At 56.0% G+C, this 53,277-nt stretch carries 68 protein-coding genes, 1 tRNA gene and 1 pseudogene (2 of these 70 cut by a window edge); 43 read left to right on the top strand and 27 right to left on the bottom strand.

The window, feature by feature from the left end:
• The 3 genes in view from RX972_RS04840 to RX972_RS04830 are tightly spaced (at most 5 nt apart) and all read right to left on the bottom strand, a layout consistent with a single transcriptional unit that may run on beyond the window.
• Positions 1-64, bottom strand: the 5' portion of a protein-coding gene (locus tag RX972_RS04840; RefSeq protein WP_027898742.1) for a hypothetical protein. Its footprint begins 275 nt before the window's first position; 64 of the gene's 339 nt are visible here — the first part of the coding sequence; the start codon lies at positions 62-64; its stop codon lies beyond the left edge, outside the window.
• Positions 61-453 (bottom strand): phage holin family protein, encoded by a 393-nt coding sequence (locus RX972_RS04835; RefSeq protein WP_027898741.1) that lies wholly within the window; start codon positions 451-453, stop codon positions 61-63. The genes RX972_RS04840 and RX972_RS04835 overlap by 4 nt, the downstream gene beginning before the upstream one ends.
• Before the next feature lie 5 nt (positions 454-458).
• Positions 459-773: a YqjD family protein gene (locus RX972_RS04830; RefSeq protein WP_027898740.1), complete on the bottom strand. Its 315-nt coding sequence runs from the start codon at positions 771-773 to the stop codon at positions 459-461.
• Between the two features lie 463 nt (positions 774-1,236).
• Between RX972_RS04830 and RX972_RS04825 the strand changes: the two genes are divergently transcribed.
• The 5 genes from RX972_RS04825 to RX972_RS04805 all read left to right on the top strand — a co-directional run bounded on the left by RX972_RS04825 (position 1,237) and on the right by RX972_RS04805 (position 5,719).
• Complete coding sequence (locus tag RX972_RS04825) at positions 1,237-2,328, top strand: acyltransferase (RefSeq protein ID WP_316872860.1); 1,092 nt, start codon at positions 1,237-1,239, stop codon at positions 2,326-2,328.
• A 33-nt stretch (positions 2,329-2,361) separates the two neighbouring features.
• Positions 2,362-2,988: a hypothetical protein gene (locus RX972_RS04820; protein ID WP_316872858.1), complete on the top strand. Its 627-nt coding sequence runs from the start codon at positions 2,362-2,364 to the stop codon at positions 2,986-2,988.
• A 78-nt stretch (positions 2,989-3,066) separates the two neighbouring features.
• Entirely contained in the window at positions 3,067-3,303 is a 237-nt protein-coding gene (locus tag RX972_RS04815) for a glutaredoxin family protein (protein ID WP_027898737.1), read from the top strand.
• 921 nt (positions 3,304-4,224) lie between these two features.
• The gene (sodC, locus tag RX972_RS04810) at positions 4,225-4,746 is read left to right on the top strand and encodes a superoxide dismutase family protein (RefSeq protein ID WP_122704628.1); all 522 of its coding nucleotides are present in this window, start codon (positions 4,225-4,227) and stop codon (positions 4,744-4,746) included.
• An 82-nt stretch (positions 4,747-4,828) separates the two neighbouring features.
• Entirely contained in the window at positions 4,829-5,719 is an 891-nt protein-coding gene (locus RX972_RS04805) for a pseudouridine synthase (protein ID WP_316872851.1), read from the top strand.
• Positions 5,720-5,792: 73 nt separating this feature from the next.
• Here the strand turns inward: RX972_RS04805 and RX972_RS04800 are convergent, their stop codons facing one another.
• Together RX972_RS04800 and mobA are read right to left on the bottom strand one after the other, a co-directional pair.
• Entirely contained in the window at positions 5,793-6,017 is a 225-nt protein-coding gene (locus RX972_RS04800; RefSeq protein WP_027898189.1) for a YgdI/YgdR family lipoprotein, read from the bottom strand.
• 95 nt (positions 6,018-6,112) lie between these two features.
• A complete protein-coding gene (gene mobA, locus RX972_RS04795; RefSeq protein WP_231667147.1) occupies positions 6,113-6,706 on the bottom strand; it encodes a molybdenum cofactor guanylyltransferase MobA in 594 nt (197 codons plus the stop codon).
• A 77-nt stretch (positions 6,707-6,783) separates the two neighbouring features.
• Between mobA and moaB the strand changes: the two genes are divergently transcribed.
• From moaB to RX972_RS04780, 3 genes are all read left to right on the top strand, one after another.
• On the top strand, positions 6,784-7,323 hold the full coding sequence (moaB, locus tag RX972_RS04790; RefSeq protein WP_027898187.1) for a molybdenum cofactor biosynthesis protein B: 540 nt from the start codon (positions 6,784-6,786) through the stop codon (positions 7,321-7,323).
• A gap of 7 nt (positions 7,324-7,330) precedes the next feature.
• Positions 7,331-8,533, top strand: coding sequence for a gephyrin-like molybdotransferase Glp (gene glp / locus RX972_RS04785; RefSeq protein WP_316872846.1), 1,203 nt, complete (start codon positions 7,331-7,333; stop codon positions 8,531-8,533).
• A gap of 100 nt (positions 8,534-8,633) precedes the next feature.
• A complete protein-coding gene (locus RX972_RS04780; protein ID WP_316872844.1) occupies positions 8,634-9,560 on the top strand; it encodes a glycosyltransferase family 2 protein in 927 nt (308 codons plus the stop codon).
• A gap of 200 nt (positions 9,561-9,760) precedes the next feature.
• On the opposite strand, the gene RX972_RS04775 is transcribed toward RX972_RS04780, so the two are convergent.
• A complete protein-coding gene (locus RX972_RS04775) occupies positions 9,761-11,569 on the bottom strand; it encodes a monovalent cation:proton antiporter-2 (CPA2) family protein (RefSeq protein WP_316872843.1) in 1,809 nt (602 codons plus the stop codon).
• Between the two features lie 243 nt (positions 11,570-11,812).
• On the opposite strand from RX972_RS04775, the gene RX972_RS04770 reads away from it, so the two are divergent.
• Positions 11,813-12,001, top strand: a complete 189-nt coding sequence (locus RX972_RS04770) for a hypothetical protein (protein WP_027898664.1) — start codon at positions 11,813-11,815, stop codon at positions 11,999-12,001.
• Between the two features lie 35 nt (positions 12,002-12,036).
• Here RX972_RS04770 and RX972_RS04765 read toward each other — a convergent pair whose 3' ends face one another.
• Complete coding sequence (locus RX972_RS04765; RefSeq protein ID WP_316872841.1) at positions 12,037-12,426, bottom strand: Fe2+/Zn2+ uptake regulation protein; 390 nt, start codon at positions 12,424-12,426, stop codon at positions 12,037-12,039.
• 222 nt (positions 12,427-12,648) lie between these two features.
• Here RX972_RS04765 and RX972_RS04760 point away from each other — a divergent pair, with 222 nt between their 5' ends.
• The gene (locus RX972_RS04760; RefSeq protein ID WP_316872840.1) at positions 12,649-14,991 is read left to right on the top strand and encodes an acylase; all 2,343 of its coding nucleotides are present in this window, start codon (positions 12,649-12,651) and stop codon (positions 14,989-14,991) included.
• A gap of 178 nt (positions 14,992-15,169) precedes the next feature.
• Here RX972_RS04760 and RX972_RS04755 read toward each other — a convergent pair whose 3' ends face one another.
• A complete protein-coding gene (locus RX972_RS04755) occupies positions 15,170-16,204 on the bottom strand; it encodes a FecR family protein (RefSeq protein WP_316872838.1) in 1,035 nt (344 codons plus the stop codon).
• Between the two features lie 195 nt (positions 16,205-16,399).
• Here RX972_RS04755 and RX972_RS04750 point away from each other — a divergent pair, with 195 nt between their 5' ends.
• The 5 genes from RX972_RS04750 to map all read left to right on the top strand — a co-directional run bounded on the left by RX972_RS04750 (position 16,400) and on the right by map (position 19,581).
• Positions 16,400-16,843 carry a GNAT family N-acetyltransferase gene (locus tag RX972_RS04750; RefSeq protein ID WP_316872836.1) on the top strand — a complete coding sequence of 148 codons (444 nt, stop codon included), beginning with the start codon at positions 16,400-16,402 and terminating at the stop codon, positions 16,841-16,843.
• An 81-nt stretch (positions 16,844-16,924) separates the two neighbouring features.
• On the top strand, positions 16,925-17,962 hold the full coding sequence (locus RX972_RS04745; RefSeq protein WP_316872834.1) for an Ldh family oxidoreductase: 1,038 nt from the start codon (positions 16,925-16,927) through the stop codon (positions 17,960-17,962).
• A gap of 88 nt (positions 17,963-18,050) precedes the next feature.
• Positions 18,051-18,248 (top strand): hypothetical protein, encoded by a 198-nt coding sequence (locus RX972_RS04740; protein ID WP_027898670.1) that lies wholly within the window; start codon positions 18,051-18,053, stop codon positions 18,246-18,248.
• Between the two features lie 290 nt (positions 18,249-18,538).
• On the top strand, positions 18,539-18,793 hold the full coding sequence (locus tag RX972_RS04735) for a ParD-like family protein (RefSeq protein WP_027898671.1): 255 nt from the start codon (positions 18,539-18,541) through the stop codon (positions 18,791-18,793).
• Entirely contained in the window at positions 18,790-19,581 is a 792-nt protein-coding gene (gene map / locus RX972_RS04730) for a type I methionyl aminopeptidase (protein WP_099268690.1), read from the top strand. The genes RX972_RS04735 and map overlap by 4 nt, the downstream gene beginning before the upstream one ends.
• 42 nt (positions 19,582-19,623) lie before the next feature.
• Here map and RX972_RS04725 read toward each other — a convergent pair whose 3' ends face one another.
• The 4 genes from RX972_RS04725 to RX972_RS04710 all read right to left on the bottom strand — a co-directional run bounded on the left by RX972_RS04725 (position 19,624) and on the right by RX972_RS04710 (position 21,526).
• Entirely contained in the window at positions 19,624-19,884 is a 261-nt protein-coding gene (locus tag RX972_RS04725; RefSeq protein WP_027898673.1) for a hypothetical protein, read from the bottom strand.
• 66 nt (positions 19,885-19,950) lie between these two features.
• Entirely contained in the window at positions 19,951-20,193 is a 243-nt protein-coding gene (locus RX972_RS04720) for a DUF6555 family protein (RefSeq protein ID WP_316873031.1), read from the bottom strand.
• 354 nt (positions 20,194-20,547) lie between these two features.
• Complete coding sequence (locus tag RX972_RS04715) at positions 20,548-21,270, bottom strand: endonuclease (RefSeq protein ID WP_231674811.1); 723 nt, start codon at positions 21,268-21,270, stop codon at positions 20,548-20,550.
• A 4-nt stretch (positions 21,271-21,274) separates the two neighbouring features.
• Positions 21,275-21,526, bottom strand: a complete 252-nt coding sequence (locus RX972_RS04710) for a DUF1654 domain-containing protein (protein WP_027898675.1) — start codon at positions 21,524-21,526, stop codon at positions 21,275-21,277.
• Positions 21,527-21,704: 178 nt separating this feature from the next.
• On the opposite strand from RX972_RS04710, the gene RX972_RS04705 reads away from it, so the two are divergent.
• The 8 genes from RX972_RS04705 to RX972_RS04670 all read left to right on the top strand — a co-directional run bounded on the left by RX972_RS04705 (position 21,705) and on the right by RX972_RS04670 (position 29,266).
• Positions 21,705-22,091 (top strand): hypothetical protein, encoded by a 387-nt coding sequence (locus RX972_RS04705; RefSeq protein ID WP_099268693.1) that lies wholly within the window; start codon positions 21,705-21,707, stop codon positions 22,089-22,091.
• A gap of 157 nt (positions 22,092-22,248) precedes the next feature.
• The gene (locus tag RX972_RS04700; protein ID WP_027898676.1) at positions 22,249-23,211 is read left to right on the top strand and encodes a sugar ABC transporter substrate-binding protein; all 963 of its coding nucleotides are present in this window, start codon (positions 22,249-22,251) and stop codon (positions 23,209-23,211) included.
• 55 nt (positions 23,212-23,266) lie between these two features.
• On the top strand, positions 23,267-24,817 hold the full coding sequence (locus RX972_RS04695) for a sugar ABC transporter ATP-binding protein (RefSeq protein ID WP_316872825.1): 1,551 nt from the start codon (positions 23,267-23,269) through the stop codon (positions 24,815-24,817).
• Positions 24,817-25,812, top strand: coding sequence for an ABC transporter permease (locus RX972_RS04690; RefSeq protein WP_027898678.1), 996 nt, complete (start codon positions 24,817-24,819; stop codon positions 25,810-25,812). Before RX972_RS04695 ends, RX972_RS04690 begins: the two co-directional genes overlap by 1 nt.
• Position 25,813: 1 nt before the next feature.
• Positions 25,814-26,818 (top strand): LacI family DNA-binding transcriptional regulator, encoded by a 1,005-nt coding sequence (locus tag RX972_RS04685; RefSeq protein ID WP_099268695.1) that lies wholly within the window; start codon positions 25,814-25,816, stop codon positions 26,816-26,818.
• A 34-nt stretch (positions 26,819-26,852) separates the two neighbouring features.
• Positions 26,853-27,800 carry a ribokinase gene (gene rbsK / locus RX972_RS04680; protein WP_263271805.1) on the top strand — a complete coding sequence of 316 codons (948 nt, stop codon included), beginning with the start codon at positions 26,853-26,855 and terminating at the stop codon, positions 27,798-27,800.
• The gene (gene rbsD, locus RX972_RS04675; protein ID WP_027898681.1) at positions 27,797-28,201 is read left to right on the top strand and encodes a D-ribose pyranase; all 405 of its coding nucleotides are present in this window, start codon (positions 27,797-27,799) and stop codon (positions 28,199-28,201) included. Before rbsK ends, rbsD begins: the two co-directional genes overlap by 4 nt.
• A gap of 39 nt (positions 28,202-28,240) precedes the next feature.
• Entirely contained in the window at positions 28,241-29,266 is a 1,026-nt protein-coding gene (locus tag RX972_RS04670) for a nucleoside hydrolase (RefSeq protein ID WP_027898682.1), read from the top strand.
• 29 nt (positions 29,267-29,295) lie between these two features.
• On the opposite strand, the gene RX972_RS04665 is transcribed toward RX972_RS04670, so the two are convergent.
• Positions 29,296-29,490 (bottom strand): hypothetical protein, encoded by a 195-nt coding sequence (locus RX972_RS04665; protein ID WP_027898683.1) that lies wholly within the window; start codon positions 29,488-29,490, stop codon positions 29,296-29,298.
• Positions 29,491-29,801: 311 nt separating this feature from the next.
• On the opposite strand from RX972_RS04665, the gene RX972_RS04660 reads away from it, so the two are divergent.
• Positions 29,802-30,116: an I78 family peptidase inhibitor gene (locus tag RX972_RS04660; protein ID WP_027898684.1), complete on the top strand. Its 315-nt coding sequence runs from the start codon at positions 29,802-29,804 to the stop codon at positions 30,114-30,116.
• A gap of 65 nt (positions 30,117-30,181) precedes the next feature.
• Here the strand turns inward: RX972_RS04660 and RX972_RS04655 are convergent, their stop codons facing one another.
• Both RX972_RS04655 and RX972_RS04650 read right to left on the bottom strand, forming a co-directional pair.
• Positions 30,182-30,394 carry a cold-shock protein gene (locus RX972_RS04655; RefSeq protein ID WP_007905882.1) on the bottom strand — a complete coding sequence of 71 codons (213 nt, stop codon included), beginning with the start codon at positions 30,392-30,394 and terminating at the stop codon, positions 30,182-30,184.
• A 295-nt stretch (positions 30,395-30,689) separates the two neighbouring features.
• Positions 30,690-31,019, bottom strand: coding sequence for a hypothetical protein (locus RX972_RS04650; RefSeq protein ID WP_255879094.1), 330 nt, complete (start codon positions 31,017-31,019; stop codon positions 30,690-30,692).
• Between the two features lie 341 nt (positions 31,020-31,360).
• Here RX972_RS04650 and thrS point away from each other — a divergent pair, with 341 nt between their 5' ends.
• The 9 genes from thrS (at position 31,361) to RX972_RS04605 (ending at position 38,861) form a co-directional block, all read left to right on the top strand.
• Positions 31,361-33,283 (top strand): threonine--tRNA ligase, encoded by a 1,923-nt coding sequence (gene thrS, locus RX972_RS04645; protein WP_027898686.1) that lies wholly within the window; start codon positions 31,361-31,363, stop codon positions 33,281-33,283.
• A complete protein-coding gene (gene infC, locus RX972_RS04640; protein WP_176469887.1) occupies positions 33,283-33,834 on the top strand; it encodes a translation initiation factor IF-3 in 552 nt (183 codons plus the stop codon). The genes thrS and infC overlap by 1 nt, the downstream gene beginning before the upstream one ends.
• A gap of 60 nt (positions 33,835-33,894) precedes the next feature.
• A complete protein-coding gene (gene rpmI / locus RX972_RS04635) occupies positions 33,895-34,089 on the top strand; it encodes a 50S ribosomal protein L35 (protein WP_002553160.1) in 195 nt (64 codons plus the stop codon).
• 28 nt (positions 34,090-34,117) lie between these two features.
• A complete protein-coding gene (gene rplT / locus RX972_RS04630) occupies positions 34,118-34,474 on the top strand; it encodes a 50S ribosomal protein L20 (RefSeq protein ID WP_007905879.1) in 357 nt (118 codons plus the stop codon).
• A 106-nt stretch (positions 34,475-34,580) separates the two neighbouring features.
• Positions 34,581-35,597, top strand: coding sequence for a phenylalanine--tRNA ligase subunit alpha (gene pheS / locus RX972_RS04625; RefSeq protein ID WP_027898688.1), 1,017 nt, complete (start codon positions 34,581-34,583; stop codon positions 35,595-35,597).
• 79 nt (positions 35,598-35,676) lie between these two features.
• Positions 35,677-38,055, top strand: a complete 2,379-nt coding sequence (gene pheT, locus RX972_RS04620; RefSeq protein WP_316872809.1) for a phenylalanine--tRNA ligase subunit beta — start codon at positions 35,677-35,679, stop codon at positions 38,053-38,055.
• A 3-nt stretch (positions 38,056-38,058) separates the two neighbouring features.
• Entirely contained in the window at positions 38,059-38,361 is a 303-nt protein-coding gene (ihfA, locus tag RX972_RS04615) for an integration host factor subunit alpha (RefSeq protein ID WP_002553164.1), read from the top strand.
• Positions 38,342-38,698 carry a MerR family transcriptional regulator gene (locus RX972_RS04610; protein WP_027898690.1) on the top strand — a complete coding sequence of 119 codons (357 nt, stop codon included), beginning with the start codon at positions 38,342-38,344 and terminating at the stop codon, positions 38,696-38,698. The genes ihfA and RX972_RS04610 overlap by 20 nt, the downstream gene beginning before the upstream one ends.
• Positions 38,699-38,784: 86 nt before the next feature.
• A tRNA-Pro gene (locus tag RX972_RS04605) sits at positions 38,785-38,861 on the top strand.
• A gap of 93 nt (positions 38,862-38,954) precedes the next feature.
• Here the strand turns inward: RX972_RS04605 and RX972_RS04600 are convergent.
• The 3 genes from RX972_RS04600 to RX972_RS04590 are packed head-to-tail and all read right to left on the bottom strand — an operon-like array spanning position 38,955 to position 40,624.
• On the bottom strand, positions 38,955-40,064 hold the full coding sequence (locus RX972_RS04600) for a tyrosine-type recombinase/integrase (RefSeq protein ID WP_316872805.1): 1,110 nt from the start codon (positions 40,062-40,064) through the stop codon (positions 38,955-38,957).
• On the bottom strand, positions 40,064-40,303 hold the full coding sequence (locus tag RX972_RS04595) for a hypothetical protein (protein ID WP_316872803.1): 240 nt from the start codon (positions 40,301-40,303) through the stop codon (positions 40,064-40,066). Before RX972_RS04595 ends, RX972_RS04600 begins: the two co-directional genes overlap by 1 nt.
• A 36-nt stretch (positions 40,304-40,339) precedes the next feature.
• Entirely contained in the window at positions 40,340-40,624 is a 285-nt protein-coding gene (locus RX972_RS04590) for a hypothetical protein (RefSeq protein ID WP_316873036.1), read from the bottom strand.
• A 74-nt stretch (positions 40,625-40,698) separates the two neighbouring features.
• On the opposite strand from RX972_RS04590, the gene RX972_RS04585 reads away from it, so the two are divergent.
• Complete coding sequence (locus RX972_RS04585; RefSeq protein ID WP_316872802.1) at positions 40,699-40,875, top strand: hypothetical protein; 177 nt, start codon at positions 40,699-40,701, stop codon at positions 40,873-40,875.
• A gap of 41 nt (positions 40,876-40,916) precedes the next feature.
• On the opposite strand, the gene RX972_RS04580 is transcribed toward RX972_RS04585, so the two are convergent.
• From RX972_RS04580 to RX972_RS04570, 3 genes are read right to left on the bottom strand one after another with little or no spacing between them, the layout of a single operon-like run.
• On the bottom strand, positions 40,917-41,084 hold the full coding sequence (locus tag RX972_RS04580) for a hypothetical protein (protein WP_316872801.1): 168 nt from the start codon (positions 41,082-41,084) through the stop codon (positions 40,917-40,919).
• Positions 41,081-41,236: a hypothetical protein gene (locus RX972_RS04575; protein WP_316872799.1), complete on the bottom strand. Its 156-nt coding sequence runs from the start codon at positions 41,234-41,236 to the stop codon at positions 41,081-41,083. The genes RX972_RS04580 and RX972_RS04575 overlap by 4 nt, the downstream gene beginning before the upstream one ends.
• On the bottom strand, positions 41,233-41,544 hold the full coding sequence (locus tag RX972_RS04570; protein WP_410478195.1) for a hypothetical protein: 312 nt from the start codon (positions 41,542-41,544) through the stop codon (positions 41,233-41,235). Before RX972_RS04570 ends, RX972_RS04575 begins: the two co-directional genes overlap by 4 nt.
• Before the next feature lie 1,362 nt (positions 41,545-42,906).
• Between RX972_RS04570 and RX972_RS29415 the strand changes: the two are divergent.
• Positions 42,907-43,689: pseudogene (locus RX972_RS29415) on the top strand (MCP four helix bundle domain-containing protein); the annotation flags it as partial.
• Positions 43,684-44,547, top strand: coding sequence for a methyl-accepting chemotaxis protein (locus RX972_RS29410; protein WP_410478194.1), 864 nt, complete (start codon positions 43,684-43,686; stop codon positions 44,545-44,547). The pseudogene RX972_RS29415 and the gene RX972_RS29410, both read left to right, overlap by 6 nt.
• 277 nt (positions 44,548-44,824) lie before the next feature.
• Here RX972_RS29410 and RX972_RS04560 read toward each other — a convergent pair whose 3' ends face one another.
• From RX972_RS04560 to RX972_RS04540, 5 genes are all read right to left on the bottom strand, one after another.
• A complete protein-coding gene (locus RX972_RS04560) occupies positions 44,825-45,640 on the bottom strand; it encodes a YfdQ family protein (protein WP_316872795.1) in 816 nt (271 codons plus the stop codon).
• Positions 45,641-45,676: 36 nt separating this feature from the next.
• Complete coding sequence (locus RX972_RS04555) at positions 45,677-46,024, bottom strand: hypothetical protein (protein ID WP_316872794.1); 348 nt, start codon at positions 46,022-46,024, stop codon at positions 45,677-45,679.
• Positions 46,025-46,115: 91 nt separating this feature from the next.
• Positions 46,116-46,685: a hypothetical protein gene (locus RX972_RS04550; RefSeq protein WP_316872793.1), complete on the bottom strand. Its 570-nt coding sequence runs from the start codon at positions 46,683-46,685 to the stop codon at positions 46,116-46,118.
• The gene (locus RX972_RS04545; protein ID WP_316872791.1) at positions 46,682-47,050 is read right to left on the bottom strand and encodes a hypothetical protein; all 369 of its coding nucleotides are present in this window, start codon (positions 47,048-47,050) and stop codon (positions 46,682-46,684) included. Before RX972_RS04545 ends, RX972_RS04550 begins: the two co-directional genes overlap by 4 nt.
• Positions 47,051-47,795: 745 nt before the next feature.
• A complete protein-coding gene (locus RX972_RS04540) occupies positions 47,796-47,981 on the bottom strand; it encodes a hypothetical protein (RefSeq protein WP_316872789.1) in 186 nt (61 codons plus the stop codon).
• 399 nt (positions 47,982-48,380) lie between these two features.
• Here RX972_RS04540 and RX972_RS04535 point away from each other — a divergent pair, with 399 nt between their 5' ends.
• Positions 48,381-48,698 carry a DUF1654 domain-containing protein gene (locus RX972_RS04535; protein WP_316872788.1) on the top strand — a complete coding sequence of 106 codons (318 nt, stop codon included), beginning with the start codon at positions 48,381-48,383 and terminating at the stop codon, positions 48,696-48,698.
• Positions 48,699-48,752: 54 nt separating this feature from the next.
• On the opposite strand, the gene RX972_RS04530 is transcribed toward RX972_RS04535, so the two are convergent.
• Entirely contained in the window at positions 48,753-49,580 is an 828-nt protein-coding gene (locus RX972_RS04530) for a S24 family peptidase (protein ID WP_316872787.1), read from the bottom strand.
• An 88-nt stretch (positions 49,581-49,668) separates the two neighbouring features.
• On the opposite strand from RX972_RS04530, the gene RX972_RS04525 reads away from it, so the two are divergent.
• From RX972_RS04525 to RX972_RS04500, 6 genes are all read left to right on the top strand, one after another.
• Complete coding sequence (locus RX972_RS04525; RefSeq protein WP_316872784.1) at positions 49,669-49,875, top strand: hypothetical protein; 207 nt, start codon at positions 49,669-49,671, stop codon at positions 49,873-49,875.
• Positions 49,876-49,944: 69 nt separating this feature from the next.
• Positions 49,945-50,367: a phage regulatory CII family protein gene (locus RX972_RS04520; protein ID WP_316872782.1), complete on the top strand. Its 423-nt coding sequence runs from the start codon at positions 49,945-49,947 to the stop codon at positions 50,365-50,367.
• Between the two features lies 1 nt (position 50,368).
• Complete coding sequence (locus RX972_RS04515; RefSeq protein ID WP_316872779.1) at positions 50,369-50,905, top strand: hypothetical protein; 537 nt, start codon at positions 50,369-50,371, stop codon at positions 50,903-50,905.
• A gap of 410 nt (positions 50,906-51,315) precedes the next feature.
• On the top strand, positions 51,316-51,984 hold the full coding sequence (locus RX972_RS04510; protein ID WP_316873025.1) for a phage regulatory protein/antirepressor Ant: 669 nt from the start codon (positions 51,316-51,318) through the stop codon (positions 51,982-51,984).
• Between the two features lie 11 nt (positions 51,985-51,995).
• Positions 51,996-52,769, top strand: a complete 774-nt coding sequence (locus RX972_RS04505; RefSeq protein ID WP_316872778.1) for a helix-turn-helix domain-containing protein — start codon at positions 51,996-51,998, stop codon at positions 52,767-52,769.
• Positions 52,769-53,277, top strand: the 5' portion of a protein-coding gene (locus RX972_RS04500; RefSeq protein WP_316872777.1) for a replication protein P. Its footprint extends 148 nt past the window's final position; only the first 509 of its 657 coding nucleotides appear in the window; it begins with the start codon at positions 52,769-52,771; its stop codon lies beyond the right edge, outside the window. Before RX972_RS04505 ends, RX972_RS04500 begins: the two co-directional genes overlap by 1 nt.

The following is a 53,277-nucleotide window of genomic DNA, read 5'->3' as shown; positions in this document are numbered from 1 at the left end:
GGCGAACCAGGGCCTTGCGAAGTTCCCGGCGGGAATGTTTCTGGTGGGATTCAGGCAAGCTCATCGCATCAGTCGCTCACGGTCATTGGCCAGCTCTTCCAGGGTCGCATTGAACGGCGACGACTCGTCGAAAATGGCAGCTTTGAGGCGCAGGGCGCAGAACAACGCGCACAGCGTATAGAACACGCACAGACCAATGATGCCAGCCAGACGATAACTGTCCCACAGCACGATGAGCAGCAATGCAGACAAGCCGGTCAACAGAAGCAAGGCGAACACTAATGCAAGGCCTGCGAATAGCAGCAGGCTCAATGTACGTGCTTTTTGTTCCTGCAGTTCGATGCCGAACAGTTCGACGTGGCTGTGCAGCAGCCCAAGGACCGCCGCACCCAGTCGCCGTGGCGAAGATGAGGTCTGGTCTGATGCCGGACCGGATTCAGTTCCCAGAGCCATATTCGTTAGCGCCTTGTAGCCAGCAGACCGATCAGGAAGCCAACGCCAGCAGCGATGCCGACTGATTGCCATGGGTTTGTCTGTACATAATCTTCGGTCGCAACAACGGCTGCCTTGCCGCGTTCGCGGAGGGATTCTTCAGTGAGCTTCAGGGTTTCGCGGGCTCGCACGAGGCTTTCATTGATCTGGCTGCGCAGTTCGTCAGCCTGAGCGCCTGCCAGTGACGCGGTGTGTTCCAGGAGCTTCTCCGTGTCGGCAACCAGTACCTGAAAGTCAGCCATCAAAATTTCCTGGGCGTTCTGTGCTGTTTGGCGTGCCATTTTTCTCTCCATTAAGTGCGTATGGGGTTTCGAGTACAGGGCGTTGCTGAAGGTTCACTTCAATGCTGCATGAAATCGTTGGACGGACCTGTAAGGCATTTTGCAGTGTGTTGGTGCGCGACCTTTTGACTGTGCGCTCATCAGGAGCGCAGGGTCTCCGGTACTTCTTTACCTCTACTGCTCCAGCGCTGGGTCCGAAGTTTCCATGATTTTTCCGGCTCTGTCTCGATAGGAATACCGGCAGGCGCGTCGTTTGGGCATTGCATTTAGATGCGAGGCACTGGCCTCAATCACGCGAGACTTGGCTATGCTGTCACCCGATACAGAATCGTGGGTTGCTGTCGGGTCGTTATTCTGGTGGCCTGCACGTATCAAGGACTGCTGGTCTGAGGAGTTGAGTGCCTCGGTAATTCATGGAAGTACTGACGCCGCGATTGGCGCTCGGGCATGGGCTGGAGGTGACATGGAGCGGCTGTATTCACTTCAAGGGCTAAGGGGCCTGGCGGTGCTGGGCGTAGTGCTTTTCCATATGACGGCTGTTGAATTGAAGTATTCGGGAGGCGACAGGCTGTTGCCTGGCTGGCTGGATTTCTTTCAATTAGGGGTCGACCTGTTTTTTGTCATCAGCGGCTTTGTGATGGTCATCGTCAGTCGCGGACGTTTTCAGAGCGGCGTTGAAAGCCAGCGGTTCCTGTTCAATCGCGTGTCGCGTATCTATCCGACCTACTGGCTGTATTTTTTCATTACGCTGGCGGTTTATCTGCTTCAGCCCGGAATGGTCAACAGTGGTCATGGAGAGTCGAACCTGTGGCTGTCTTTTTTGTTGTTGCCCAGTGACAAGGTTCTTCTGGTGATGGTGGCGTGGTCGCTGGTATTTGAGCTGTGGTTTTATCTGGTGTTCAGCGTCCTGCTGTTTTTCAAGGAGCGCTATTTACCGTGGCTGCTGGCAGTCTGGGCATTGGTTTTACTGGTGTTCAACACGCTGGAGGACTGGCAGACGTACTCACCTGTTCTGGCAGTGGTCCTGCATCCTTATGCGCTTGAATTCATCGCAGGATCGTTACTGGCTCTGTTGTTTTACAGCCGACATAGCGTGCGCATTCCCGACGCTGCGGTCTGGGGCTTGTTGGCCGGGGTATTGCTATTGGGTATTCCGTTCATTGGCCTGTATGGGTTGTTTGAAGGTCATGGTCTGACACGGATGCTGGTGGTCGGCCTGGTGTTTGGCCTGCTGGTGTTCACGCTGGCATTGCTGGAACGTCTTGAGCACGTGGCCATGTCCAAGGGACTGGTGTTGATCGGCGACATGTCTTACACAGTCTACTTGTCCCATTTGCTGGTGCTAGGGGTTATCGGACGTATCTGGCAGTTGCTGGGCGGTTGGCCCGAGACGCTGGCGGACAATATTTTCTTCACAGCACTGATGATGAGTGCGGTGCTATGTTACGGCTGGGTCGGTTATCGCTGTTTCGAGAAGCCGGTGCTGGATCGGGCCAATGCTTTTGCCCGTAAACACTTTCGAGCGCGCTCATCTGGCCTGGAGCGTGCGCAGTAAGATTTGGCGGCGTGCTACGTGTTGGAGTCACCGTTGGATATAACCCTCGCTTCACTCACCCCGTATGGCGGCATTACGGTCATGCTGCCCGCTGCAATCGTCATCACCGGTTGGCTCTGGATGACCCGCTCACGTCGCTCGGCGCTGCTGTGGGTTGCCACTGTTTTTGCGGTCTACTCGATCGTAGCCGTCAGTAAAATCCTCTTTAAAGGCTGGGGCGTGGCGCTGGAAAGTCTCGGTATTTATGTGCTGAGTGGCCATGCGATGAATACGTGTCTGGTGCTCACGGTGGGTTTGAGTCTGCTCGCCCGGCAGGTGCATCCGATGTTGAGTTGGCCTGCTGCCGCGTTTGGCATGGTAGTGGGCTGGCTGTTCAGTATTTACTGCGTCGCACCGTTCATTCATCCGTTGCCTGAAGCGATTGCCGGTGCGTTGCTGGGCTCTCTGGCGGCAGGCCTTTTTCTGCTGGGTCTGGAAAATTTCCAGCCAGGCCGGATTCCTTCTGCAGCTTTGGTGATTGGTTTGTTGTTTATCGCGTTCAATGCGACGACGCCCAAATACACGGCGGAGTCGATTCTGGATCGTATTTCAATGCGCATTTCCGGTGCAGGGCAAGTCTACAAAGCGCCAGAGTGGCGGGGCCCCGGGGAGACGCTATGATCTGCTGGTTCCGCCTCGACGATCATTACTGGCAGGCCTAAAATAAGCGCTCATTTTTCTGCGCAGAGGGTCATGCGTATGCCTCCTGAATGTCAGTTGTTTGGCACGTTGGGGTGTCATCTGTGTGAGGTTGCTGAAGCCGAGTTAATGCCATTGGTGGAGCATGGCCTATTGGTGGAACTGGTGGATATCGGCGACAGCGAGCGGTTGTTTGAAACTTATGGTTTGCGTATTCCGGTGTTGCGTCGTGTCGATACTGGCGCGGAACTGGACTGGCCGTTCAGTACGGAACGGGTGGTCAGTTTTCTGTTGTAAGTTTTTTATAGTGATACGTGTGATACGTGTACATATCCTTTACCGTGGTCAGGACTGACATTGGTTGCGCTTTTACAGCGCGTCACTTTTGAAAAGAGCCCAAAAGTAACCAAAAGGCTCTTGCCCCACCACTTGGTGCCTCGCTGTCGCTCGGCATACCCGTAATCCGACATTGCTGCGTGGGGCCGCCGCCACCGGCCATCCATGGCCTGAGGCGGCTAAACCGGCATCCCTGCCGGTTTGCCCCACGCAGCAATGTCGAATTCCGGCCGGCGTGGTTTAACGGGGCGCCTGACATCAAAATCAAAAGCAGATCAAAAGCAGAGCGAAAACGGCGGGATCGCCTCGACCCGTAGGAGCGAACTTGTTCGCGAGACGTCACTACGACCAACGCATTCGACGTCTGACAAACCGCATTGCAGCCTTCGGCAGCTCCTACAGAAGCCCGCAAAGTTCACACATCAGGTCGGCTGTCAGGCCGCCGCGCTTTTGATTTTGATCTGAGGCGCCCCGTTAAATCACGCTGGCCGCCCGCAGATCTGAAACCGTGGGCAACCCGGCAGGACGCCGGGTTAGCCGCACCGGGCCATGGATGGCCCATTGCGGCGGCCCACGGTTTCAGATCTGTGGGCGGGCATCCCGAGCCTAGGCGAGGGACCGAGTGGTGGGGCAAGAGCGTTTTGCTTACTTTTGTCTGGGCCGGCTTCCGGATGTTCAAAAGTGAGGTGCTGTAAAAGCGCAACCAATATCAGCCGTTGCCGAGATAACGGATATACCCCCCATCAAGCCCCCAATCAAACACCCACACACATATTCCGCGGAACTAATTCGCCGTCAAGCTGGTACAAGATTAGGTACCACCTCCATCCCGGCAGGCTTTTTCAGGCTGCCTTGCACTTTTTCTCAGCAAATGGACGAATGATGAAATCTTATCTCTGGCTTGGCCTGATTGGCGCTTTTTCTCTGAACACGGCATTCGCCGACTCGGTGTCTGTACCGATGAATCTAGTGAGTGCGACGGAGGCGGCTAAGCCGATTGGCGAGGTCATCATCACCGAAACTGAATATGGCCTTCTTTTCACTCCCAACCTGACATCGTTGCCAGCCGGTATTCATGGCTTCCACATCCACGAAAACCCAAGCTGTGAAACCGCCGAGAAAGACGGCGTAAAAGTTGCCGCTCAGGCCGCAGGTGGTCACTGGGACCCGAAAAAAACCGGCAAACATCTGGGTCCTTATGCGAACGGCCACCTGGGTGACCTCCCGGCCATTTACGTCACCGAAGACGGCATGGCCAACTACCCGGTACTGGCACCGCGTTTGAAAAAACTCAAGGACGTCAAAGGTCATGCGTTGATGGTTCACGCAGGTGCGGATAACCATTCCGACATGCCCAAGCCTTTGGGTGGTGGCGGTGATCGTGCAGCATGTGGCGTGATCTGACACTTTCAGATGATTAGCCGTAGTAAGGCTCTTGGGTGATAATGCGGCGCTGTTCACTCAAGAGTCACCCACGAGCCCACGTATGTCCGAGTCTGCTTTTTCCGCTGCCAAGAGTCAGGCCAGTACCCTCTATTTACCGCCCGGGAAGTGGCTCACTGTGCTTGATTGTCTGTGCGCGCATTTCAGTGCCATCAGCCGTGAGCAGTGGCTTGACCGTATTGCCCGTGGACGGGTGCTGGATGCCGACGGCAAACCTGTCGATGTGGATCTGGCCTATCGGGAAGGGCTGCGGATTCACTACTTTCGTGAAGTGCCCAACGAAACGCCGATCCCGGTGCAAGAGTCGATTCTCTATGCCGACGAGCATCTGGTGGTTGCCGACAAACCACACTTCCTGCCGGTCACCCCTGCTGGGGAATACGTCGAAGAGACGCTTTTGCGCCGTTTGATCCGTCGCCTGGATAATCCCGATCTGGTGCCTTTGCATCGTATTGACCGTCACACAGCCGGGCTTGTGTTGTTCTCGGCCAACAAGCAGACGCGCTCGGCGTATCAATCATTGTTCCCGACCCGACAGATCGACAAGCGCTATGAGGCCATTGCGCCGGCATTGCCCGGTGTCGAGTTTCCTCGAGTGCATAAAAGTCGATTGATCGATGGCGAGCCGTTCTTTCGCATGCAGGAAGTCGAGGGCATCAGCAATACAGAAACCGCCATGGAGGTCTGTGAGCGCAACGGTGATCTTTGGCGCTACGCGCTGTATCCGGTCACCGGCAAGAAGCACCAGTTGCGCGTGCACATGGCCGCTTTGGGGGCTGGCATCTGCAATGATCCGTTCTACCCGAGCGTGCTCAAGGATGCAGTGGACGATTACGCGAGGCCACTGAAATTACTCGCCCAAAGCCTGCGCTTTATCGATCCGGTCACTGGCCAGCAGCGGCAGTTTCAGAGTGAAATCCATCTGGACTGGTAGCGCTGCATTTTCTGTAAGACATAAAAAACCCGCACTTGGCGGGTTTTTTACGTTTGCTGCATCGGGCTCTGAGTTACAGATCCTTGACGGTACGCACCTGATCTTTGTTGACGCGGGTTTCTTTGCCGTCGAGTTGCTTGAACTCGTAGAAGCCCGAATCTTCATCGTATTTCGGGGTGTCGACAGCCTGGATTTCCCGGCCATCGGTCAGGGTGATCACTGTCGGCGATGCACAGCCTGCGAGGGATGCCAGGCCCAGTGCGAGCAAAAAGGCAGCGGGAAGGGTCCGTTGTTTCATTACGGTGTCTCCTGATCGATTCTTGGTTAACTGACGTTTAAGACGTGTCTGCTTGCAGCAAGTTCAAACAATATTAATTGCAGCCAAGGCTGGCCCTAGCCTGTGGTCTGGTTCAGCAGGTCCGGGGTATTGAGGTTGGCGAGACGGGGGTCATCGGTTTCACACTGTACAGCGACAGCATCCAGTCTCTCCATCACCTTGCGCGGGCTGCGTTCTCCGCTTTGCCATGCGGCTTCGAAAGCCTGTAAATGGCACGTCGGGATCACGCAGAGCAAGGGTTGCCAATGCTCGCCGCTACGCACCATCACCGGCTGTCGAGGATGCCTGAGGGCTGTTTCCCGCAGTTCCTGCAGCAGTGAATGGTCAATCAAGGGCACGTCGCAGGGCAGGATCAGAAGATGCGTATGGCGCGCCAGGGGCAGAGCAGCGCGAATACCGGCGAACGGTCCGTGAAACTCATCGTTGCCGTCCTGCACCAGTCGATCAGCATAAGCTGCGTATTGATCCAGGTTGCGATTGCACGAAATGAGCAAGTCATCCGTCAGCGGGCGGGTCAGGCGATGCAGGTGCTGGATCAGCGGCTCACCGTTCCAGAGAATCAGACCTTTGTCCCGGCCACCCATGCGCTGACCCTGCCCCCCGGCCAGCAGCAGGATGGAGCAGGCGGGAAGGGTGATGGCATCTGGCATGAACGACTCGACCGAAGCAGTGGAATGGGGTGCTGTGATATAACACCGGCCTGTTTTCTCTACAACTGGATAGAGTGATGAAAGCCAAGGCTGACACCCCCTTTGTACCGCTGAATATTGCTGTTTTGACGGTGAGTGACACCCGTACTCGCGAAACTGATACGTCTGGCCAGATGTTTGTCGATCGTCTCACTGAAGCCGGTCACAGCCTGATCGAGCGCGTGCTGCTCAAGGATGACTTGTACAAGATCCGCGCGAAGGTCGCTGGCTGGATTGCCGATGATGAAGTGCAAGTGGTGCTGATTACCGGCGGCACGGGTTTCACTGGCCGTGACAGCACACCGGAAGCGGTTGCTTGCCTGCTGGATAAACAGGTTGATGGTTTCGGTGAGCTGTTTCGACAGATATCCGTGCCCGATATCGGCACTTCGACTATTCAGTCCCGGGCTCTGGCCGGTCTGGCCAACGGTACGCTGGTCTGCTGCCTGCCCGGTTCGACCAACGCAGTGCGCACCGGTTGGGACGGCATCCTCGCTCAGCAGTTGGACAACCGTTTTCGCCCCTGCAACTTCGTGCCGCATTTGAAGCAAGCCGAGCCTTGCGCAACACGTGGGTAACGCAGCGATGAACAAGCCGTTGATGCCGGTCGAACAGGCCCTGGCGCGTTTGCTGGAAATGGCTGAAGCAGCGCCCGTCACTGAGTCAGAAACAGTGCCGTTGGCGCAGGGTCAAGGCAGGGTGCTGGCGCAGGACATGATTGCAACGCTCGACCTGCCACCCTGGCCCAACAGCGCTATGGACGGTTATGCCTTATGTCTGGCTGACTGGAAAGGCGAACCGCTGGTCGTCAGTCAGCGGATTTTTGCCGGTCAGGCACCGGAGCCTTTGGCGCCTGGTACGTGCGCGCGGATTTTCACTGGCGCACCGGTTCCGGCGGGTGCCGACTGTATCGAAATGCAGGAAAACGCCGAAGTCTTCTCCGATCAGCGTGTGGGGTTCACCGAGCCTCTGCAGATCGGCCAGAACATCCGCCCCCAAGGTCAGGAAACCCGAACGGGTGACAAAGTCCTTGCTGCCGGCACGCGTCTTGGGCCTATCGAGCTGGGGCTGGCCGCTTCGTTGGGGCTGGCGGAGCTGCAAGTGATCAGGCGTGTACGGGTTGCCGTGCTCTCGACCGGCGATGAGCTGATCGAACCCGGTCAGCCACTGGGGCCGGGGCAGATCTACAACAGCAACCGCGTGTTGTTGTGCAGTTGGCTTAAAAGGCTGGAGTGCGATGTGATCGACGCCGGAATTCTGCCCGATGATCTGGAGAAGACCCGTACGGCATTGGGTGCGCTTAACGACGTGGACTTGATCCTGTCTACCGGCGGCGTTTCCGTGGGTGAAGCGGACTTCCTTGGGCACGCACTGCGCGAGGAGGGCGAATTGTCGCTTTGGAAGCTGGCAATCAAGCCTGGCAAGCCGCTGACGTTCGGGCATTTTCGCGGTGTGCCGGTGATCGGTTTGCCAGGTAATCCTGCATCGACGCTGGTGACCTTCGCCTTGCTGGCCCGTCCTTATCTGCTGCGTCGTCAGGGAGTGGCCGACGTCACGCCGCTGCAGTTTCCGGTACCCGCAGGCTTCGCCTGGACCAAACCCGGCAACCGCCGAGAGTATTTGCGCGGCAGGCTGGAGCAGGGACGGGCAGTGTTTTACAAGAACCAGAGTTCTGGCGTGTTGCGCAGCGCGGCCTGGGCTGATGGTTTGATCGAGGTTCGCGAAGGCAGCACCGTTGCTGAGGGCGATCAGGTCAACTTCATCCCCTTGAGTGAAGTGCTCGGCTGATTGGGTTTTTACCGGTCCGTATGGTCTATCCGCGAGGCATGAGCTACCCTCAAAAACGCTGACAAGTTGGGCATTTCGGTTTTGGCCCTGGAGTTTTGTTATGCCGTCTTTGAGAGTGGCTTGTGTCATCCCGACTTATAACGGGCGAAAGGACCTGGAGCGGTTGCTGGATTCTCTGGCCACCCAGACCGCTGTTTTCGACACCCTGATCGTTGACTCAAGCTCCAGCGATGGAACGCTTGAGTTGGCTCGTTCGCGCTGCGCAAATGTAACGCGCATTGACAGCAAGGACTTCAACCACGGCGGCACGCGGCAGATGATGGTTGAGTTCAACCCTGATTACGACGTCTATGTCTATATGACGCAGGACGCGTACGTCGAGGATGTGCAGGCCATCGCCAATATACTGCTGCCTTTCGCCGATCCCAAAGTAGGGGCCGTGTGCGGGCGCCAGTTACCCCAAAAAGACGCCAGCCTGCTGGCCCAGCACGCCCGTTTGTTCAATTACCCGCCCGTGTCACAGATAAAGACGCTGGACGATGCGCCGGTATTGGGCATCAAGACCCCCTTCATGTCCAACTCGTTTGCGGCCTACCGCCGTGAAGCCTTGCTGGATATCGGGGGTTTTCCCCGGCATGTGATCTTGTCCGAAGACATGTACGTCACGGCGAAGATGCTGATGCGGGACTGGAAAGTGGCGTATGAAGGCTCAGCGGTGTGTCGTCATTCTCACAACTACACCATTTGGGAAGAGTTTCGGCGTTACTTCGATATCGGTGTGTTTCAGTCCCGCGAAGCCTGGATCCACGACACCTTCGGCGGCGTTGGCGGGGAGGGGATGCGTTACGTCAAATCAGAGCTCAGATTCCTCGGGCCTCGGCGCTTCCTGCTCTGGCCGCTGTCGTTCATTCGCAACGCAGCAAAGCTGGTGGCTTACAAGCTCAGCAAGCAGGAAAAACACCTGCCTAAACGTCTGAAGAAAAAGCTCGGTATGCATGGTCGTTATTGGGATGGGCCGTATGGGTAGAAGGGAAATGCATCCAGCCTCAGTTCGACGGGTTTGAATCGAATGTTCGCCGTGAATCAATAAAGTTTTATTCGTGCATTACATCGTCATCGCGGGCAAGCGCGCTCCTACCGTTTGATCGCATTCCAACGGTAGGAGCACGCTTGCCCGCGATGACTATTTAACATTCACAATCAGGTCTTGCAGCCTGTTCGGCCCTATCAATCCTTCCCGGCTTCCTCTTCCTGCCTGTCCGCCTCGAACAGCTGAGACAGTTCTTTCCTGGCTTCCCGGGCGGTTTGCAGAACCTTGGCCGCGTCGTCATACACAAGATGCTGTGCTGCCAGAACCTGTTCATCGTGGCGTTTGAAGCGGCTGATACGCGCGTCCGCCTGCGTCTGGGTCAGGCCCAGGCCGATCAGTGTCCGCCGACTCATTTCCAGACTGGAATAGAACGTTTCCCTGACGGCCTGTGCCCCAACATCGATCAGACGATGCACATGCTGCCGGTTGCGAGCGCGGGCAATGATCTTGATGTTCGGGTACAGCTTGTTAACCAGCTCGGCAGTCTTGATGTTGATATCAGGATCATCCGTCGCAATGATGAAAAACTCTGCCTGCTCAACCTTGGCGGCGCGAAGGATTTCAGGGCGCAACGGATCGCCGTAGAACACTGGCACATTACCGAAACTGCGTGAAAACTCGATGGACTCCACGGCAGTATCAAGGGCAACAAAAGGGATGTTCTGCGCGCGCAGAATCCGCGCAACGATCTGGCCCATACGGCCCATGCCTGCGATCACCACCCGCGGCGCGTCGGTGTTGATATCCCGGTACTCGTCCGGGACTTCCACCACGACCGGCTTGGGTTTGAGCCAGCGGGCTATGCCCAGTAATAACAGTGGAGTCAATGCCATGGACAGTGTGATGGTAAGTACCAGCGTGTCGTATAACTGCGCGTCAAACAGGCCTTGATCGCTGCCAATCTTGAACACCACAAAAGCGAACTCACCACCCGCAGCGAGCACGATGCCCAGTCGTAGCGCGCTTTGCTTGCCCAATCCGCCCGCCAGTCGCCCGACAATAAACAGCAGCGGCAATTTGATGAAAATCAGTAGCAGTGTCAGGCCCAGTACGACCAAAGGTTCGCTGAGCAACAATCCGAGATTGGCGCCCATGCCCACGCTCATGAAAAACAAACCGAGCAACAGGCCCTTGAACGGCTCGATTTGCGACTCCAGTTCGTGACGGTACTCCGAGTCAGCGAGCAGCAGACCGGCAAGGAAGGCTCCCAGTGCCATGGACACGCCGACCAGATCCATCAGCCATGCCGTGCCGATAACCACCAGCAAAGCGGTCGCCGTGGACACTTCCTGGATTTTTGTCTTGGCCACAATGCGGAACACCGGACGTAGCAGGTAGCGACCACCCACCACCACAATCGCAATGACGCCCAGTACCTCCAGGCCATGAGTCAGGCCATCGCTGGCACTGAGCTTGTCGTCTGTACCAGCAAGCAGCGGCACCATGGCAATCAGCGGGATAGCGGCGATGTCCTGAAACAACAGAATGGCAAATGCCAGCCGGCCGTGAGGGCTGTTCAGTTCCTTGCGCTCGGCGAGACTCTGCAGGCCAAAGGCCGTGGACGACAGCGCCAGTCCTAATCCCAGAACAACGGCGGTATTCAGTGGCTGGCCGAAGGCGAGCAGGGCAATCATGCCGATGATCAGCCCCGTCAACAGGACCTGCGCCATACCGACGCCAAACACAGCTTTGCGCATCACCCATAATCGCTTGGGTGACAGTTCGAGGCCGATGATAAACAGCAACAACACAACACCCAGTTCGGAGATATGGCTGACGCTTTCGGGATTACCGATCAGCCCCAGCACCGACGGACCGATGATCACACCGGCGAACAGGTAACCGATCACCGCACCCAGTTGTAGCCGCTTGGCCAGTGGAACGGTCAAAACCGCGGCGAACAGGAACACGACTGCGGCCTGCAACAGGCTGCCTTCATGGGGCATGGTTGACTCCTTGCTAGACACGAATAGACCGAGTGGACGGCCTTGAAAGGGCGCTATTAAACCACGCGAATTGTAACCAGCGTTGTCCGGATGTGCTCTGGCATGGGCTGGAGAGCAGTTCAGGGAAGGCATTACGCTGAGGTTGGTTGGAGGATGCCGCTGTCAGGCCAGGCACATCAGCGTAAGATAGGCGCGCATTTAAGCGTAATGAATGCTGTCCACGAAGATTTCAGGAACCTTGCAATGACCAATAAACAACGTTTGATCTATTCGCTGCTGATTGCCCTCGCGGTACTGGCGATCATGCTGGGTCTTTCACACCTGCAGGCCAGCGGTGTCATCAGCGAGAAGACTTTCCAGTACATCGCTATCGCCGTTGCCGTTCTGGTCGTAGTCATCAACGGCGTGATACGTCGCAAGGTCAAGCGCTGAGGGCTTGCGGTCCGGAACAGAGCCGGGCGGTCATTTCATTGAGCCGACTTGCCCGGATCGTTGAGTTGTTCCATGGCCTGAGGGTGCAAGCTGTAGCTTTTATCCGGATTGAGAAAAATGACGCCTTCGTCGCAGAGGCGTTTAAGTACTTCCCGCACGCTCAGGAAGGACAGCGGAATATCCAGCTTGAGCATTTGACTGTGCACACCACGTACGCCCAGAGGCTGACCCTCGCTGGTTGCCTGCAGCAATGCATCCAGAACTTTCAACCGGACCAGGCTGGTCCGCAGCCCGAAGCTTTTAAGCAACTTGCGGATAGGTTCGTTGCCCTGGCGTTCTGTATCAGCGACAGGCGCCTGTGCCTGCGCGGCAATGGCTGACTGGCGCAGCATCGTTCGGGTTGTGGTGGCTTGACGATTCAACATGCGCAAATTCCTTTTCAGGCTCTAAAAATGCTTGCCTCACTTAGTAAGACGTATGAGCGCTGCAAATCCTCAATCGTTTTTGAAAAAAACTTTACCGGGCATCGCTTCAACTGCTCTCCGGCTGAGCATTGCGCACTAAATTTCCCCGTCGTTCTTCGTCTTTAAGTGAGCCACAGCCCCTCCCGGCTGTGCCTTTCTGTAAGCCAGCCATCAGGAGTCAGAGTGATCATTTTCAAGCGCGTGCCGACGTTGTGTATTTCCGGATTATTGTTTGGCCTGAGTGTCAGCGCTCATGCGCAGTTGCCCGGGCAACAGGCCAGCGTAGAAGTCCGCAGGACCACCTTTGGCGTGCCGCATATTCGCGCACAGAACGAGCGTGGCCTTGGTTATGGCATCGGCTATGCCTACGCGCAGGACAATCTTTGCCTGCTGGCAAACGAAGTGGTCACGGTTAATGGCGAGCGCTCACGTTACTTCGGTCCTGAGAATCAGACCTTCGAGAAGCGCAACAACATGGCCAGCGATGTGTTCTTCAACTGGTTGAATACGCCCACGGCCGTTGCAGCATTCTGGAAGGCCCAGACGCCCCAGGTCCGCCAATTGGTTGAAGGATACGTGGCGGGTTACAACCGGCTCCTCGCGGAAACACAAGCGGCCGGTACTCAGGTTGAATGCCTTAATGCGCAATGGCTGCGCCCGATCACTGTCGAGGATCAGGTCAAGCTCACGCGTCGTTTGCTGGTAGAAGGCGGTGTGGGGCGCTTTGCCGAGGCGCTGGCCGCCGCGACACCGCCTGCCGCCGCCGGTGCCAATACCGCCAGCCGGTCAATAGATTCAATGTCATTCGCCAGCGCCGCTGACCACGACAAGAACTTTGCGCTCGAGCGCGGCAGCAATGCGGTGGCAATCGGGCGTGACCGGTCGGAGAACGGGCGCGGCATGCTGTTGGCCAACCCGCATTTTCCGTGGGTTGGCGGCATGCGTTTTTATCAGATGCATTTGACTATCCCCGGCAAGCTCGACGTGATGGGCGCCGCTCTACCGGGATTTCCGCTGATCAATATCGGTTTCAGCCAGCATCTGGCCTGGACCCATACGGTGGATACCTCGAAACACTTTACGTTGTACCGCCTCAAGCTCGATCCCAAGGATGCCACTCGTTATATCGTTGACGGTCAGTCCCGACCGCTGAAAAAAGCCACAGTCACCGTTACTCTGACTGACAAGGACGGCAAGCCCCAACAGCAATCCCGTGAGATCTATCAGTCCGAGTTCGGTCCGGTGGTGCAATGGCCGGGCAAGCTGGACTGGAATCACGAATATGCCTACAGCCTGCGTGATGCGAACCTCGGCAATGACCGGGTCATTCAACAGTGGTACGCGATGAACCGCGCTCAAAGTCTCGCTGAGCTGAAAGGGGCGTTGCAGAAAATCCAGGGCACCCCCTGGGTCAACACCCTCGCGGTCGATGATCAGGGGCAGACGCTCTACACCAACTATTCAGTTGTGCCGAATGTCAGCCAGCAGAAGCTCGCCCAATGCAGCGATCCTGCTGCCGGGCTTGAGATGATTGTGCTCGATGGCTCGCGCAGTGCCTGCGCTTGGGATAACGACCCGACAGCGGCACAGGCGGGTATTTTTCCGGGTTCGGCGTTGCCAACCTTAAGTCGTAGCGATTATTTGCAGAACTCCAATGACTCGGCGTGGATGACCAACCCGGCGCAGCCGTTAACGGGGTTCTCGCCACTGATCAGCCGTGATGCCCAGCCCCTGGGCCCCCGCACGCGCTTCGCAGTGGATCGACTGACCAGCCTGCAACAGGCTGGCAAAGTTACCCTTGCCGACTTGCAGGCAATGGTCATGGATAACCGGGTTTATCTGGCCGAGGCGGGCGGGCTGCTGGACGATCTGCTGCAATACTGCGCAGGGTATTCCGGGGCGGATGTTGCGACGATCAAAAGTGTTTGCACGAGCATGAGTCAGTGGGACCGCAGCGCCAACCTGGAGGCTGGCATAGGCTTCGTGCATTTTCAGAACATCACCAAAGCGCTGCAAAGTGTGCCGAATGCCTGGCGTATTGCATTTGATCCGGCCAATCCGATCCACACGCCACGCGGGCTGAATATTCAACAGGCGGGTGTAACCGAAGCGCTGCATGCGGCGATGCTGGAATCGGCGGAACAAATGAGCAGGGCGGGTCTGAAGGCAGGCAGCCGTTGGGGAGATATTCAGGTTTCAACCGCGGGCACTCAGCAGACGCCGATCCATGGCGGCCCCGGCATCTTGGGCATATACAATGCGATACAGAGTGTTCCGCGTGGTGATGGCAAGCGGGAAGTGGTCAGTGGCAGCAGCTATTTGCAGGTAGTGAGTTTCGATGAGCGCGGCCCCCATGCTCAAGGATTGCTGGCCCCCTCTGAATCAACCAGTCCGGAGTCGCCGCACCGCCGGGACCAGACTGAGGCGTTCTCCAAAAAGCAATGGGCTGTATTGCCGTTCACCGAGCAGCAGATCCAGGCGGATCCGGCTTATCGGTTGCAGGTGATCAAGGAGGGGCAGAAGTAATCTCCAGGAGGAATATTCGATCAATCTGAATTGGAAAGAGATCCCTGTGGGAGCGGTGCTTGCCCGCGATAAGGCTGGACTCGATTTCCTTTAGGTCGCGCCCAGCCTTATTGTCGGAATGTCGCCCAGACCAAGCTCGGCCCCCACATCGGCCTGCTCCTGTCTGGGGATCGTCTAACTAACCCTTCGGCGTAGCACTCGGCCGTCTATTGATGACCTGATTGCCTTCGTTGTTACGGGTCACCGTCACGGGCAGGACCTTGGGCAGTGAAGCCACCAGACTCGCCATTTCCTGCGTGTTGTAACTACCGCCGATGCGGATTGCGCCGGTGGCGTTGTCGGCCAGCAGTATGGGTTGCGGCAGGTAGCGATTGATCAGCGGTAGCGCTTGCGCCAGCGGCAGATTGTTGATCACCAGCTTGCCATTGCGCCACGCCAGGCTGTTGTCGTTGGCGTAGGTCTCGCTGATCTGTGGCTCGAAATCGCCGCTTTTGTAACTGGCCTGCATGCCGGGCTCAAGGCGATAACCGCTACCGGGTTGAGACGTGTCACTGACCACCTGGACCGACCCTTCGAGCAACATCACCCGAACCTGATCCTGATACATCCAGACGTTGAATTTTGTACCGGTGACCTTGACGCTGCCTTGGCCTGCCTTCACCACAAACGGATGTTGAGCATCGTGGCTGACCTCGAAGAACGCTTCGCCTTTGTCCAGCACTACGCTGCGCCGATCCTTGTAGTTGGCGAAGGTCAGGCGGGTTCCCAGATTCAACTCCACCCGACTGCCGTCAGCCATGGTAATCAAGCGGGTACTGCCGTCGGCTTCATAGGTGTCATAGGCATTGGGCAGCCAGCCCTGGTTCCATCCGATATAGCCTGCAACTGGCAATGCCAGGGCGATGACCGCAGCCGCTGCGGCATAACTGCGCCAGTTTTTACCGGGAGCTTTTGGTACTGCGCCAGTGAGCAACTTCGCGACGTTTTCGTGATGGGTGGGCAGAGGATTGACCGGTACAACCTGCTCGGAAATTTCCCAGATTTCCAGCATCGCCTGATACTCGACGGTATGCAGCGGATGAGCATCAAGCCACTGTTCGAATGCTCTGCGCTCTTCAACGGTGCAATCGCTGGCGTGCATGCGCATGCACCAATGTGCTGCGGCATCGGTGACGGCGTCGTATTCGGCTTCGCTGAGAATTGGGTCGGTCATTGGCACTCCGGCTGTAGGAGCATTCTACATCTGCGCAGGAGCGGGGGAGAACAGCTATGGCCATTGAATATCAACACAGCAGGCCATTTTTTGGGTAATAGAGGTCAATTCGCGTTAACGCATTGTTTTAACACCCTATTGAATGCACAGCGGTATTAGACTGCCGATCTTCCAGTTAACCCCGTGGAGCCATGGATGAACGTGAGTATCGAACTAACCTCAAACCCCACCGACGAACAAGTGTCAGCAATCCTTACGCCATTGCGTGCCTATAACGTTGCTCAGGCGGGAGAGTCCGGAGCGGAGAAGTTTGCATTACTGGTTCGGGATGAACAAAGCAATGAAGTGCTAGGCGGATTGAATGGCAGCATCTTTTATCGATGGATGTTCATCGAGTTGCTGGCGGTGCCGGAGCAGGCCCGTGGTCAGGGGCTTGGTTCGCGTTTAATGACGATGGCGGAAGATCTGGCGCGGGAGAAAAATTGCGTGGGCATATGGCTCGATACATTCGATTTCCAGGCACCGGACTTCTATCGCGGCCTTGGTTACAGCGAGTGCGGTCAGATCAACGATTATCCACCCGGGCACACCCGTTACTTCCTCCAGAAGCGCCTCGATAACGTCGATTTACCCGCGTGATGTTTGCGCGGTAATGTGCGCAGCGCGTGACGCAATACTTCATCGCTGGATAACGTGTTTAACCTGACGCCGGAGTTTCAAATGTCTGTACCTCGCGATATCGAAACCCATAATCTCAGTTTCAATGAGCTGGCTCAGGTGCTGCGACAGATATTCGTACGCCACGGAACGTCGGAAGAGGTAGCCGAAGTCCTTTCGCAAAACTGTGCGAGTGCACAGCGAGATGGCTCCCATAGTCACGGGATTTTTCGTATTCCGGGCTATTTGTCGTCGTTGGCCAGTGGTTGGGTCAATGGGCAAGCCGTGCCGGTGGTGGAGGATGTCGGCGCTGCATTTATTCGGGTCGACGCGGCCAATGGCTTCGCACAGCCTGCGTTGGCGGCGGCGACGCCTTTGCTGATAGAGAAGGTTAAAAGTGCGGGTATCGCGATTCTTGCCATTCGCAGCTCCCATCACTTTGCGGCGTTGTGGCCAGATGTCGAGCCATTCGCCGAACAGGGGCTTGTCGCGTTGAGCGTGGTCAACAGCATGACGTGCGTAGTGCCACACGGCGCGCAGAAGCCGCTATTCGGTACCAATCCCATCGCGTTCGCTGCGCCGCGTGCTGGTGGACAGCCCATTGTGTTTGATCTTGCGACCAGTGCCATTGCCAATGGCGACGTGCAAATCGCCGCTCGCGCCGGACGCACTTTGCCAGTTGGCATGGGCGTTGATAGCGCCGGGCAGCCGACACAGGAGCCCAAAGAAATTCTCGATGGCGGGGCGCTGCTGCCGTTTGGTGGCTATAAAGGGTCTGCTTTGTCGATGATGGTCGAACTACTGGCGGCGGGTCTCACCGGGGGTAATTTCTCGTTTGAATTCGACTGGTCCAGGCATCCGGGCGCCCAGACGCCCTGGACCGGGCAATTGCTGATCGTCATTGATCCTGACAAAGGCAGCGGTCAGCACTTCGCAGAGCGCAGCGAGGAGTTGGTCAGGCAGATGCATGGCGTCGGGCAGGAGCGCATACCGGGTGACCGGCGTTATGAGGAACGAGAAAAATCACTCGTGGAGGGTATCGAAATTTCTCGAACCGAGTGGGCTAACCTGCAAGCGCTCGCAGCAGCAACCGATCGCTGACAAAGCCGTTCGTCGCTCGCTGGCTTGCGTTATCCGTCTTATACAAATACTGTATGTTTAAACAGTAAATTGAAAAGAGGCGGTTGCCATGTCCCTTGAAAACGTTGCAAGCACTACCACTGATCACGCATCCATCATTGCCGGCATGAATGAAATGCAGCGTGAAGACTTCCTGGCACTGGCGGCCGCGCTTCGTCAGTTCAATGCCTATGAACCGCTGGTGTCGATGGCCATTGTTAACGCTCAGAACGCGGGTGATTACCAGGTTCGCCTTGCTGCAGACTGACTTCGCTTTCAGCGCGCGCCCTGGTCACGCTTTCAGTCACTGCGGCTGAGCGTGCATGTCGGCGTTTGCCATTGCGTATCAAGCGAAGCGCCACCAATGTGCCGAACATCGAGACCACGAACCAGCCCAGCAGAAAGTTCACCACCCTTGATTCTCCAGATTACGGCCGCAGGGATTTATACCACTCTCAGCAACTGATAATCAGGTAGCCAGACAGAATCGACGCAAGCCTGTCTTGATCAGCTATATATGAAACGTATATGCTTCGTATATTCCATACGAGGTGAATCATGGGGCTGGTCAAAATTTCTGAACATATGCACGCCAATATCCGTGCAGCGAGTGCGGCACTCAGTCGATCGATCAATGCGCAGGCGGAGCACTGGATGCGGGTTGGTATGTTGAGCGAGTTGCACCCCGGACTGAATTACAGTGATATCTGCCAGATGCTGATCCGTACTGAAAACGCCGATGGCGTCGTACTGAGTGCGCAGACCTACGATATCTCGCCTGTTGAATCGCAGCCGAAGGTGGCTTCTCGATGAGCGGCCCGGTCAGCATCAAAAGTGAAGCGGATCTGGTTCAGCTGCGAATTGCCGGCAGGTTGGCTGCCGACGTTCTGGCCATGATCACCCCGCATGTAAAGGCGGGCGTCAGCACCGAGGCACTGGACGATATCTGCAATGAATACATCGTCAAAGAGCTGAAAGTAATCCCGGCCAATGTCGGTTATCACGGCTTTACCAAGACCACCTGCATCTCACCCAATGCGGTGGTGTGTCACGGCATACCGTCCGCGTCCGACATCCTCAAGGATGGCGATATCATCAACATCGACGTTGCCGTCATCAACGATGGTTGGTACGGCGATACCAGCCGCATGTACTTCGTCGGTGAAGTCAGTCCGTTGGCAAAGCGTCTGGTGCACACCACCTACGAAGCCACTCGTGCCGGTATTCACGCGGTACGTCCCGGAGCTACGCTGGGCGATATCGGCCATGCAATCCAGACGGTGGCGCACCGTGAAGGGTTCAGCGTTGTTCGTGAATATTGTGGCCACGGGATCGGTCGTAACTACCACGAAGATCCTCAGGTGTTGCACTACGGTGCGCAAGGAAAGGGCATGCGCCTCAAGCCCGGCATGGTCTTTACCATTGAGCCGATGATCAATGCGGGCAAGCCGGGCACCAAGACATTGCCTGATGGCTGGACAGTGCTAACCAGAGACTTGTCTTTGTCTGCCCAGTGGGAGCACATGGTCGCGGTCACGGAGACCGGCTTCGAGCTGCTCACGCCATGGCCAGAGGGTACTGGCGAATACCCGGAGATCTGACATGAAAAAGCCCGACCTGAAACAGGTCGGGCTTTTTACGTTCTAGCCCTGGACTTCAAAGGCTTTGGCAGCGACGACACCTGCCGAACTAAGCTTGATCGGGTAATTGAGCGAACGCCCCGGCTCGCCTGGTGAATCGACGCTGCCGTGGTGAATCAGGCCGCCTTGTTGCAAGTACTCCAGGGTGTCCGCGACTGCGTTCTCCCCCCTATAGTTGTCGAGTACTTCTTTACCCAAACCTGCCGGGTGGGCTTTCAGGAGTCGGGTGAGGACTTCTTTTTCAAGGTCTTTATCGATTGACATGCTTACCTCGCGTTGCTGGTTGATGAGCGCTGCTTGGTAATTGGGACCGCCTCAAAACGGGTTCGTTTAGAGTTTCTCGTTCCTGGGTGTCTTTTTCCAATGCACCTGAGTAACGCCCCGTCCCTCTGCCTGCTTGAGTGCGACTCGAACAGGCCCTGTCGCAACATTGTCGCCTACCTGCCAAACCCCCGCGTGCAGTGTGGCAATGTGCAGGGCGTCGCTTTCGCATAGCTGTAATGCCTGATGGCAAAAGTGTCGAGGTTCGCCGCGAAACTGATAATGAATTTCAAAATCCGTCTGATCGTTCATCATTGTCCCTGCCTGTTTGGTGTCGGGATGCGTCTCTGAAAATGTGTACTTTTTTGGTACCTGAGAGCTTGAGCCGGTAATGTGTCCGACGTGCTACCCAATCATTTAGAGATCGATACAGGCTTGCAAAAGACTTCAAGCGGCCTTGAATCGTACTGCTGCTCCAGCTATCGCTTTTCTGATGTTTTGTCCCGAAAAGAGATACGGAGATTTACACCGAATTGAACATAGTTGTACAAAACTCCGATGAGTGGCGATGTGCTTTATGGAGTTGAGAGGGACTGCGCCTCAGGCAGAAGAGAGCATTGCTAGCCGGGCAACCTGTCCCTCAGGTTGCCCGATTCAGGTAGGCCGCTAACGGGCTCTTGAGACGGTTTTTTCGCAGCTTTTCAGATCTACCGGGCCTACGAACTCGTTGGCTCGTCCCATCACACAGGCAATCTTCTGATTACGCTGGCGCTCCCAGCTTTCCACGGGATATGTCTTGTTCCAGGCCTGATAAAGCTGCTGGTCCTGACGCGACAGACGCAAGTTGTACTGCTTGCTCATATAGAAATACGTGCGCGCAATCATGCCGCGAATGGAAGGCCGTGGCATGACCTTTTTGGCCTTGAAATCAACCTGGGTCAGGCACGATCCGTACTGGCCCGTTTGGGCCGGAAGCCAGCCAAAGCTGAAATTGTTTCGATCGCCGTTGACCTCGCCAATGCTAGGCACAAGGTTGTGCAGGTCGGCTTCGGCTTGCTGGAAAATCTTGTCGTTTTTCGTACAGTTTTTGCGCCCGCCGTTTTGCCAGCACTGACGCAAATGGCCGATTTGCCATGCCGGAACGATGTGCTCCCATTCAATGCGCTTGGCGCGCGTGGCGTTCTTGCGTGGGACATAGCCGCAACCGGCGATATCAACCTTGTTGCCACTGTATTTACAGCCGCAGTAAAACTCCGTTGACTGGGCGGAGTAGAGGCCCCAGGCAATTTTTTTTGCCTGGCTGAAGGTATGTGGCGCTTCTGCGTGAACGTTGATTGGAGCGGTGAGGAGCAGGGTTGTACAAAGCAGGGTAAGGATTCGCACCATCATGCCGTCAGTCTTCCTTCGGCACTGTCCAGAAAATGTGTATACCGCCATCATCCCGATAGGCGAGGGTTACGTTGTCGTTTTCAGCGATCTCTTCAAGCAACTGATTCCACTCGTCTTCGATTTCATCTGGCAGACGGAATATCAAGGCCGCCTTGGCTTTCTGTGCCGTAGGTGAATTGATGATCTTTTGTACTCTTACGCCCAAACGTTCGTAGGAGCTGGGTAGGGACTGAGTTGCTGCGCTGGATTTCGCCACGGAAAAGGTTCCTGGGTTGCTGTACGGGCATACAGTATTTCACTGTGGGCTATTTCGCAACTTCTCTGTAGGAAAACAGAACGGACCTGTAGGCATCACCGTCTGGCACTCAGCGTTAAAGAAAAAAACGGCTTAGCCGATTGCTGGGTCAGGACTCCATTAATTCAGGATGACAGTCATGACTATTTTCACCGTCGGTTTTTCAGCGCCTGCGTTCAGTATCAGTGCGGGAACGACCCCCAGCACAGATGCTGTTACTGAAGACGAGAAGAAGCTCGATACGACGTCGGAAGAGAAAAAAATCAGCGGCGACATTTCCGATCATCTGAGTGTCTCTTCCAAACGGCTGCTCAAGCGTCTGGCCGAATTGCAGGAGCAGTTACGTGACTTGAGGGCGAGGATGCAGTCCGCAGAAAACGCTGCCTATTCGAATCTCGCGGCCAAAAACTCGGTGGTGTCCAGCTTTCAAAGTCAGATAACCGCGGTCACCGGATCGATCATGTTGATGTCCGCGTCGTTGTTCAAAGAACTCGACAGAAGTGGTGGCATGGACATTACGGTGTAATCGTTACTCGATTATTTAGCGCCGCGCTCCGTTCCGGGCGTTGACAATCGTCGCGCCGTTTCTCATAGTTCGTTTCTCGCAAACGTTTGCGCCCTGATCGTCGATCAGGGGTGCGATACTTTGCCCGACACAATAATCATAAGATCGGAGTGTACCCATGAAGCTGCCATTTGCTGGACGCGTTCTTGCCGTCGCTATGCTCGCTGCTGTTGCCGCAACAACCTCCCTCCCTGCTTTATCCGCTGACTCCGCTGAAAAGCCCAAAGTCGCGCTGGTGATGAAATCCCTTGCCAACGAGTTCTTCCGAACCATGGAAGACGGTGCCAAGGCTTACCAGAAAGAAAACGCTGACAAGTTTGATTTGATCTCCAACGGCATCAAGGACGAATCAGACACCTCCAGCCAGATCCGCATTGTCGAGCAGATGATCGTTTCCAAGGTCAACGCACTGGTCATCGCCCCCGCAGACTCCAAGGCGTTGGTGCCGGTTATCAAGAAGGCGATGGACGCCGGGATCACGGTCGTGAACATCGACAATCAACTGGACCCTGAGGTGCTGAAAAGCAAAGGCATCAGTGTGCCTTTTGTGGGACCCGATAATCGTAAAGGTGCCAGGCTGGTGGGTGAGTACCTGGCTCGCGACCTGAATCCGGGTGATGAAGTAGGCATTATCGAAGGCGTTTCCACGACCACCAACGCTCAGCAGCGCACAGCTGGGTTCAAGGATGCCATGGAAGCCAAACAGATGAAGATTGTCTCGGTTCAGTCTGGTAACTGGGAAATCGACAAAGGCAACGCCGTTGCTTCGCAAATGCTCAATGCCCACCCGAACCTGAAAGCGCTGCTGGCCGGTAACGACAGCATGGCGCTGGGCGCTGTTTCTGCCGTGCGAGCGGCAGGCAAAAAGGATCAGGTCAAAGTAGTGGGCTACGACAACATCAAGGCTATCCAGCCCATGATCAAAGACGGTCGAGTGCTGGCGACGGCTGATCAGTTCGCCGCCAGGCAAGCCATGTTCGGTATCGACGCGGCCTTGAAAATTCTCAAGGGCGAAAAAGTCGAGACAGTGAATGGGGTCATCGAAACGCCGGTCACGCTGGTCACTCAATCCAAACTGTAACTCCTTCGTCGAATGACTGCATCTGCCCGTCCTGGGCAGGTGCACGGAGAGATTTATGTCCGTTTCAGCTCAAACTGCTGTGCTTTCTGTCAGCGGTATAGGCAAAACCTACGCGCAACCCGTACTTGGCGATATCGACCTGACGTTGATGCGCGGCGAAGTGCTGGCCCTCACGGGGGAAAATGGCGCAGGAAAAAGTACTCTTTCGAAAATAATCGGCGGTCTGGAAGCGCCCACCACCGGGCAGATGCAGTTCCAGGGCGAAAGCTATCAGCCGACCAGTCGAACCCAGGCAGAAAAGCTGGGGGTGCGTATGGTGATGCAGGAACTCAACCTGCTGCCCACGCTGTCCGTTGCTGAAAACCTGTTTCTCGACAACCTGCCGCGACGTGCCGGCTGGATCAACCGCAAGCGTCTGCGTGAAGATGCGACGCAGGCCATGGCTCAAGTAGGGCTGGATGCAATCGACCCGGATACATTGGTCGGTGAACTGGGCATCGGTCATCAGCAGATGGTGGAGATCGCCCGCAATCTCATCGGTGACTGTCGCGTGCTGATTCTTGATGAGCCGACCGCCATGTTGACGGCTCGGGAAGTCGAGATGTTGTTCGAGCAGATCACCCGCCTGCAGGCACGCGGCGTGTCGATCATTTACATCTCTCACCGCCTTGAGGAATTGCAGCGTGTCGCGCAACGTATCGCTGTGCTGCGCGATGGCAAGCTGGTGTGCGTCGACGCTATCGCCAATTACAGCAGCGAGCAGTTGGTGACGTTGATGGTCGGTCGCGAACTGGGTGACAAGATCGATCTGGGGGCGCGCCAGATTGGGGAAGTCGCACTGAGCATCAAAGGCCTGAGTCGGGGTGACAAGGTTCGGGATGTCTCGTTTCAGGTTCGCAAAGGCGAAATCTTCGGTATCTCCGGATTGATCGGTGCGGGTCGTACCGAGCTTATGCGCCTGATCTACGGTGCCGATCTGGCCGACAGCGGCACCATCGAGTTGGGTAGTCCGCTGCGCAGTGTTTCGATTCGTTCACCTGCCGACGCCGTTCGCCAGGGTATCGCGTTGATCACTGAAGACCGCAAGGGCGAGGGGCTTTTGCTGACCCAGTCCATCAGCGCCAATATCGCCCTGGGCAACATGGATGCAGTCTCGGCTGGCGGACTGGTCAAGGCTCAAGATGAAATGAACCTGGCGCAACGGCAGATCGACGCCATGCACATCCGCAGTTCCGGTCCGGCGCAGTTGGTTTCCGAGCTTTCCGGTGGCAATCAGCAGAAGGTGGTGATTGGTCGATGGCTGGAGCGTGACTGTCCGATCATGCTGTTCGATGAACCAACCCGGGGCATCGATGTTGGTGCCAAATTCGATATCTACGGGTTGTTTGGTGAGCTGACCCGTCAGGGCAGGGCGCTGGTCGTGGTCTCCAGTGATTTGCGCGAGCTGATGCTGATCTGTGATCGCATCGGCGTGCTGTCTGCCGGACGCCTGATCGACACCTTCGAGCGCGACAGCTGGACCCAGGACGAACTGCTCGCTGCCGCATTTGCCGGCTATCAAAAACGCGACGCGCTGCTGAGTGAAGCCGCGCCGAGGACTGCTTGATGAAAACCTCTACCCCTTCACCGGCTTTGCCTTCACCCGCCAAACGCAGCGGCACCTATTTCGGCCTGGGGACTTATCTGGGCCTGGCGGGTGCTCTGCTGGCGATGATCGTGCTGTTCTCGCTGCTCAGTGACCACTTCCTTTCGTACAACACCTTCAGCACCATCGCCAACCAGATCCCTGACTTGATGGTGTTGGCAGTCGGCATGACCTTTGTGCTGATCATCGGCGGCATTGACCTGTCGGTGGGTTCGGTGCTGGCACTGGCGGCTTCAGCCGTAAGTGTGGCCATTCTTGGCTGGGGCTGGAGCATTATCCCGGCTGCATTGTTTGGCATGGCATGCGCCGCACTCGCCGGGACGATTACCGGATCCATCACTGTTGCCTGGCGGATTCCATCATTCATCGTGTCGCTGGGCGTGCTGGAAATGGCCCGGGGTGTCGCGTACCAGATGACCGACTCGCGCACGGCCTACATTGGCGACTCGTATGCCTGGTTATCGGACCCTTTTGCCTTCGGCATCTCGCCTTCTTTTGTGATTGCCTTGCTGGTCATTATTGTCGCTCAGGCGTTGCTTACCCGTACCGTATTCGGGCGCTACCTGATTGGCATTGGCACCAATGAAGAGGCCGTGCGGCTGGCGGGCATCAATCCCAAGCCTTACAAGATTCTGGTGTTCTCGTTGATGGGCCTGCTGGCGGGCGTGGCTGCGCTGTTCCAGATTTCCCGCCTGGAGGCGGCTGACCCTAACGCAGGCTCGGGCCTGGAGCTGCAAGTTATTGCCGCAGTGGTGATCGGCGGTACCAGCCTGATGGGCGGGCGCGGTTCGATCATCAGTACCTTCTTCGGTGTCCTGATCATCTCCGTGCTGGCGGCCGGACTGGCGCAAATTGGTGCCACGGAGCCGACCAAGCGGATTATTACCGGCGCAGTGATTGTTATCGCGGTAGTGCTCGACACCTATCGCAGCCATCGCGCCAAGCGCCAGGTCTGATATGGCAACGATCAAAGATGTAGCGGCATTGGCCGGTATTTCCTACACCACGGTTTCTCATGTCCTGAACAAATCCAGGCCCGTGAGCGATGAGGTCAGGATCAAGGTCGAAGCAGCCATCAAGCAACTGGATTATGTGCCCAGTGCCGTAGCGCGTTCTCTTAAAGCCAAAACCACGTCGACTATCGGGCTGCTGATCCCCAATGGCGTGAACCCCTATTTTGCCGAGTTGGCACGAGGCATCGAAGACTACTGCGAGCGCAACGGTTTCTGCGTGATTCTGTGTAATTGCGATGACAATGCGGATAAACAGCGGGGCTATCTGCGCGTGCTGTTGGAGAAGCGCGTCGATGGGCTGATCGTGTCCTCGGTGGGCGGCGATCCTGGTCTGGATGGTGGCCTCGCCGGTGTACGCACGCCGATGGTAGTGGTCGACAGGGAGCTGGAGGGTATTGATGCCGACCTGGTGCGTATAGATCATGAACTGGGCGGTTATCTGGCAACCCATCATCTGCTGGGGTTGGGGCATCGACACATCGCCTGCATTCATGGACCGGCGCAAACCAGTGTGGCGCGACTAAGGCTGCGTGGTTACGAGCGAGCCATGGCAGAAGCAGGCATCAAGGTTGAGGCGCATTGGGTGATCGAAAGCGATTACACCAGTCCGGGAGGCTATCAGGCGGCTGTCAGCCTGCTGGAGGACAACCCGCCAACTGCCATTTTTGCGGGTAATGACATGATCGGGATTGGCGTGTTGCGCGCTGCGGCCGAGCGTAATTTACGCGTGCCAAAAGACTTGTCAGTGGTGGGGTTCGATGACATCGAAATGAGCCGCTATGTCTATCCTGCGCTGACGACCGTGGGTCAGTCGATTGTCGAGCTGGGCGAGAGTGCCGCGCAGATGCTGTTGCGGCGCATCACCGGGCCCTTCGACGGCGTGACCGAGCAGCGTGTCGTGTCCCCAAGCATTGTGTTGCGTGAATCCACGGCGCCGCCAGCCACATAATGACGTTGAGTAAAAACTACCTCGAGTAAGAACGATGAACGTGAAAAACAATGCAGAGATGTCGCACGCCCAGGTAGTGGTGGTCGGCAGTTTGAATATGGATCTGGTTACGCGAGCGCAACGCCTGCCGGGTCCGGGGGAAACCTTGAGTGGGGATTCGTTTGCCACGGTATCCGGCGGCAAAGGCGCCAATCAGGCTGTCGCAGCGGCGCGGCTGGGCGCGCGCGTGGCGATGATCGGTTGCGTAGGGGATGACGCCTATGGTGAGCAACTGCGTGCCGCTTTACTGGCCGAGCAGATCGATTGTCAGGGGCTCACTACCGTGGTGGGTGTGTCCACCGGAATCGCTTCGATTGTGGTCGATGCCAATGGCCAGAACGCGATCATTATTGTTGCCGGGGGCAATGGCCAGCTGACGCCGGATATCACTGACCGTTTTGATGCGCTGCTCGGTGCTGCACAGGTGGTCATTTGTCAGCTTGAGGTGCCGTTGCCCACCGTTGCTCATGTGTTGCGTCGAGCGCGTGAACTGGGCAAGACGGTCATTCTCAACCCTGCGCCAGCATCTGCTGCGTTGCCCGATCAGTGGTATTCGTTGATTGATTATCTGATCCCCAATGAAACCGAGGCAGCGATTCTGAGCGGTATTGCGGTGGACTCGCTATCGTCTGCAGAGCGCGCAGCGCGGTCCCTTCTGGACGCGGGCGCAGGCAAGGTGATCATTACCCTGGGAGAGCAGGGCGCGTTATTGGCATCGGGGCAGGGCATGGAGCAGTTTCCTGCGCCGCGCGTGACTGCGGTCGACAGCACGGCTGCGGGTGATACATTTGTCGGCGGTTTCGCCGCGGCGCTGGCTGAAGGTCGCACTGAAGCCGAGGCGATTCGTTTCGCGCAAAAGGCTGCGGCGTTGTCGGTAACCCGAGCGGGTGCGCAACCTTCCATCCCTGATCGTGCTGAAGTACTAAGGTTTGACCCTACATGAAAAAAACACCCTTGCTGAATATCGCTCTTTCCCGCGTCATCGCGTCCTTGGGGCACGGCGATATCGTGATGATTGTTGACGCTGGCATGCCGATTCCGGCAGGCGTGGAGTTGATTGATCTGGCGTTGACCCGTGGGATGGTCGACTTCGCCAGTGCACTGGATACCGTACTGAGTGAAATGCAGGTCGAAAGCCATGTGCTGGCCGAAGAAATCATGTTCAAGAAGCCTCCCGCCCTGAGCGTTATCGAGGGCCTTAATCTGGATGGCGATCTGGGTGAGCAGCGGCTGCTCAGTCATGAGGCGCTCAAGGCCCTGAGCAAAAGTGCCAAAGCCATCGTGCGTACCGGTGAGTGCGAGCCATACAGCAACATTGCGCTGGTCGCCGGTGTGGTTTTCTGATTGTCCGTAAAGTCATTTAATCTGAACAGGGAGTTCGCTATGCAAGCATTGCCAATCATCAAACAGTTATTCCGGAGCCTGCTGCTTTTGTCCATTCTCAGTGCAAGCGTGGCCCAGGCCGCAGAAAAACGCGACTTGATCATCGATACCGATCCGGGGGCCGATGACGTGGTGGCGTTGCTGCTTGCACTGGCATCCCCCGAGGAGTTGAACGTTCTGGGGATCACGACGGTGGCGGGCAATGTGCGTCTGGACAAAACCTCTCGCAATGCACGACTGGCCCGCGAGTGGGCGGGGCGTGAAGAAGTGCCGGTATACGCCGGTGCGTCCAAGCCTTTGGTGCGTACGCCGATTTATGCCGAGAATGTCCACGGCCAGGAAGGTTTGCCTGGGGTGCCCGTGCATGAACCCAAGCAGGGGCTTGCCCAGGGTAATGCAGTGCAGTACCTGATTGACACCTTGCGCAAGGCCAAACCGCACAGCATCACCATCGCCATGCTGGGGCCGCAAACCAATCTGGCTCTGGCACTGGTACAGGATCCGGAAATCACTCAGGGCATCAAGGAAGTCGTCGTGATGGGCGGAGCGCACTTCAATGGCGGGAATATCACGCCGGTTGCCGAGTTCAACCTGTTCGCGGACCCTCATGCTGCTCAAGTGGTTCTGGCCAGTGGCGTCAAACTGACCTACCTGCCGCTGGACGTCACCCACAAAATACTCACCAGCGAGCAGCGGCTGGCGCAGATCGCCGCGTTGAATAATCAGGCGGGCAAACTGGTCGGCAGTATTCTCAATGAGTACGTGAAGCTGGACATGACTCACTATGGTCTGCCCGGCGGGCCGGTGCATGACGCCAGTGTCATCGCCTGGTTGCTCAAGCCTGAGTTGTTCAGCGGCAGGCAGATCAACGTGGCTGTCGATAGCCGTGAAGGCATAGGTTTTGGGCAGACCGTTGCCGACTGGTATGACACGCTCGGCCGGGACAAGAACGTCTTCTGGGTCGAAAGTGGCGACGCGCAGGGCTTCTTCGATCTGCTGACCAGTCGCCTGTCACGCCTTAAATAAAGCCTCTCTGAGAAACCGGCAGGCGCTTGTTACGCCTTGCCGGTCTCGTTCGGGTAACGAGCAAGTACTTGCGTGATGAATGCCAGCGCGCCCTCTGTGCCCAACTCCTTTACCAGCAAGTCCACAGCAATGATCGCCAGCTCTTCCGGGTTGCCAGGGCTGTGTGATGAATGTCCCTGGTGCCATTTCGCCTTGATGTCTGCATCGATGGATACGACTGCCATTGCTGCCTCGTCTCGTCGTCTGAAAGGGAGATCCTTTACAGAGTGCGGCCTGGGCGGCCGAACGTCAGTTCCAGTAAAGCATTTCAGCCGCTGCTTGACACTGCAACCTACGGCGGTAACTCAGTGACGAGTCAGAACCCGGTGCATACGTACTCATGTTTTGTGACGATTTGCTGAGACGTGGCGCATCAAGCTCGGGCAGACTGCGCAGCGGTCTGTACTGATGGCCTGGAACTGGCCATGTGTTGCAACGAATGGGTTGCGGCGCTGTCGCAAGGATTCAGCTTATGTTTATCGGTCAAGGAGTCTGTATGCCGTGGAAAATCTCTTCAGTCGGGTTTGCTGTTGCGTTGTCGTTGCTGGCAGGGTGCAGCAGTACGTCTGAGTCAACAGCTCAAGAACCGAATGCTCCGGTTGCCAGTGGGCGCTGCGACGCCGCAGGTGCTCAGTTCGCCGTAGGTCAGCAAGCATCGGCTGCGTTGCTCGCCCAGGCCCGAGCCAAAGCAGGGGCGCAAGATGCCCGGTTCATTGGTGCCAACGATATGGTCACCCTGGAATACCGCTCCAATCGCGTCAATCTCAACACCGATGCCAATGGCAAGGTCGTGCGGGTCAACTGCGGCTGAGCCGAGCCTTTCCTGTACCCATAAAAAAACCCCGTCAGTGACGGGGTTTTTTTAGATCGCCTGGATTACTCCGCGCGAACCTGAGCAGCTTGCATGCCCTTTTGGCCTTTCTCAGCCACGAACGAAACGGTCTGGCCTTCTTTCAGGCTTTTGAAACCGTCGCTTTCGATAGCTTTGAAGTGTACGAACAGGTCGTCACCGCCACCCTGTGGGGTGATAAAGCCGAAGCCTTTTTCGTCGTTGAACCATTTTACGGTGCCGGTTTGGCGATTAGACATGGTGAATCTCCAAGAACATAATTTTTTCAGTGTACGTGTTGCTCAGGCCAACTGGGCACACCGGCCTATCATAGTCGAAATGTGGGAATGTAGAACTTTTTCAGTAAGAACTTTGAGCATTAACCGTAGGTAAACCCGGAATAACTTCTCTAAGTCACCCTGTTTCTGACGCTCAAAGTCACATTGAGTCGTAAGTAGACGGGGCTGAAAGGCGCGTATTTCAAGGCCTTCAGAGTTCGCTCTCAGTCATCCTGAAAACATGCCCCGCCTTACTTCGTGAAGTCATGTAGATGAATTATTTTTTTGGCTGAGTGCAGTTTTTGGCGACCAGATCACTCATTTTTTTAGTTTGCTCAGGGGTTGGTGGCGGATTGGCATTACTCATTTTTTCAATTTCCGCACTGCTGAAGTTTTTGCTCACTTGCTCAGCGCCACACTCGCAGTGGGATTTCGCTGAGGCTGCATCAAGCTTTTGTCCCGCGGTGGCCACGCAATCCTGGATGAACTTGGCTTTGGTTGGAGCGCTCATCGCTGCTTGAGCGCTGAGTGGCATTGCCAGGGCGATTGGGGCGAGCAGGGCGAGTAAACGTATAAGCTTCATGGCGTTTTCCTTTATAGGGTTCAACGTATTTGCTGCAGGTTGCACAGCTATCTGACGATGAGTGTGGACGCCAGTTCAGTTTGAAAATTACGAGGCGAACGCGGATGCTGCAATTGATTGATCCTGCGTGCATGTGAATGGGTTGAGCTGTGATAGGATGCGCGTCCTTTATATCTGTCTGCGTCTGGCTGGTGTTCTTTTCGCCGTCGTTGTGCAGTTTTTATTTCAAACCAGTCATCTGGTTCGGTTCAAGGTTGGCCGCGAGGCTCCTGCCACTGTGAGGCAGGCATACCACCGGATCACGTACTGGCTCATCCCAACCCACGTGACCTTTGGTAGGGGTCACCACTAGGAGAGGAGGCGCCATGCCCACCATTACTCTTCCCGACGGCAGTCAACGTTCATTCGATCATCCGGTTTCCGTAGCCGAGGTCGCGCTTTCCATTGGTGCAGGTCTGGCCAAGGCCACCGTTGCCGGTAAGGTCGACGGTCAACTGGTCGACGCCAGCGATCTGATCGAGAAAGACGCCACCCTGCAGATCATTACCCCCAAGGATCAGGAAGGGCTGGAGATCATCCGCCACTCGTGCGCCCACCTTGTAGGTCACGCGGTCAAGCAGCTGTACCCGACTGCAAAAATGGTCATCGGGCCTGTCATTGATGACGGCTTTTATTACGATATCGCTTATGAGCGCCCGTTCACGCCTGATGACATGGCGGCGATCGAGCAGCGCATGCAGCAGCTGATCGAAAAAGATTACGACGTCATCAAGAAGGTCACTCCGCGCGCCGAAGTGATCGATGTGTTCACTGCGCGTCACGAAGATTACAAACTGCGTCTGGTTGAAGACATGCCAGAGCAGCAGACCATGGGTCTGTACTACCACGAAGAATACGTCGACATGTGTCGCGGCCCGCACGTGCCGAACACTCGCTTCCTAAAGTCCTTCAAGCTGACCAAGCTGTCTGGTGCCTACTGGCGCGGCGATGCCAAAAACGAGCAGCTGCAACGGGTCTATGGCACCGCCTGGGCCGACAAGAAGCAACTGGCTGCTTATATCCAGCGCATCGAAGAAGCTGAAAAGCGCGATCACCGTAAAATCGGCAAGCGTCTTGGGTTGTTCCACACCCAGGAAGAAGCGCCGGGCATGGTGTTCTGGCATCCACAGGGCTGGACTCTGTATCAGGTGCTTGAGCAGTACATGCGCAAAGTGCAGCGCGAGAATGGTTATCTGGAGATCAAGACGCCGCAGGTGGTTGATCGCTCCTTGTGGGAGAAGTCAGGTCACTGGGCGAACTACGCCGATAACATGTTCACCACCGAGTCCGAGAGCCGCGACTACGCAATCAAGCCGATGAACTGCCCATGCCACGTGCAGGTGTTCAATCAGGGCCTGAAAAGCTACCGTGAGCTGCCGATGCGTCTGGCCGAGTTTGGTGCTTGCCACCGTAACGAGCCGTCCGGTGCGTTGCACGGTATCATGCGCGTTCGTGGCTTCACTCAGGATGACGCGCACATCTTCTGTACTGAAGATCAGATGCAGGCGGAATCCGCGGCGTTCATCAAACTGACCCTGGATGTCTATGCCGACTTCGGCTTCAAGGACATCGAGCTGAAGCTGTCGACTCGTCCTGAAAAGCGTGTGGGTTCCGATGAGCTGTGGGATCGCGCTGAAAGCGCGCTGGCATCGGCGCTCGATAGCGCGGGTCTACCTTATGATCTGCAGCCGGGCGAGGGCGCGTTCTACGGTCCGAAGATCGAGTTCTCGTTGAAAGACTGCCTCGGTCGTGTCTGGCAGTGTGGTACCCTGCAGCTCGACTTTAACTTGCCGATCCGTTTGAGCGCCGAATACGTCTCCGAAGACAACAGCCGTAAACATCCGGTCATGTTGCACCGGGCGATTCTCGGTTCTTTCGAGCGTTTCATCGGGATTTTGATCGAGCACTACGAAGGTGCATTCCCGGCCTGGCTGGCACCCACTCAGGCAGTGATCATGAATATCACTGATAAACAGGCAGATTTTGCCCTTGAAGTGGAAAAAACTCTCGCTGAAAGCGGTTTTCGTGCCAAGTCCGACTTGAGAAATGAAAAGATCGGCTTTAAAATCCGTGAGCATACTTTGCTCAAGGTCCCTTATCTCCTCGTGATTGGAGATCGGGAAGTTGAAATGCAAACTGTCGCTGTGCGTACACGCGAAGGTGCAGACCTCGGCTCGATGCCGGTCGCCCAGTTCGCTGAATTCCTCGCACAAGCGGTTTCCCGGCGTGGTCGCCAAGATTCGGAGTAATTACTATTAAGCGTGAAATGAGACAAGATAAACGAGCTGCACCGAAAGCCCCGATCAACGAGAATATCTCGGCACGCGAGGTTCGGTTAATTGGAGCTGAAGGCGAGCAGCTTGGGATTGTGTCAATTGAAGACGCGCTGCTTAAGGCTGAAGAGGCCAAGCTGGATCTGGTGGAAATTTCCGCCGATGCAGTACCCCCTGTCTGTAAGCTGATGGACTACGGCAAATCGATCTTCGAAAAGAAGAAGCAGGTTGCCGCTGCCAAGAAAAATCAGAAACAGATCCAGGTTAAAGAAATCAAGTTTCGTCCAGGGACGGAGGAAGGGGATTACCAGGTAAAACTACGCAACCTGGTACGTTTCCTGAGTGACGGGGACAGGGCCAAGGTATCGTTAAGATTCCGCGGTCGTGAGATGGCCCACCAGGAGCTGGGCATGGAACTGTTGAAGCGGGTTGAAGGTGACCTTCTCGAATACGGTTCCGTTGAGCAGCATCCTAAGATGGAAGGACGCCAGCTGATTATGGTCATCGCCCCGAAAAAGAAGAAATAACCACCAGGGCACGGCAGGCCTTGCGGTTATGTTTATCAACTGAATGCGGAGTATCCGAACATGCCAAAGATGAAGACTAAAAGTGGTGCAGCTAAGCGGTTTTTGAAAACTGCTAACGGCATCAAGCACAAACACGCTTTCAAGAGCCACATTCTGACCAAAATGTCGACCAAGCGTAAGCGTCAACTGCGCGGTAGCAGCTTGCTGCATCCGTCTGACGTGGCAAAAGTCGAGCGCATGCTGCGCCTTCGTTAATTTTGATCAAGAATAGAGGAAGTAACTCATGGCTCGTGTAAAGCGTGGCGTCATTGCCCGTAAGCGTCACAAAAAAATTCTGAAACTTGCTAAAGGCTACTACGGCGCGCGTTCACGCGTATTCCGTGTTGCCAAGCAAGCGGTAATCAAGGCAGGCCAATACGCCTACCGTGACCGTCGTCAGAAAAAACGTCAGTTCCGCGCTCTGTGGATCGCTCGTATCAACGCTGGTGCTCGTATCAACGGTCTGTCCTACAGCCGTTTCATCGCCGGCCTGAAAAAAGCGTCCATCGAGATCGACCGTAAGGTTCTGGCTGATCTGGCAGTGAACGAAAAAGCGGCGTTTGCTGCGATTGTCGAGAAAGCTAAAGCCACCTTGGCCTAAGTCCCCGACAATCACCGGGCCTCAGTTTCTGAGGCTCGGTGTTAAACGTCATAAATAGGGGAAGAGCCTAAAAGCTCTTCCCCTATTTCGTATCTGGAGTCTGTACATGGAAAACCTGGACGCGCTGGTCTCGCAAGCTCTTGAGGCTGTGCAGAGCGCTGAAGATATCAATGCCCTGGAGCAAATCCGGGTTCAATACCTTGGCAAGAAAGGTGAGTTGACTCAGGTGATGAAGACCCTGGGGAATTTGCCTGCAGAAGAGCGTCCGCAAGTCGGCGCCCTGATCAACGTAGCCAAGGAGCGTGTCACAGAGGTTCTCAATGCCCGCAAGGCGCAGTTCGAGGAAGCGGATCTTGCCGCTAAACTCGCCGCCGAGTCCATTGACGTGACCCTGCCTGGCCGCGGCCAGACCTCAGGCGGTCTGCACCCCGTTACCCGTACTCTGGAACGCATCGAACAATTCTTCACCCACATTGGCTACGGCATCGCCGAAGGCCCTGAGGTGGAAGACGATTACCACAACTTCGAAGCGCTCAACATCCCAGGCCATCACCCGGCCCGGTCGATGCATGACACCTTCTATTTCAATGCGAACATGCTGTTGCGCACCCATACCTCACCGGTACAGGTCCGCACCATGGAATCGCAGCGTCCGCCGATCCGCATTGTCTGCCCAGGCCGTGTGTACCGCAGCGACTCCGATATTACCCACTCGCCGATGTTCCACCAGGTCGAAGGCCTGCTGGTTGATCGCGACATCAACTTCGCCGACCTCAAAGGCACAATCGAAGAGTTCCTGCGGGTGTTCTTCGAAAAAGAACTGGCCGTGCGTTTCCGCCCGTCTTACTTCCCGTTCACCGAGCCGTCCGCTGAAGTCGACATGGAGTGCGTGATGTGCAGCGGTAAAGGCTGCCGTGTCTGCAAACAGACTGGCTGGCTGGAAGTCATGGGCTGCGGCATGGTTCACCCGAACGTGCTGCGCATGTCCGGCATCGACCCTGAAGAGTTCTCGGGCTTTGCCTTCGGCATGGGCGTGGAGCGTCTGGCCATGCTGCGTTACGGCGTCAACGACTTGCGTCTGTTCTTCGACAACGACTTGCGGTTCCTCGCGCAATTTCGCTGAGGCGCTTCGCGGCAGCCCGCCAATGGCCGCTGTCGTAGAGCACCGGAGTCGCCCGTAACGCATTTTTTTGGAGAGCAGGATGAAATTCAGTGAACAATGGTTGCGCGGCTGGGTAAGCCCGCAAGTATCCCGCGACGAGCTGGTTGCCCGCTTGTCGATGGCCGGTCTTGAAGTTGATAGCGTCACCCCGGCCGCTGGTGTATTCAGCGGCGTGATCGTCGGCGAAGTACTGAGCACCGAGCAACACCCCGATGCCGACAAACTGCGCGTATGCCAGGTCAGCAACGGTTCGGAAACCTTTCAGGTCGTCTGCGGCGCGCCAAACGTGCGTCCGGGTCTGAAAATTCCATTCGCCATGATCGGTGCCGAGTTGCCGGGCGATTTCAAAATCAAGAAAGCCAAGCTGCGTGGCGTTGAGTCCAACGGCATGCTGTGCTCCCAGTCCGAGTTGCAAGTGGGCGAGGGCAATGACGGTTTGATGGAGCTGCCAGCCGATGCGCCGGTGGGTGAAGACTTCCGTGTCTACCTTGAGCTGGATGACGCAAGCATCGAAGTGGACCTGACGCCAAACCGTGGCGACTGCCTGTCGTTGACTGGCCTGGCTCGTGAAGTCGGCGCGCTCTATGCCATCCCTGTGGCTGTGTCGACCGTTGCCGCTGTTCCCGTGACGCACGATGAAGTGCGTCCGGTTGACGTGTTGGCGACCAGCGCTTGCCCGCGTTATCTCGGTCGTGTGATTCGCAATGTTGACCTGTCGCGTCCAACCCCGTTGTGGATGGTTGAGCGTCTGCGTCGGTCCGACATTCGCAGCATTGATGCCGTGGTCGACATCACCAATTACGTGATGATCGAACTGGGTCAACCATTGCACGCGTTCGATCTGGCTGAAATCAACGGTGGCATTCGTGTCCGTATGGCAGAAGAGGGCGAGAAGCTCGTTCTGCTGGACGGCCAGGAAGTCAGCCTGCGAGCCGACACTCTGGTTATCGCTGACCACCAGCGCGCTCTGGCCATCGCCGGCGTGATGGGCGGGGAACACAGCGGTGTATCCAGCACGACTCGTGACGTATTCCTCGAAAGCGCGTTCTTCGACCAGATCGCCGTCGCGGGCAAGGCCCGTTCGTATGGCCTGCACACTGACGCTTCGCACCGCTACGAGCGCGGTGTTGACTGGCAGTTGGCACGCAAGGCCATGGAGCGAGCTACTGGCCTGCTGCTGGAAATCACTGGTGGCGAAGCTGGCCCCGTTATTGAAGCTGTCAGCGAGAAAGATCTGCCGTCAATCGCGCCGGTCACTTTGCGCGCCGAGCGTATCGAGCAGATGCTGGGCCTGAAAATGGACCCGGTCGAAATCGAAGGCTTGTTGACTGGCCTGGGCTTGACCGTTTCAGCTGCAGCGGCAGGGCAGTGGCGCGTAGAAGTGCCGAGTCATCGCTTCGATATCAGCCTTGAAGTCGACCTGATCGAAGAATTGGCTCGCCTATACGGCTACAACCGTCTGCCGGTTCGTTACCCGCAGGCGCGTCTGGCACCGCAAGCCAAGGCTGAAGCCCGTAGCGATCTGCCCGAGCTGCGTCGCCTGTTGGTCGCTCGCGGCTATCAGGAAGCGATCACCTACAGCTTCATCGATCCCAAGCAATTTGAGCTATTCAGCCCTGGCGCTGAGCCGTTGCTGCTGGCAAATCCGATCTCCAACGACATGGCCGCCATGCGCGCCTCGTTGTGGCCTGGCCTGGTCAAGTCTTTGCAGCACAACCTCAATCGTCAGCAGGATCGTGTACGTCTGTTCGAAAGCGGCCTGCGCTTCGTCGGTCAGCTGGACGGTCTGAAACAAGAGCCGATGCTGGCCGGCGTGGTCTGTGGCAGCCGTTTGCCGGAAGGCTGGGCACAGGGCCGTGATGTGATCGACTTCTTCGACGTCAAGGCTGATGTTGAAGCCGTTCTAGGCTTCGCCGGTGCGCTAGACGCTTTCAAATTCGTGCCTGGTAAACATCCAGCACTGCACCCGGGCCAGACAGCGCGCATCGAACGTGATGGTCGCGAAGTTGGCTATGTGGGTGCCATTCACCCTGAGTTGTCGAAAACCCTGGGACTGGATCGTCCGGTATTCGTTTTCGAGCTGATTCTGGCTGAAGTCGCATTGGGTAAAATGCCGAAATTCCAGGAGTTGTCGCGCTTTCCTGAAGTAAGACGTGACCTGGCGCTACTGGCTGATGAAGGCGTTGCAGCCACTGCAGTTCTTGACGTTATTCGAGAAAATGCAGGCGAATGGCTCACAGACCTCAGGCTATTTGATGTTTATCAGGGTAAAGGCATTGATCCGCATAGAAAAAGCCTTGCAGTTGGCTTGACCTGGCAGCATCCATCGCGCACTCTTAACGACGATGAGGTCAATGCGGCAACGCATAAAATCCTCACCTCACTCGAGGAAAGGTTAAACGCCACGTTAAGGAAGTAGCGTATGGGGGCTCTGACGAAAGCTGAGATGGCCGAACGTCTGTACGAAGAGCTGGGCCTGAATAAACGAGAAGCCAAGGAATTGGTCGAGCTGTTCTTCGAGGAAATCAGGCACGCTCTGGAAGATAACGAACAGGTCAAATTGTCCGGTTTCGGCAATTTTGACCTGCGAGATAAACGCCAGCGGCCTGGTAGAAACCCGAAGACCGGGGAAGAAATTCCTATCACGGCTCGCCGTGTTGTCACGTTCCGTCCAGGGCAGAAGTTGAAGGCCCGAGTTGAGGCTTATGCTGGAACCAAGTCATAACGACGAGTTACCGCCGATACCAGGCAAACGCTACTTCACCATTGGTGAGGTCAGCGAGCTCTGCGCGGTGAAACCGCACGTTTTGCGCTATTGGGAACAGGAATTTCCTCAGCTCAACCCCGTCAAACGACGCGGCAACCGCCGGTATTATCAGCGTGAAGACGTGCTGATGATCCGGCAGATCCGCGGCTTGCTCTATGAGCAAGGCTTCACCATTGGTGGTGCGCGGCTGCGTATGACCGCTGGCGAACCCAAGGATGAGACTCAGGATTACAAGAAACTGCTCCGGCAGATGATCGTCGAGCTGGAAGACGTTCTGGTGGTATTGGGCAAGTAGAAATCGCCAGGATACTTCCATAATTCAAAAGCTTAGGTTATATTCCTCGAAGTTTTCGCAGCATGGGAAACTGATACACGCCTAGTCGGGGCGTAGCGCAGCCCGGTAGCGCACTTGCATGGGGTGCAAGGGGTCGAGTGTTCGAATCACTCCGTCCCGACCATTTATTCTGTAGACGGCTCAAGCACTTACGGTGTTTGAGCCGTTTTCATTTCTAGCCCTATAATCAAAACTGAATCAATATAAAATCAAAACATCAGCCCGAAATCTCCTTGATATCGAGGTCGGCGACTACTTCTGACCAGATGATGTCGTTGTGATCCTTCTGGTAATTCCGAGTCATCCCCTCCGTTGTATGTCCCGCGATTTTCTGTCCGTCTTTGCCCGCCCGTTTGTACAGGTGGAGCGAAAGTGCGCGCACTTCATGAAAGCCAGGCTGCTCAGCCTCGGTCCACTTGCTATAACAACCTGCCGCGTCCCGAGCTTCTTTGAAAGCCCTCGTTAAAAACCTTTCCTCGACCTTCGTCCAGTGCGCCTTGCCTCGAGCCTGCGATTGCTTTTTCCGCTCCGGCTTACGGTGGACAAGGTAAGGCGATGCAATATCGTCGCGGCACCGGGAAATAACTGCCGCCAGTTCTTTCGTAAGGGCGAACTTGATCCAGCCCGCGTCACTGGCCTTTTCTGTTTTGCTCTGGACTACGTGCAGTCCTCCATCGTGGACATCGCTAAACTTCATGTTCAGCACATCGCTACGGCGCTGGGCGGTGATCAGTGCCAAGTCGATGGCGTTCTGTAGCCACACCGGAGAGGCTTCGCGAATCGCTTTCAGCCCCTCGATAGTGTGCCGCTTGCGCTGCTTCTTCTCGATTTTCGGGATGGTGCATGCGGCAGGATTGTCAGGACACAGTCCTTTGGATGCGGCGTGGTTGAAAACGTCCACAAGTAACGCCCTGGTCTGGTTCGCGCCGCGCGCTGTCATACCGTCAAGCATTTCGGCGATGTGTCGGATGGTGATCTGATCTATCGGCTGATCACCGAACGCGGCCTTGATCTGCTTGGCGCGCACCTTGTATAGGGTCAACGTGGCCTTCGCCAGCTCGCGCGGCGGAAGGATTTCACGTTCGTAGGTATCAAGAAACGATGCAAGGGTCTGCGTAGCACCCATGACACCAGACACCAGATCGGTGCCCGCCATGAGCAGGCTGTTGAGCTGTTTTGCTGCTTGGACCGCCTTATGCCGGTCCGTACCCATGCCGTGCCATGCCCCTGTATCTGGGCGGCGGTATTTGAATGACTCCCCGCCATTATTGGCATAGAGGTTTGGCGGAAGCCCCTTGTGCTTGAGGCTGCGTGGGCGTGGCGACATTAGGCGGCTCCTCTGAGCACCGAATCAACCAAGTCGTTTCCGGTTGCGTTTTGGTAGGAGGTCCAGTCGATGAACCAAAGCTTCCCGACGCGCTCGCCGGGAAGGTCATCGTTCTTGATCTGGTTGCGGATAGCTTGGGAGCAAAGCGGTGTACCGTTCTCTCCCCACACTCGGCGCTGAAACTCGCTGATCTTCACCAGCTCGCGGCGCGCCTGCACCGCTTGGCGCTTTGGTTTCATGTGGTGCTCCAAGCCGCCCTATGGCGGCAGAAGGGGTTAGGCGGATATCTTGCTGAGCGCCTCGTCGGCAACCTTCATCGCTGCTTGGGCGTTATTCACATAGGCCGGGTCGAACCCGCCGCACAGGTGAATGGTTGCCTGACAGGCCCGCAGGTTTTCTCGGGTGAGCTTGAGCGCGGCTGCCAGTTCGGCGATGACGGCTGCTGATTGTTGATGCAACGCAATGTCGACATCTGTAGGGCGGGGCATACCGCCTTCACGTTTTTCGATGCGCTTTTCGAGCCGTGTCAGAAGTGGTCGATCATCCTGTTTTGTAGGCATAGCGAATCCTCGCCCGCCGATCACCGGCAGGCTTTATGGTTTAATAGGAAAGGTTCTTAAGGAGGGTTGCAGTCGTGGATAAAGCGTTTAGACAGCCGATGTTTGTTGTCGGCATCCCGTTCACCGTGTGTGGTGTTGTGTTCGGCTTAAACGGTCTGATTGAAGAACGCACGTTTGCCTACATGGCACCGGGTTTCCTAATCCCTGGGCTGATCTTCATGCTGATCGGTTGGAGGCAGCGGAATAAGTGAGCGACAGCTAACAGCAGGCATGAAGTAGGGGGAGGTTTGAGTTACTTAGTTTGCTTCAGCGCTTCCGCGGCGCAAGCCCGGCCGAAATCAAGCATCTGCTCGAGCGTGTAGCCCGGTACTTCTCGGTCAGGTCCAAGAAAGCCCATGTGCCTGGGTGGGTGAGGAAGCGTTACAGCGACCGGCATGAGTTTGAGCTGCACCTCACTCACGCTGCCTCCTTGGCCCGCTGCCACCCGTACCAGGCTTTCGCCATGTACCGGTCCAGATAGCTGCCGTTTTTCATGCGCTGGGTTTGGCACCATTCGAGGTCGCAGTTGTTGTCTTCGGCGTAGGCCTGTTCGAATGCTTCGCGGTTGCTCATGGCGTCAACACTCGCCGCGCCCACCAGCACACAGGGCCATCATCGGTATCGTGAATTGCCAGGCAGAACCATTCTTCGCCGTCTGGCCGGTCCGGCTCCCAGTAACTGCAGTCAGGGTCGCCAGCTTCGAAGTAGCGTTCAGAGACCGCTTCGTCGCTGTGATACTCGAGTTCAACCCTCGCCACCTCAAGACCTTGTTCAGCGATCCAGGCCTTGCACCTATCGCCGTCACCTTCGTCGAAATCTGGAAGATCGGGGTGCTGGAAGAAGCCGTTTTCGTCGCGGCGTACCGGCCAACTTCGGATCAGTGGAAGCCGATCAAGCCGCTCGATTTCGGCCAGTAGCAATGCCGCGGCCTTGACCAGGTCCCGGCGTCGATCGGAACTCGGTTTGAATGTCGCTTCACCCCATGGCCAAAGCGAAGTAATCGACCTAGCGCTGCCTGCGCAGGTGGCATAAGCGGCCGCGGCATCGGACATCTCGCCCTTCACATAGAGGTCATCGCGGTAAAGCGAATAACCTTCCGCTGTTACCTGACGCTGGCGCTCCGCGACCACATCACGTGCTGCGCTGTTGAGTTGAACTACGTTTCCTTCAGGCATGACTTCGTCCCTGCCGCTACAGCGGCTGATTGTAAAATTGAATGGAAGTTGAGTCCGTCCTGAAGAATTGTGACGTTTATATGACTCTATGCGGGTGAGAAACATTCTTATGACTGCCCGGTCGTCTGTTTGTTAGAAACATCTGTGCAGACGTAATTTCCTGGTGTCTCATCATCAACCTCTCGAGAAGATGCAAAAATGGCTATTCAAAGAAGGCGTGCCGAAGACAACAGCCGCGACTTATTGGCCCAATTAAATCTCGCCACAGCAGAGATGATGTCAATGCCTGTGGGCAGCATTGGTGGATGCGACTGGCGAATTGCTCAATCACGCCAAGAGCAGGCATTTCTGAGATGGCACCGCTACATAACTAACCCGAATGTTCAGACTCTCATAGAGCCTCCGTTTGGGGTTAATTGCGTCGCTTAGGCGGATCCTCTGATGAATTCGGATACTAAATACTCTGATATTGGGTGACGGTGTGCGCCGCCCAAGCGACCGGCGAGGTAGACTTCGAGCTGTGCACCTTGCGATTTGTCAACCGGCTAGGATAGCTACTTGGTCGAGGGTAACTAGCAGTCTAAGCGGTAGCGCATATGTCCTTCCAACGTTGCTCCGTAGGGATTGATATCGGCGGGCTTGACCACATCTAATCCCTGCCCGTGGAAGCGTATGGCTTTGGTGGCGAAGGCATGCTTCCTAACCCCCAGGGTGAGGATCAGTCAATTGCGTTAGCTTTATTGAATGCCGCTTGGGCTTGGTTCGATTCAAAAGGTCACTTTTAGACGAAAGCGCAAGTCGTTGGATCAGCCAGTTCGACCAGCTCATGAGCACGGAGGGGTTAGAGGACTCGAAGAGGGGGCTTGTTTTTAATAGAAGCTCGAAATCTATCCATGACGATCAGGTGCACTTTTGTTGCGTTGTATTCGTCCGGCTACTTCATCTGTCTGAGTCATGGAACGTTACTGGCCTACGCCTAATCGTCCGATGGTCGGATTCATTTCAAGTTAGCTCCGCCGAGGCCGATCATTGGAGTCTTCGATCCTAAAACTACTGTCGAGTACCTTCATGTCCTGGATGACACATCTCAAACTGAAGCCCAAGCTGCTGATCGCATTCGGTTTGTGCGCGCTAATCACCGTCGTCGTGGCGGCTCTCGGCCAGTCGGGTATTTCCAAGCTGTATGGCCAAACGCAAGACATCGTTAGCAATAATCTAGTCTCAATACAGAAAACTGACCTGATCAAAGCAAATGCCATTGCCACCAATCGTGACTTTTTCAAGGCCATCGTGCTGACCGCTGCCAATGCCAGTGCAGACGATATCAGTGCTGTCATTCAGTCTTATCGTGATAATCAAATCGAATCTCATACCTCCTTCAAGACTTATCGGGCCACGCCTTTGGCACCGGATGAGCGTGCTGCTGGCGACGATTTTGAACGTGATTGGCCTGCCTACATTGCGGCGTTGGACTCTGGTTTCGAGGCACTCAAAATTGGTGATGTAGGGTTGGCCAGAACGATTGCTATCGACATCGTGACCCCGGCATACAAAAAAGTTGTCAGCGAAATAAAGATCATGACCGAGTCAAATGCTCGCCAGGCGAACGAAACGATTCAAGCCGCAGCGAGTACAAACGTTCAGGTTACCTGGGCCCAGATTATTGGATGCCTGATTGCCATCGTTTGCGCGGTAGCGCTCGGCATGATTGTGACGACCATGATTACACGTCCCATTTATCGATCGGTGGAAGGGGCGGGCCGGGTTGCAAAAGGAGATTTGTCCCACCCTATCGAAGTTCAAGGTAGTGATGAAACCGGGCAGCTCTTGCAATCGCTGTCCGACATGCAAAGCAACCTTAAAGGCACTGTTCAGCAGATTGCCAATGCATCGGACCAACTTGCATCTGCTGCGGAAGAGCTTACGACTGTCACTGAGACCAGCACGCGCGGGCTAGTCACGCAAAATGACGAAATCCAGCAAGCGGCCACGGCAGTCAACGAGATGACTGCTGCCGTCGAAGAAGTCGCGCGTAATGCAGCCAGCACATCGCAGATATCCAGTCAGACGGCTGAAGACGCGTCAAAGGGCCAGAAACAGGTACAGCAGGCCGTGACCGCAATCAATAATGTGACCTTGGAAATTACAGACTCTACTCAGCGCGTAGAGGCCTTGGCCGGGCAGATTCATGATATCACCAAGGTTCTGGAGGTTATTCGAGGTATTGCCGAACAGACAAACCTTCTAGCCCTCAACGCCGCGATCGAGGCCGCAAGGGCGGGTGAGCAAGGTCGAGGTTTTGCTGTCGTGGCCGACGAGGTCCGCGCGTTGGCTCATCGCACCCAATCTTCAACGGGTGAGATCGAAGCCATGATCGATCGGGTACGTAACGGAGCCGACGAAGCGGTGCAGGCCATGGGTAAAAGTCGGACGCTAGTGCAAAGCACTCAGGCGTTAGCGACAGAAGCAGGGCTAGCGCTTGAAAGAATCAGCGAAGGCGTTAATCAGATCAACGAGCGGAATTTGGTGATTGCGAGCGCTGCAGAGGAGCAGGCTCAGGTAGCCCGTGAAGTAGACCGCAACTTGGTGAACATTCAGGATCTGTCTACGCAGACGGCTGCAGGGGCTAACCAAACTAGCGCATCGAGTCACGAATTATCACGGCTGGCTATCTCGTTCAATACACTGGTTAGGCAATTCAAGATCTAGAAATGAAAAAAATTAGCCAAGCCTTTATAGGTTTCGGGCATTTTTCCCAGCTTGCCTGAATAGAACAGCAGTCGTTATAGCTGCCACGGAAGCGCTGGCTGACTCTCTCGTTCTCAGTAATGGAATTAGGTAGGTAGCTTAGCCTCACGCTTACCTAACGTTTAAAGGGGTCGCAGTTATGGTTTGGCAGAAGTAAGAACTGAGGAAGTCTCGTCCTTCAATTCGCTGCTGACAAATTAATTTTCCGGATCGTCGCCCCTTAATAGGGGCGACATGTTCAGTTGGTGTTGAATGAGCCCAATGCGAGCTTAGCGGCTTCACTGATTTGAGCATCAAGCACCGACTTGAACTCTTGCGCGATTTCTTCGCGCTGCACGTCCTCGCCAACCCAGCGCAGTTTTAGGGCTGGCTGCGCGCCGCTGGTGATGACAGAGATGCGCAGAATGATCTCGCGCACCGACAGTCCTTCGAACGGCACTACTGTGAAGATCAGCGATGTGGGCAGGGTTTCTTTGCTGGTTGCCTCGATGGCATCCATGGCGCTGCGGCTGGCGCGGGTCTCGCTGACGGTGTGATCACTTTCCGAAATAGCCTTAACCGAGATGGTGCGCACGGCTGCAATGGCTTTGACCAGACTTATGTCCTGATTGTCCTGGCCTACCGCCGACAGAGTGCTGTGCCAGTCCTCGATCCAATCGCTCATGTCTTTCTGCGACATGGCCCGGCCGTTAATTGCTTGCACGGCCTGATAACCTGCGGTCGCCTTGAGCTTCAACACGGCCCGGTCATCTGCATGGCCTGGCGCAAGCGCGTCACCAAGGTTGAACAGCACAGCGCAGGTCATCTCGTCCTGGTTGATGAAGCCCTGGGCATCCGCGACGTTGCGGTCAACAACGTACTTGCTGAAGTCCAGTAGCGAGTTGGTGGAGAAGGTGCCACGGAAGCGGCTACGGCCAGCGCTGAACTGTTCGAGGCTGACAATCTTTGCGCCTTCAGGCAGAACTACTGTCGGTGTATTCGTTTCCAGCGCTTTTGCGGAGGCGATCAGCGCGGTGTCCGTGATCAGTTGTACAGCTTCTTTCGTGAGTGACATATGTCGGCTCTCTGTTGGGGAGGATTTGAGTGGGGATCAGGTGCGGCGCGGGATTGGCGCTTCTTCCCGGGTGAACATCTGGTCGTGCTTCTCGGCAAACAGCGAAATCTTGCCGCCGGATCCGACATACATCGGCGTGTCGAGGCTGGTGTTTTCGCTGCGGGTGCCGCGCTTGGTGGGCACCTTGTAGTCAAGCTTGTGCTTGATCTTCACCTGGGCTGATTCGCCGACCTGCGAGAAGTCCAGAGTGATGACCAGTTTTCCGGCTTTGCCGTGATCCACCACACCGGCGGCGACTTCGGAAAGGGCGTGGCCGATCTGGCTGGCGAATGCACCGCCGTTCAGTTCTTCGAGAAACTCGGCGGTATCGGTTGCGATGGACATGGGCATTTCTCCGGAAGGGCCTTTAGCCCGCTGGGTGGAATTGATAATTGAAGGGGGCGACGTCGCTGGTTGGCGCGCGATTGCATGCGCCTCATTGGCTTGGGTGCCGCACTGGGTAGTCGATGTTGTATTGGCCGATCAAGCGCCGCATCTTCACCTTGCTAATTCCCAGTTCTTTGCACGCAGCTTTACGGGTCAGACCTCGATCACGAGCCCCCTTAATCCGGACAACGTCCAGCGCATCCGCTACAGGGTCTACCGGTCGGCCTGTCAGATTCGGCCGAGGGTCATGCTCTTTGAACTTAAAGCCGTTCTCTGCTGCTAAGCGGCGCATGATATGGCGGCCAAAGCCAAACTCTTTTTCTGCCGCAAGCCTGCTCATGCTTGGAGCTCTAATACGGAGTTCCTCCAGAACCGCGTCTGGCACTTGCACGCATGGGACCGTAGCCGTTCGTTTCGGCTTCGGAGCGTCCACGGGCTTCGCTTTCTTGGCGACCGGGAATTTACGGCTGTAGGCAGCGGCGGGCGGCTTTGGTTTCACCACGAAACCTTCCAGTACATGGATGGTGCCGCCTTGGGCAAGGAACCGTTCGATAGCCGCGTTGTGCTCTGCTGACGTCTCTGTGTTTCGCTGAACCCCGCTCAGCTCCATGCTGATCATGGGTGCGCACCGAAGAAGGCGAACATGCCCATGCAGAACGCGACGATGCAGATCCAACGCAGCATCCAGGTGGCGAAGTCGGCAGGTTTCTTGGTTGGCCGTCGTGCCTGAACAGCCACCGGAGCCTCATCACGACGCTTGGCGAAGCGCACGGCCTTGTCGATGCCGGTGCAAACAGCCTTGGTCTGATCGGTTTTGCGATCCACTACGCTGAATTCGTTGTTGCCGCACGGGACCACCTGAAAGCGCGGGGCGCTGGCAGGGTTGGTGCGGCCAACCTTGCTGTAGAACTCGGCGGTGGACAGGGTGCAGCGTTCGCGCAGGCCTTGGTAGATGGCCTGACTTTGTTTGATTGTCTGGTTCATAGGAATCTCCAGGACCGCATGGTCAGATGCCAGGCACCGGTGCCCAAGCCCGGCGTGAAAAACCAGCCTGGCGCCTGCCGATGCGGCAGTATTGGTTGGGGTAAGAAAATAGAGTTCAGCTATTAACTGGATTGATGGTCCAAAGCTGAAGGCGCCTGTAACATTGGATGCATTACTAGGTCATTCTCACTGGACAAGCTGTATGCTTTGCTCATCATGTCAGCAGCTCATGGCTGCAAATTCGTCAAGCGTGGAGTCGTTTGATGTGAACCGCATGGAGCGATCAGGTCCAACAATTCGTCAGGAGGACCGAAACGGCCTGCCTCACGTGTGTACAACCTGTCAGGCGCATTGGATTAGGTGGTCCCTCTTCTCGAACAAAGGTTATTACTACTGGCAGCTTCTTAATATCTAGCCTAATCAGTGGTGTTTGCGCTTACGGGTAAAATCATTTTCGTTGTGTCCCCCAGCAGGCATCCGCTTCGACACTTTGACTAACTGTCTGTGACACAAAGGCATAGCGGAGACGGCATTGAATCTGCCGATGCGGTCGTATTGGTTGGTGAGAGTGATGCAGGGGGCCGCTTTCGCGGTGTGTACTCAGCCGCAACGGGGTGTGATCTGGTGAGGATTTACTGCGCTCTCGGCCCGGAGGCTTACTCTGCACACCAGTCAGGTCACACTCCGATGCGCTCTCTATGAGAGGATCGGGCAGTTAACGTCAGGCTGACGTGGCGCTGGTTGTTCATGCTGCGGCTTTGCAGTCGGCAGCAGTCATGCGGTGACCGTCTTCCTGCTCAACGACGTGCACGCCATTGGTGTATCCACGCTCGGTGTTGAGTCTGTTCGCCTCGCTAATGCAGGCGCTCAAATCCTCCTGGGCGAATACCTGAAACTCGCCGCGCACGGTGATTCGGAAGACTTTATTCATGTTGTTACTCCCGTTGATTTCCCGTCTGGCCCTGTCGCCAAGGCCAGCCAGTGAAATCGAGTAATTCTCAGTCAACCTTGCGTGCCGAATACCGGACACGGAAGCGGGCTGTGTTTCGTGTTGTTCCCTGAACTCAATTGCCGTCTGGCGTCAGGGCCTGTCTTTGGGTTTTTAAAGAGCGCTTGGCCGAGTGACCAAGATCGCTGCGGAGAAACGCTGCGATATGGCTAATTTAGGAAACTAAACAGAAAGCGTCAACAGTTATTTTAGATAACTTAACAACCGGTTTTGCAAATACCGATCTCGGCCCGCTCAGTCAAGACTTACGATTCCAAAAAACGTGGGGTATGCTGCTCGAAAACTGTATGTATATACAGCTATTCGAAAGGAGTATTCTACGTGGCTAAGAAGCAGGGTAAACCAGCAGTACGCGAAGAGATGAGCGACATGGAGCGCCTCGGGCTGCGCGTTTCATCAATGATCAATCACCCAATTGCACAGCAACAACGGTGGGTAACAATCCATCGTCTTGATACAGACGGCGACCGCGAATGGGAGGAGGTTTTAAGCCTGCTTGCAGAGACAGAAGCGCTTGATATGACTTTCAATGATGACGGATCGGTGACCCTGGAGTGGGAGGCGCTGGACGATGATGACCCGACGGTGCACCTTCATGATGAGCTTTCGGTCGTCGATGAGGAGCCAACCCCTTTCTGAGCGCCCATAAAAAGGCCCGCGGATATGCGGGCCTTCTTTTACATCGCTGCGAGGCTAGGCCTTCTTGGCGTTCCAGATAAGCAGCACCTTCGCATGAATAGTCACGTCGTCAATTCTTGCGGTTTGGTTCTCATAATGCTGGTTATCAGAAATCAACCGATAGTGCTCTTCGTCCATGCGCATGATCCGTTTGATATACAGCTCTTGGTGCCAGGTGACTACGTAGATACCCTCGCCGATGAACTCGGAAATGCCTCGATCCACGATCACCAGGTCTTTATCGTTGATCGTGCCCTCCATGCTCTGACCCCATCCAGTGATCATCGCCAATGCGGCCGGTGAGGTGTAAGTGACACCTTTTTCGCGAAGCATCTCTTCTCGAACAACCAGGTTACGCACAGCCTCATTGTAGTCAGCCGGTACCTGGCCGTGCCCCATCGCTCCCCGAACATCGTACTGAGGAATCAATATCTCCTCTTTCAGTGGGCGGAGCGAGGCGTAGTTAGAGGGCAGGTAGGTTTGCCCGGTTTCTGCGGGACTGTCTGCTTCAACCGCTGCCGCAAGAACCATCTCGCGCGCTTTTGTAGAGAGATTTTTCCCCGCCTTGGACGCCAACATGTGAGCCACCAATTCAGCGCTCGAAGATCCTGGCTTCGGTCCATCAGCGACCGCGTCGGTAGGCGATCCGGTTCCTTCAGATAGCCAGTCAGGGGAGCACTCTAGCGCTTTCGCAAGCGCGAGCAGGTTCTTTCCCTTAGCCCCATTGGTCCCAGACACCCAAAAACTGACGGTCGCTTTCGATACGCCGGTCATTTTGCTTAGGTCGGTAGCGCTGAGACTCAAGGTCTTCATGCGTGAGGTGACGCGGTCTTTAAATTCCATATTTAGGATTCTAAACATTTCACTGTTTAGATAACTTGCCTTGTAGTGTTAAGAACTCTAAACTCGACGCAGATATTGGAGAGGCACCATGACCTACGACGAAGCCCTGAAACATTTTGGTACCGGGCGCGCTATTGGCGACGCCCTAAGCGTGTCCGGTAGCCGTGTTTCGCAGTGCCGTACAGCCGGCGGTTTCTCCTACCCGATGCAGTGTGTGCTTGAGAAGGAATCCTCAGGTGCATTGGTCGCAAAGCGGGAAGACGACCCGGCGCAAGCGTTAAAGAAATCCGCCTGACCGGGCACGAGAAACAGTTTGCAACCCTTGATGGCTCGATGCCACTGAAACAAACGTGAGGTTTTACGAATGGAAGCTTTCTTGGATGCATGCCAAGCCGCGGTGAAAGAAAACGAACCAAAGGCTTTGGCCGCAAAGATGGGGCTTTCACATGTGAGCCTTCTGCAGCGCGCCAACCCAGACAATGATGCCCATCACCTGACCATTGAGCATCTGTTCGGCTTGATGTTGCACACCGGCGACCACCGTCCTCTTCAGGTGCTGGCGCGTGAGCTTGGGTTTGAAGTGGTGGCTCGCGTCCCACAGAAGCCAGTCAGCCTTAACCAAGCATTGCTGCACCTTTCTTCTGAAATGGCTGAGGTGACCCTTGAGGTTTGCCGTGCACTGGAAGATGGACGGGTGTGCCAGACGGAGAAGGCTTCGATTAGCCGTGAGATCGGGCACACCCGGCAGAAGCTGGACCTGCTCGAAGAATCTGTGAAGGTGGCCTGAAATGGATAGAGATGAATTCTACAAACTCGGACTAGCTTCAGGGTGGCTGGCAGTTCCGGAGGGCGCTAACGCGCTCAGTGCCGATGAAAGAAAAATTGCTCTGAGTGCGATTGCTAGCCGCGCAACGGGAAGCCCTGCGAATGCGGCGGTTGAGATTCTTGCGGGGAAAGCAGTTCTCGACGGGCGCCACTTACCGATTTTGGTTTGGGGGACGGATGTAACTCGTGAGGAAAAGGCCGCCTGGCACAAGTCCGAGGCAGCTTTCTGGGATGCATCCGCGCTGCGCTTTGCAGAGCTCACAAAACCCCCGGCGCGAGGATCGGAGCAGGAAGCGGAGCTATCCGAATCCCCATCAACTGCTTGCGAAGCGCATTTGGTAGATAGTCGGCAGTTCAAGGACAGCGAAGTCGTGAGTCCTGGGCTGCTCGAAGCCGATGAGCAAGGCCGAAAAGCTTTCTATGACGCGATGGTTAAGAACGGGGTTTATCAGAGCGAAAACTCTTCCACATCTGGCCGTAATCAACGAGACCAGAAATGACTTCGTCCGGTATGGACTGGTACGACAAATTCGATTGGGCGTGCTCAAGCTCGCTATCGAACTCATTTAAAAGTCGGGCGAGCAGCACTGGCGGCAAGCATCTGGCCATCGCAATAAGCATGGTGTTAATCCCAACTATCTCGCCCTTCTGCTGGTTGAGCTCGGCAACCAACTTATCAAATTCTTCAGTCATGTCCGGCCTCCGAGGCCTTTTCGTGTGGAAGCCAAAAGCTACCACGGATGCGCCGGACACCTATAACGCCTGAACGACAGGCACAAAAAAGCCGGTGGCTAGACCGGCTTCTTCAACAACATTTGTGAGGTCAATTATGCACACCATAACCACTCCGAGCAATACCCCGGCTGATTCGTCAGTTGTGGCTAATCAGAAAATACTGACGCGTCAGGTTATGTCGTCGCGCGAGATCGCCAATCTGACTGACAAGCGTCACGCGAACGTAAAGCGCGACATCATCGCAATGATTCAGGACTTGAACGGAGATGTGCTCAGTTTTGAGCACATCTATCTGGACGGCCAGAACCGTAAGCAGGTCGAGTATTTGCTTGATCGCGAGCACACCGACTGCTTGTTGACCGGCTATAGCGCTGGTCTTCGCATGAAGGTGATCCGCCGCTGGCGTGAACTGGAAGGGCGTGTGATCGGACAGTTCCAGATTCCGGCATCGTTCGCCGAGGCGCTGCGCCTGGCTGCCGAACAAGCGGAACAGAACCAGCACTTGCAGGCTGTCATTGATCGTCAGGCACCAAAGGTCGCGGCCATCAAGCGCTTAGCCGGTGCCTGTCGCGCGATCTGCATCACGGACGCTGCCAAGCAATTGCAGATCCGCCCGGCCCAGTTGTTTGACTGGCTACACCAGAACCGGTGGATCTACCGCCGGGGTGGCTCAACTCGCTGGATCGCCATGCAGCCACGCATCACTGAAGGCCTGCTCATCCACAAGGTAACGGCGCTGCGCCCAGACGAAGAGACTGGCGTTGAGCGTGCCGCCTTTCAACCTCTTGTAACCCCCAAAGGCCTTGTCGTTCTGGCCGAGAAGAATATTGGAGCAGCACTGTGAGTGTTCAAGCTATGGCCTGGGCGCTGCAAATCGCCAAGACCGAACTTTCCGATTCAAGCGCCCGGCACGTGCTCCTTTGCCTGGGTAACTACGCCAGTTCTGATGGTCGTGGTGCTTATCCATCTGCCAACACATTGAGCGAAGACACCGGCCTTTCTGAGCGTACCGTGCGTTACAAACTGGACCTGTTAGAGCAGGGTGGTTTCATCGTCCGCGGTAACCAAGCACTTGCCGCCGTGTACATCGAGCGCCACGACCGACGCCCCGTTGTTTACGACCTCCCACTGACACGAGGTGCAAACACTGCACCCCGTTCAAAGCGGGGTGCAAATGACGACACGGGGTGCAACCAGCAACAGAGCGGGGTGCAGAATTCGACAGATCGGGGTGCAGAATCTGCACCCAATACATCACCTAACCATCAAGGAACCGAAGAGCAGCTTCAGCGTGATTTGGATGCTGAGATTGAGCGGCAAGACCAAGCTTCCGCGAATTGCACAACCCCTGATCGCCGCTTTGCAATGTTCGCTACCTGGGAGCCTGACGCAAAATCCCTCGCTGATCAGGTGGCAATCGCTGGCTTGCCTGCCGGTTGTGTTCCGGAAGAGGCGGTTCGCAAGTTCAAGGGGTTCTTCGTCGCCAAGCCAAACACCTATGACTCGTCTGCTGGCTGGTGCTACCGGCTTGTCGGTTGGGTCAAGCGGGAGCGGGTGAGGGCCGCCGGAAAGGGGCAGGAGCCTGATTTTGATGACACCGCTTGGGGCGATGACTTGGGGGGCCTGTGATGAAGACCGTATCGAACATGCTGCAAACCCTTCCGAACCTTCCGCCGAGTGAAGTTGCGCCGCTCAAGGCTGACAGCGGCACGGTTCAAGTGATCAACGGCTTGTTTCGTGAGCTGATGGCGATCTTCCCAGCCTGGAAGCAGGCCTGGCCGGATCAGGAGGCGATAAGCGCTGCCAAGGCTACGTGGACCAAGGCTTTCATGGCCGAGAAGATCACCAAGATCGAGCAGATCCGCTTCGGTATCGAACAGTGCCGAAAGCTCGGTACCGACTTTGCACCAAGCGTTGGCCGGTTCATTGGCATGTGCCAGCCCACACCTGAAATGCTGGGCATTCCACCGCTGGCCGCTGCGCATCGTGAGGCTTGCCGTAATGCCCACCCCGCGATGGCCGGGAAGTGTAACTGGTCGCATGATGCGGTATGGCACGCAGCCAAAGAATGCGGATTCCAGAATCTGAACAAGCTTGAGAGCTCGCTCAGCCTGAAGCTTTTCGAGCGCAACTACGT

It is taken from the genome of Pseudomonas syringae group sp. J309-1 (assembly GCF_032582135.1).
Classification (GTDB): domain Bacteria; phylum Pseudomonadota; class Gammaproteobacteria; order Pseudomonadales; family Pseudomonadaceae; genus Aquipseudomonas; species Aquipseudomonas quasicaspiana.
The sequence above is the reverse complement of the archived record's forward strand: the minus strand, read 5'-3'. Positions and strand labels throughout refer to the sequence as shown.

Coding starts and splice junctions, on each gene's coding strand:
- RX972_RS04725 (WP_027898673.1), bottom strand. CDS start 19,884: ATGTCAATCGATAAAGACCTTGAAAAAGAAGTCCTCACCCGACTCCTG.
- RX972_RS04720 (WP_316873031.1), bottom strand. CDS start 20,193: ATGAACGATCAGACGGATTTTGAAATTCATTATCAGTTTCGCGGCGAA.
- RX972_RS04505 (WP_316872778.1), top strand. CDS start 51,996: ATGGCCTGGGCGCTGCAAATCGCCAAGACCGAACTTTCCGATTCAAGC.
- RX972_RS04800 (WP_027898189.1), bottom strand. CDS start 6,017: ATGAAACAACGGACCCTTCCCGCTGCCTTTTTGCTCGCACTGGGCCTG.
- RX972_RS04695 (WP_316872825.1), top strand. CDS start 23,267: ATGTCCGTTTCAGCTCAAACTGCTGTGCTTTCTGTCAGCGGTATAGGC.
- RX972_RS04540 (WP_316872789.1), bottom strand. CDS start 47,981: ATGAATAAAGTCTTCCGAATCACCGTGCGCGGCGAGTTTCAGGTATTC.
- RX972_RS04780 (WP_316872844.1), top strand. CDS start 8,634: ATGCCGTCTTTGAGAGTGGCTTGTGTCATCCCGACTTATAACGGGCGA.
- RX972_RS04665 (WP_027898683.1), bottom strand. CDS start 29,490: ATGGCAGTCGTATCCATCGATGCAGACATCAAGGCGAAATGGCACCAG.
- RX972_RS04545 (WP_316872791.1), bottom strand. CDS start 47,050: ATGAACCAGACAATCAAACAAAGTCAGGCCATCTACCAAGGCCTGCGC.
- RX972_RS04740 (WP_027898670.1), top strand. CDS start 18,051: ATGTCCCTTGAAAACGTTGCAAGCACTACCACTGATCACGCATCCATC.
- map (WP_099268690.1), top strand. CDS start 18,790: ATGAGCGGCCCGGTCAGCATCAAAAGTGAAGCGGATCTGGTTCAGCTG.
- RX972_RS04670 (WP_027898682.1), top strand. CDS start 28,241: ATGCAAGCATTGCCAATCATCAAACAGTTATTCCGGAGCCTGCTGCTT.
- RX972_RS04835 (WP_027898741.1), bottom strand. CDS start 453: ATGGCTCTGGGAACTGAATCCGGTCCGGCATCAGACCAGACCTCATCT.
- glp (WP_316872846.1), top strand. CDS start 7,331: ATGAACAAGCCGTTGATGCCGGTCGAACAGGCCCTGGCGCGTTTGCTG.
- RX972_RS04525 (WP_316872784.1), top strand. CDS start 49,669: ATGACCTACGACGAAGCCCTGAAACATTTTGGTACCGGGCGCGCTATT.
- RX972_RS04660 (WP_027898684.1), top strand. CDS start 29,802: ATGCCGTGGAAAATCTCTTCAGTCGGGTTTGCTGTTGCGTTGTCGTTG.
- RX972_RS04825 (WP_316872860.1), top strand. CDS start 1,237: ATGGAGCGGCTGTATTCACTTCAAGGGCTAAGGGGCCTGGCGGTGCTG.
- RX972_RS04750 (WP_316872836.1), top strand. CDS start 16,400: ATGAACGTGAGTATCGAACTAACCTCAAACCCCACCGACGAACAAGTG.
- RX972_RS04715 (WP_231674811.1), bottom strand. CDS start 21,270: ATGATGGTGCGAATCCTTACCCTGCTTTGTACAACCCTGCTCCTCACC.
- RX972_RS04560 (WP_316872795.1), bottom strand. CDS start 45,640: ATGTCACTCACGAAAGAAGCTGTACAACTGATCACGGACACCGCGCTG.
- RX972_RS04595 (WP_316872803.1), bottom strand. CDS start 40,303: ATGAAACCAAAGCGCCAAGCGGTGCAGGCGCGCCGCGAGCTGGTGAAG.
- RX972_RS04575 (WP_316872799.1), bottom strand. CDS start 41,236: ATGAGCAACCGCGAAGCATTCGAACAGGCCTACGCCGAAGACAACAAC.
- RX972_RS04735 (WP_027898671.1), top strand. CDS start 18,539: ATGGGGCTGGTCAAAATTTCTGAACATATGCACGCCAATATCCGTGCA.
- RX972_RS04705 (WP_099268693.1), top strand. CDS start 21,705: ATGACTATTTTCACCGTCGGTTTTTCAGCGCCTGCGTTCAGTATCAGT.
- RX972_RS04515 (WP_316872779.1), top strand. CDS start 50,369: ATGGATAGAGATGAATTCTACAAACTCGGACTAGCTTCAGGGTGGCTG.
- thrS (WP_027898686.1), top strand. CDS start 31,361: ATGCCCACCATTACTCTTCCCGACGGCAGTCAACGTTCATTCGATCAT.
- RX972_RS04815 (WP_027898737.1), top strand. CDS start 3,067: ATGCCTCCTGAATGTCAGTTGTTTGGCACGTTGGGGTGTCATCTGTGT.
- RX972_RS04775 (WP_316872843.1), bottom strand. CDS start 11,569: ATGCCCCATGAAGGCAGCCTGTTGCAGGCCGCAGTCGTGTTCCTGTTC.
- mobA (WP_231667147.1), bottom strand. CDS start 6,706: ATGCCAGATGCCATCACCCTTCCCGCCTGCTCCATCCTGCTGCTGGCC.
- RX972_RS04510 (WP_316873025.1), top strand. CDS start 51,316: ATGTCGTCGCGCGAGATCGCCAATCTGACTGACAAGCGTCACGCGAAC.
- moaB (WP_027898187.1), top strand. CDS start 6,784: ATGAAAGCCAAGGCTGACACCCCCTTTGTACCGCTGAATATTGCTGTT.
- rbsD (WP_027898681.1), top strand. CDS start 27,797: ATGAAAAAAACACCCTTGCTGAATATCGCTCTTTCCCGCGTCATCGCG.
- RX972_RS04610 (WP_027898690.1), top strand. CDS start 38,342: ATGCTGGAACCAAGTCATAACGACGAGTTACCGCCGATACCAGGCAAA.
- RX972_RS04555 (WP_316872794.1), bottom strand. CDS start 46,024: ATGTCCATCGCAACCGATACCGCCGAGTTTCTCGAAGAACTGAACGGC.
- rbsK (WP_263271805.1), top strand. CDS start 26,853: ATGAACGTGAAAAACAATGCAGAGATGTCGCACGCCCAGGTAGTGGTG.
- pheS (WP_027898688.1), top strand. CDS start 34,581: ATGGAAAACCTGGACGCGCTGGTCTCGCAAGCTCTTGAGGCTGTGCAG.
- sodC (WP_122704628.1), top strand. CDS start 4,225: ATGAAATCTTATCTCTGGCTTGGCCTGATTGGCGCTTTTTCTCTGAAC.
- RX972_RS04520 (WP_316872782.1), top strand. CDS start 49,945: ATGGAAGCTTTCTTGGATGCATGCCAAGCCGCGGTGAAAGAAAACGAA.
- RX972_RS04590 (WP_316873036.1), bottom strand. CDS start 40,624: ATGCCTACAAAACAGGATGATCGACCACTTCTGACACGGCTCGAAAAG.
- RX972_RS04765 (WP_316872841.1), bottom strand. CDS start 12,426: ATGTTGAATCGTCAAGCCACCACAACCCGAACGATGCTGCGCCAGTCA.
- RX972_RS04690 (WP_027898678.1), top strand. CDS start 24,817: ATGAAAACCTCTACCCCTTCACCGGCTTTGCCTTCACCCGCCAAACGC.
- rplT (WP_007905879.1), top strand. CDS start 34,118: ATGGCTCGTGTAAAGCGTGGCGTCATTGCCCGTAAGCGTCACAAAAAA.
- RX972_RS04600 (WP_316872805.1), bottom strand. CDS start 40,064: ATGTCGCCACGCCCACGCAGCCTCAAGCACAAGGGGCTTCCGCCAAAC.
- RX972_RS04805 (WP_316872851.1), top strand. CDS start 4,829: ATGTCCGAGTCTGCTTTTTCCGCTGCCAAGAGTCAGGCCAGTACCCTC.
- RX972_RS04685 (WP_099268695.1), top strand. CDS start 25,814: ATGGCAACGATCAAAGATGTAGCGGCATTGGCCGGTATTTCCTACACC.
- RX972_RS04830 (WP_027898740.1), bottom strand. CDS start 773: ATGGCACGCCAAACAGCACAGAACGCCCAGGAAATTTTGATGGCTGAC.
- RX972_RS04770 (WP_027898664.1), top strand. CDS start 11,813: ATGACCAATAAACAACGTTTGATCTATTCGCTGCTGATTGCCCTCGCG.
- ihfA (WP_002553164.1), top strand. CDS start 38,059: ATGGGGGCTCTGACGAAAGCTGAGATGGCCGAACGTCTGTACGAAGAG.
- RX972_RS04655 (WP_007905882.1), bottom strand. CDS start 30,394: ATGTCTAATCGCCAAACCGGCACCGTAAAATGGTTCAACGACGAAAAA.
- RX972_RS04550 (WP_316872793.1), bottom strand. CDS start 46,685: ATGATCAGCATGGAGCTGAGCGGGGTTCAGCGAAACACAGAGACGTCA.
- rpmI (WP_002553160.1), top strand. CDS start 33,895: ATGCCAAAGATGAAGACTAAAAGTGGTGCAGCTAAGCGGTTTTTGAAA.
- RX972_RS04700 (WP_027898676.1), top strand. CDS start 22,249: ATGAAGCTGCCATTTGCTGGACGCGTTCTTGCCGTCGCTATGCTCGCT.
- RX972_RS04530 (WP_316872787.1), bottom strand. CDS start 49,580: ATGGAATTTAAAGACCGCGTCACCTCACGCATGAAGACCTTGAGTCTC.
- RX972_RS29410 (WP_410478194.1), top strand. CDS start 43,684: ATGCAAAGCAACCTTAAAGGCACTGTTCAGCAGATTGCCAATGCATCG.
- RX972_RS04745 (WP_316872834.1), top strand. CDS start 16,925: ATGTCTGTACCTCGCGATATCGAAACCCATAATCTCAGTTTCAATGAG.
- RX972_RS04755 (WP_316872838.1), bottom strand. CDS start 16,204: ATGACCGACCCAATTCTCAGCGAAGCCGAATACGACGCCGTCACCGAT.
- pheT (WP_316872809.1), top strand. CDS start 35,677: ATGAAATTCAGTGAACAATGGTTGCGCGGCTGGGTAAGCCCGCAAGTA.